Below are 55,096 nucleotides of genomic sequence, written 5' to 3' on the forward strand. Positions count from 1 at the left end.
CGGCACCGTGCGCAGCGCCTTGGCCAGCCCGCCCGCGCCGGTCGTCTCCTGCCCGACGCAGCCGCACTCCAGCGGCAGCGTCTCGTCCACGTTCCGCGCCGCCTGGCCGCCGACGCGCAGCTGCAGCAGGACCGCGTGCGCCCCGGCGACGCCCTCCTCGACCGAGGTGGTCGCGACGACCGTGGCCGGATGCCCGGCCCGCGCCAGCATCCGGCGGGCCATGCCGGACACCAGATCCAGCCGGTGGGTGTCCGGATCGACCAGCGCGATCTCGGTCAGCGGCAGCTCGTCGCGCAGCCGCGCGAACCCGTCGATCAGCTCCGGCGTGTACGTCGAGCCGCCCCCGACAACGGCGAGTTTCACCCTTTTACTCCTGTCAGCGTGACGCCCTCGATGAAAACCCTCTGGGCGAAGAAGAACACGATGATGACCGGGGCCATGACGAGCAGGGTCGCCGCCATGGTGAGGTTCCACTGCACGCTGTGCAGTGCCCGGAAGGACGCCAGCCCGAGGGAGAGCGTCCAGTTTGCCTCGTTTGTCTGGGCGTAGAGCAGCGGACCATAGTAATCGTTCCAGCAGTAGAAGAACTGGAACAGGCCCACCGCCGCTATCGCCGGACGCGCCATCGGCAGGATCACCTTGACGAGGGTCCGGAAGTCCGAGCAGCCGTCCACCCTGGCGGCCTCGGTGTACTCCCTGGGGATGGTGACCAGGAACTGCCGGAGCAGGAAGATGGAGAAGGCGTCGCCGAACAGCATCGGCAGGATCAGCGGCCACAGCGTGCCGGTGAGGTCCAGCCGCGCCCAGATGAGATAGACGGGCACCGCGACGACCTGGGGCGGCAGCATCATCATCGTGATGACCGCGAGGAAGGCCAGCCTGCGCCCCCGGAAGCGGAAGCGGGCCATCGCGTACGCCACCGGGATCGACGACAGCAGCATGAACGCGGTGCCGAGCCCGGCGTACAGGAACGTGTTGCCCAGCCAGGCCAGCAGCTGTGACCTGGCGAAAACGTCGGCGAAGTTGGACCAGTTCCAGGTGCGGGGCCACAGGTCGCCGGTGAGCGCCTGGTCGTTGCTCATGACGGCCGTCAGCGCCACGAACACCAGCGGGCCGAGGAACATCAGCGACAGCGCGATGGCGAGGGCGTGGGTGGCGATCCAGTACAGGACCGCGCGGCCGCGCGGGCCGCGCGCGGCGGCCCCGGCGGGCCGCTTGGCCAGGGGGGCCGGGGTGGTCAGGGCGGTCACCGGTCTCCTCCTTCGTCGAACGCGCGGAACCTGCGGAGCAGGATGAGGGTGAAGACCGTGGAGAACGCGAACAGCAGCAGGGCCAGCACGCAGGCGTATCCCATGCTGAAGTCGCGGAAGCCCACGTGGAACAGCCACTGGGCCAGCGTCAGCGTCGACAGCTCGGGGTATCCGGGCACGAAGGTGCTGCCGGGGGAGTCGGTGACCCCCGCCGCGACCCGGGAGGCGATCATCGCCTGGGTGAAGTACTGCAGGGCGTAGATGACGCCGGTGACCGTCGAGAACATCAGCACCGGCGAGATCGTCGGCAGCGTGATGCTCCTGAACTGTCGCCACGCCCCCGCCCCGTCGATGGCCGCGGCCTCGTACAGGTGTTTGGGCACGTCCAGCAGGGCGGCCAGGAAGATCATCATGGTGTTGCCGATGCCCCACATGGCCAGCATGGTCAGGCCGGGCTTGGACCAGTCCTTGTCGCCGAACCAGTCGGGCGCGGCGATCCCGAAGAGCTCGATGAACTGGTTGAGCGGTCCCGAGGGGTTCAGCAGGAACACGAAGGAGACCGTGCCGGCCACCACCGGGATCAGCGACGGCAGGTAGAACACCGTGCGGAAGAGGCCGGCGCCCGACTTGAGCCGGGTGAGCAGCCACGCCACGCCCAGCCCGAAGAGCACCTGCGCGGGGACCATGAGGACCACCAGCCACAGCGTGTTCCTGATGGCCGCCCAGGCCCGGTCGTCCACCAGAAGGTAACGGTAGTTGTCCAGGCCGACGAACTCCAGCGTGAACAGGTCGTAGCGGTGGAAGGAGAAGTAGACCGTCGCCGCGAGGGGGTAGGCGAAGAACACCGCGAACCCCACCAGCCAGGGTGACATCCAAAGGAGGGCCTTGAGGCCCTCGCCGCGCCACCGGCGGGGCGGCGCGGCGTGGACGATGCTCATCGAGGATCAGCCCCCGGAGAGCTTCATCTTGTCGTCGAGACGCTTGTCCACCGCGGCGAGCCCGGCGTCGAGGTCGGTGGCCGAGCCGTTCTCCCACTTGACCAGGAACTCCTGCAGCGAGTCCTGGTTGAAGGTGCTGTTGACGTTGGCCGGGACCGTGCTCGTCTTCGGGTGGGCGAAGATGTCGAGGAAGGTCTGGAAGTTCGCGTCCTTGACCAGGTCGGGCGACTCCAGCGACGCCTTGGTGGTCGGCACGTTGCGCAGCGCGTTGGAGAGCGTGACCAGCGCCGAGGTGTCGGTGGTCAGATACTTGACCAGCTCCCAGGCGGCCTGCGGGTTCTTGGCGCCCTTGGGCACCCCGATCACGGTGCCCGCGGTGAAGCCGCTGCCGTACAGGTCGGGCTTGGTGTCGGAGACCGGGAGCGGCGCGGTGCCGTAGTCGATGTCCTTCGCCTCGTTGGCGATCATGGCGTTGCGCCACTCGCCGTCCAGGACCATGGCGATCTTGCCCTTGTAGAAGGGGTGGTCGGCCGACCACTCCTGGCCCAGGCTCTTGCGGAACTTCTCCAGCTTGTCGTACCCGTACCAGTCGACGAGCTCCTTCTGCCAGCGCAGCAGCTCCTTCCACGCCGGGTCGGAGCCGACCGCCGAGGTGCCGTCCGGTTTGTACCAGGTCGCGCCGACCATCGGGGCCAGGTGCGAGGCGGAGTTCTCGTAGTACTGGAAGCTCGGCATGAACCCGGCGACCTTGATGGTCCCGTCGGCGTCGCGGACGGTGAGCTTCTTGGTCAGCTCGGTCAGCTCCGAGAGCGTCTTGGGCGGCTCGGAGCCCTTCATCAGGGCCTTGTTGTAGTAGAGCCCGTACGCGTCGGCGAGCAGCGGCATCACGCACCGCCTGCCGTCGTACTCGGTGTAGGAGCGCGAGACCTCCGGCAGCACGGACAGGTCGATGCCGTCCTGCTTGATCACCGGGGTGAGGTCCTGGAACGTTCCGCTGCGGCACCACTGGGCCACGTTGTCGGTGGTGAACGAGGAGGCGACGTCCGGGGCCTTCCCGCCGCGCACCGCCTGGGTGATTTGATCGTCCTGCACGCCCTTGACCAGCTTGACGGTGATCTGGGGGAACTTCGTGCGGAATCCTGCGATGGCGTCCTCGAACGCCTTGACCTCGGCGGGCGCGGAGAACCCGTGCCACAGCTCGATGGTGGAGGCCGGCAGCGCGGCGGAGGCGGAGCCCGAGGGCTTGGGCTGCGAGCCCAGCGCGGGCGCGCTCTGCGTGCCCGCGGTGCAGGCGGTCAGGGTGGTGGCCGTCAGGGTGGCCAGGGCGAAGGTGAGAAAGCGTCGGTGCACGACGGCTGCCTCCTGGGGGTGATGGATCTGGCGGGGTTCCGGGCGGGGTCCGTACGGTTCGTGTGCGGTTGGGATCGCGGGCGGCCGGGGGTCAGGAGGGGACGGTGGAGCTGAAGACCTCGTCGCGGGCGGTCGCGAGGGCGAGGTCGAGCGCGCCGGCGAGGACGGGGTTGCCCTCGACGGTCGACAGCAGCAGCGGGGGCCGGGGGATGGTCAGGGCGTGGAGCTCGTGCTCGACGAGCTCGCGCAGGGTGTCGCCGCCGGCGAGGAGGGTCCCGCCGGTCAGCACGATGATCTCGGGGTCGACGACGGAGGTGATCGCGGCCAGCCCGACGGCGAGCCGGGAGGCGATGTCGCGCAGCCCGGCGCGGGCGTCGTCGGCGCGCCTTCCGGCGGAGGTGGAGGCCTGTACGGCGTTCAGCACCGCCTGCGTGGGTCCGGTGCCGCGCACGCCGTACGACCTGAGGATCTTGAGCACCGCCGGGCCGCCGGTGAGGGCCTGGTAGCCGTGGTTGGCGTAGCGGCCGGTGTCCCTGGCGGTCGGCGCGCCGGGGGTGGGCATGTAGCCGACCTCTCCGGCGCCGCCGGTGGCGCCCCGGTGCAGCCGGCCGCCGAGGACCAGCGCGGCGCCGAGGCCCTCGTCGGCCCAGAGCAGCACGAAGTCACGGTGGCCGCGGCCCACGCCGTGCGCCTGCTCGGCCTGGGCGACGAGGTTGACGTTGTTCTCCACGGCGACCGGCACGCCCAGGCCGTCGCCGAGGGTGCGGACCAGGTCCGGGATGTGCCAGCCGGGCATGTCCTTGCTGGTGGCGTACGCCATCTTCCCGGTGCCGGGGTCGATCGTGCCCTGCACGCCGATGACCACGCGCCGCAGCGCCGCGGGGGCGCCCGCGCCCTCCAGCGCGGCCCGGACCCGCTCCAGCGCGTCGCCGCCGGAGCGGCCGGGGCTGGGCAGGTGGTGCTCGCCGACCACGGCACCGGTGATGTCGGCGACCCTGACGTCGATGCCCGCGCGCGTGACGTCCAGCGCGGCGACGTGCGCGGCGGCGGGGTTGAGCCGGTAGACCTCCGCGGTGCGGCCGGGCAGCCCCTCGCGGATGCCGTCGAGCACGACCAGGCCCGCCTCCTGGAGACGGATGAGAAGCTGCGAGGCGGTGGGCTTGGACAGGCCGGTGAGGGCGCCGATCTCCGGGCGGGTGAGCGGGCCGCGCTCCAGCAACGCCTGCAGGGCGGCGCGGTCGTTGATCGCGCGCAACAGGCTGGGGGTGCCGGGGGTCGGCTGGGTCACTGGTCCTCCGCGTGCGTCCTTGCATCCACCGATGAAGCAGAGTTAGGAAACTTTCCTAACTTCGAGTGAATGTAAGGAACCCGGCGGATTCTCGTCAAGCAGGCAGGGAACGCCGCAATCAAGCTGTGATGACGGACGGGCGGGTAAACTTCTCGACGGACCTGCTAGGGTGATGGTTTGTCATAACAACCAGCGCAATGGCCCGGAGTATCCCATTACTAGCAACGATAATGGAGCGACGGCAACCCGTCAAATCGAGCTGGCCAGGGAGCAAGAGTACGTTTCCTGCCTTTATGCCCGGCTCGATCTACTGCGCGAGCGCACCCAGCGACAGCTGGACGGCGTCCTCGCGCAGGGCGGAAGTGGCGGCACGCATCAGAACCGCTCCGAGCGCGACACCTTCGCGGGGATGTACGCCGAACGCCTGGGCCGCCTGTGGGCGGTCGAGAACGGCCTGTGCTTCGGCCGGCTCGACAACGCCGACGACACCTCACTCTACATAGGCCGCATCGGCATGGCCGACGACGACCAGCGCCGGATGCTGATCGACTGGCGGGCACCGGTGGCGCAGCCCTTCTACGGCGCCACCCCCGCGGCCTCGATGGGTGTCACCCGGCGCAGGCACCTGCAGACCAAGGGCCGCACGGTGATCGGGGTCGACGACGACCTCCTGGACATCGACAGCCTCACCGAGGAGGACGTGGCCACCCTCAACGGGGAGGCCGCGCTGCTGGCCTCCCTGGGGGCCAGGCGCACCGGCCGGATGCGCGACATCGTGGCCACCATCCAGTCGGAGCAGGACCGCATCATCCGCTCCGACCTGAACGGGGTGCTGGTCGTGCAGGGCGGTCCCGGCACCGGCAAGACCGTGGTCGCGCTGCACCGCGCCGCCTACCTCCTCTACACCCACCGGGAGAAACTGGCCCGCAGGGGCGTGCTCATCCTCGGGCCGAACCTGACCTTCCTGCGCTACATCGAGCAGGTGCTGCCCTCCCTGGGCGAGACCGACGTGCTGCTGTCGACCGTCTCCGAGCTGTACCCGGGGGTCGTCCCGGGGCGTAAGGAGCGTCCCGAGGTGGCCGCGGTCAAGGGCGACGCCCGGATGGCCCAGGTCGTCGCGCGGGCCGTGCGCGAGCGGCAGCGGGTGCCGCGCAAGCCGATCGAGATCAAGCTCGACCGCTACACCCTCAGGCTGGAGGGAAACGTCCTGGAGGCCGCCCGCAACCGGGCGGCCCGCTCCAAGAGGGCGCACAACGAGGCCCGCGCGGTCTTCGTCCGCCACCTGCTCAACGCGCTCGCCCGGCAGGCCGCCCGGCAGCTCGGCAAGGGGATGATCGACGACGACGAGCTGGCCGACATCCGCGAGGACCTCCGCACCGAGCGGCCCGTCAAGGCGGCCCTGAACCGGCTGTGGCCCTACGTCACCCCGCAGCAGCTCCTGATCGGGCTGTTCACCTCACGCGAGCGCCTCGACCACGCCGCCGCCGAGTTCGGCGAGGCCGAGCGCGAGCTGATGCTGCGCGAGTCACCCCGCCAGGGGGAGAACTGGTGGGCCGAGTCCGACGTGCCGCTCCTGGACGAGGCCGCCGAGCTGCTCGGCGACATCGACCCCGCGGTGCTGCGGGCCGGGGCGTGGATGGCCGAGGAGGAGCAGGCGGCGCGGCGCGCCGCCGCGCTCGACGAGCGGCAGCACCAGCTCGCCTACGCCAAGGAGGTCCTGGAGCTGACCGGCCTGTCCGACATCATGGACGCCGAGAGGTTCGCCGCCCGCCACCTCGGCGACGACGTCTTCCTGACCACCGCCGAGCGCGCGGCGGCCGACCGCACCTGGGCCTTCGGCCACGTCATCGTCGACGAGGCGCAGGAACTGTCGCCGATGGACTGGCGGATGCTGATGCGCCGCTGCCCGACGCGGTCGATGACGATCGTCGGCGACCTGGCCCAGACCGGTTCGTCGGCCGGGGCGCGCTCCTGGGGCCGGGTCCTCGACCCGTACGTCGCGGGGCGCTGGCGCGAGGAGACCCTCAGCGTCAACTACCGCACCCCGGCCGAGCTGATGGCCGTGGCCGCCGACGTGCTCACCCTGGTCGACCCGGCGCTGACCGCCCCGGCCTCGGTCAGGGAGACGGGGGCGCGCCCGTGGGCGGCCTCCCCGACGGCCTCCCTCGGCGAGGTCGTCAAGGCCGAGATCGTCGAGGGCGGGCGGCTCGTCGTGATCGTCCCCGAGTCGCGTGCCGCGGAGTTCGGGGAGGTCGTGGTTCACTCCGTCGACGGCGCGGTGGCCGGGCCGGGGACGGCGGCCCTGGACGCCCAGGTGGCGGTGCTGACCGTCGCCGAGGCCAAGGGCCTGGAGTTCGACGCGGTCGTCGTGGTCGAACCGGAGCTGATCCTGGGCGAGTCCCCGCGCGGGGCGAGCGACCTTTACGTGGCGTTGACCCGCGCCACCCAGCGGCTTGGCATCGTGCACGACGGCCCGCTTCCCGATGCCCTCGTTCGACTTGAGAGACATCGGATCACATGAGACCATTGACGGCTCTCGTCGATCATGTCCCAGCTGCGAAAACTTGATGTTTCCGCTGTTAGTGACACGGTTGACATCTGCGCTGGGCTCGGTAGTTTGCTGCCCAGTCCAGCACGGGACTGGCCGGTCGGCCGCCTTTCGACATCGCCGTCTCCTGCGCCCGTGACGGGGGATCACCCCGTCCGTACAGCCAGGCGCAGGACCGGCAGTCCGTCGAGGCGGGGCACTCCTTCCGGGCGGGGGGTTGGACCCAGGAGGGGTCCGGGCACCCAGTAGACAACGGCAATCCGCGCTCGCCGCCGACGGGACGGAACCGGTCCGAAGGGTCGTCCGGGCCCTCTTCCCGCTCCCGTGCGAGCGCCGCAAGCGTCGGGGCGGCCCGGGTGTCCAATTGGACACCCGGGCCGCCCCGTTGCCGCGTCTGGGGGCTATTCAGGGGGGTTTGAAGTGTTTTGTTGTTGTTTTTGGTTAACGTGTAGCGGGACTTTTGGGGGCGTGCCCGCTGGGCGGTAGCGTTCCGGCTAGGAAGACCGGCCAGGAAGACCAGGCGTCACCCGCCCGCACGACATCGCAAGGAGCCCCGCCCGTGGTGCAGGACAAGACGGCCGCCCCGGTACCGGAGGGGCTCGCGACGGGCGATCCCGCCGACGGTCCGGCACCCGGTTCGCCGAAGGGGCCGTCAGCCGGTCCCGGGGACGGCCCGCCCGGCGCGGGGGCCCCACCCCCGGGCTCGCGCCTGGCACTGCCCGCCCGTGTCGCGGGCGCGGTGGCCGGCGGCCTGCTGCTGTTCCTCGCCTTCCCGCCGCTCGGGCTCTGGTTCCTCGCGCCGCTCGGCATGGCCTCGGCGGTCCTGGCGGTGCGTGGCACCCGCCCGCGCCGGGGCACGTGGCTCGGCCTCCTCACCGGGTTCGCCCTGCTGCTGCCCGGACTGCACTGGGTGAGCCCGATCGGCACCGACGCCTGGCTGGGCCTGGTCGCCATGGAGAGCGCCTTCTACGCCCCCTGGGGGGCGGGCGTCGCCCTGGTGACCCGGTTGCGCCTGTGGCCGCTGTGGGGCGCCGCGCTCTGGGTGGCGGCCGAGTGGGCGCGGGGGCAGTTCCCCTTCGGCGGATTCCCCTGGGCGCGGGTGGCCTTCAGCCAGGGGGAGTCGATCTTCACCCCGTACGCGGCGCTCGGCGGGGCACCGCTGGTGAGCTTCGCGGTGGCCCTGTGCGGCGGGCTGCTCGCCCTGGCGGTGTCGCGCCTTTCCCCGTTCCCGGTCTCACCCTCGATCGCGGCTCCGGGCTCGCGCTGGGGGCGGGCGCTGGCCCTGCCGCTCGCCGGGGCGCTGGCCGTGCCGGCCGCGGCCCTCGCCGTTCCCCGGTACGGCGACGAGGGCAGGAGCGTGACCGTCGGCGTCATCCAGGGCAACGTCCCGGGCCGGGGCATGCACCCGCTGGGCGACGAGCCCGCCGTGGTCCTCGGCAACCACACCCGGATGCTCCACCAGATGGCACGGGACGTCCGGGAGGGCAGGACGCCCCGCCCCGACCTGGTCGTGCTGCCGGAGAACTCCACCGACATCGACCCGCTGAGCGACGAGTTCGCCCGGAGCGAGATCGACGCGGCGGTCAAGGACGTCGGGGTGCCCGTCCTGGTCGGCGCCGTGGTCAGGATCGGCGAGAAGAACCGGGCGACCCGCAGCATCGTCTGGGACCCGGTCACCGGCCCCGGCGCCCACTACGACAAGCAGCAGCTGGTCCCCTTCGGGGAGTTCACCCCGCTTCAGGGCCTCGTGCTGGCCCTGTTCGAGCGGGCTTCCCTGGTCGGCAGGCAGTCGGTGGCGGGCACCCGCGACGGCGATCTCAGGCTGGGCCCGGTGACCGTCGGCGCGATCAACTGCTACGAGGTGGCCTTCGACGGCATCGTGGGCGACACCGCCAGGACGGGTGCCACGCCGCTGGTGGTGCAGACCAACAACGCCACCTACGCCCTGACCAACCTGCCGCCGCAGCAGCTGGCCATGTCCCAGCTGCGGGCCGTGGAGCACAATCGGGCGGTGATCACTTCCGCGATTACCGGCATATCGGCATATGTGACTCCGAGCGGCTCGATCGCCTGGCGTACCGGCGAGCTGGTGCCCGCCATGAAGGTGCTGACCGTTCCGGTCAGGACCGCGCAAACCATCGCCACACGCGTGGGCGCGCTGCCCGAATGGGCCTTGATACTTGTGGGTGCGGGTGCGACGGCCGCCGCCTGGCGGCGCCGGACGCCCAGGGCGGGGCACCCCGTGAACCGGGAGGACGATCAGCAGGTGGGAGACGCGTGATGGAGCGGATGCTTGGTCGGGTGCTCGTCATCGTCCCGACGTACAACGAGCGGGAGAACCTGCCGCTGATCACCCGGCGACTGCGCGAGGCAGTGCCCGACGCCCACCTGCTGATCGCGGACGACGACAGCCCCGACGGCACGGGGGCGATCGCCGACAAGCTGGTGGCCGACGACGACCACGTCCACGTGCTGCACCGGCCGGGCGGCAAGCAGGGCCTGGGCGCCGCCTACATCGCGGGCTTCCGCTGGGGCCTGAAGGAGGGCTTCGGCGTCCTCGTGGAGATAGACGCCGACGGCTCCCACCAGCCCGAGGAGCTGCCCAAGCTGCTGGACGCGCTGGCCGAGGGGGCCGACCTCGCGATCGGCTCGCGGTGGGTGCCCGGCGGCAGGGTCGTCAACTGGCCGGCCTCGCGGGAGTTCCTGTCGCGCGGCGCCAACATCTACACCCGGCTCATGCTCGGCCTTCCGGTCCGCGACGCCACCGCGGGCTTCCGCGCCTACCGCGCCTCCGCCCTGGAGAGGGTCAGCCTGGACGACGTCGAGTCGCGGGGATACTGCTTCCAGGTGGACCTGACCCTGCGTACGGCCCGCGGCGGGATGCGCGTCACCGAGGTGCCCATCACCTTCGTGGAGCGCACCGTCGGGGCCAGCAAGATGAGCCGCGGCATCGTGGCCGAGGCCCTGTGGCGGGTCACCGTCTGGGGTGTCACCGGCCTGCCCGCCCGCCTGCGCCGCCGCCGCGGTCGCTGACCCCGCGGCCTCGCGGACGCGCCGTCCGGCCCTCCCGGCCGTCCGCGCCGCTCCCGCGAGGCCGCCCCCGGGGCTCCTCGGGGGCGCGATCCTGAGAGTCCGCTGAGGACGCCGTCCACGCTGAGCGAACGCGGAACGCGCCGTCGCCCCGGGACGTTGTTCATGTCGTACGGCTGTCGCATGAGTTGAGGCGAAAATGCGCATTCTGCTGTTCCTGACCTTCCTCGTGGTGCCGGTCCTCGAGATATGGGTGCTCATCCAGGTCGGTCAGGTCATCGGCGGGTGGCCCACGGTGGGCCTCCTGCTCGCCGACAGCCTGCTCGGCGCCTGGATCGTGCGCCGCGAGGGCCGCCGGGCCTGGCGCAACCTCCAGGGCGCGCTGCAGAGCGGCCGGATGCCCGACCGCGAGCTCGCCGACGGCGCGCTGATCCTCGTGGGCGGCACGCTGCTGCTCACCCCGGGCTTCCTCACGGACGTCCTGGGCTTCCTGTGCCTGCTGCCGTTCACCCGGCCGATGGTCCGCAGGCTCGGATCCTGGTTCTTCGCCCGCCGCGTCCGCACCCTCGTCGCGAGGAGCGCGGCGAGCGGCGGGCTCGGCTCGCCGTTCGGCGGCGCGGGCTCGCCCTTCGACGTGCTGCGCGACGCCGGGAGGCCCCCGGGCTCCGGGCCGGTCGTCCACGGCGAGGTCGTCCGCGACGAGCCGGGGGGCGCGAGAGCACCGGGAGGCACCGGAGACTCCGGCCGGGGTCTCAGCGACCGCTGAGCGCGGTCAGGTCGCGGCGAGAGGCGGAACGTCGGGGTTCAGCGGTCGCTGAGCGCGGCCGGGTGGCGTGGCGAGAGGCCGAACGTCATGCTCTCAGTGATCGCTGAGCGCGGCCGGGTGGCACGGCGAGAGCTGGAACGTCACGCTCTCAGTGATCGCTGAGCGCGGCCAGGCGGCGCAGCGAGAGGCGGAACAGGGCCGCGTTCAGCGGCCTGATCAGCCGCCAGCCGAGTCGCCCGGCCGCGCCGAACGGCACGTCGAGCTCCTCCTCCCAGACGATCGTGCTGCCGCCGCCCTCGCGGGGCAGCACGCGGAAGACCCCGGTGCCGCGCACCAGCCGCCCGGTGTGCCGGACCCCCACGCTCCTCGGCGGGTCCCACTCGGTGATCTCCATGGTGTCGAGGAACCCGGCCGGTCCCATCCCGGTGAAGGCCTCCAGGCGGCTTCCGGCGCTGTGGCCGTCCCCGGCGGTGACGTGCGCCCGGGTCAGGACCATCCACTCGTCGTGCCTCGGCCAGTCGGTCAGAACCGAGAACACCTGCTCGGGCCGGGCGTGCGCGTCCACCGAGACGCTGATGTGGGAACGGGTCATCCCCTGATCCTTCCCGCCGGCCGATGGCCGACCCCCAAGGCCCGCCGCGCTCGTGAGATCCTGCCGTGGACATTGACAGAAAAACCCTATTTTTCTACCTTTTAAGTCGGGATTTTACGTGAGTCGAAATCGCCCGGGGCGGTCCGTGGCCGCGGGAACGGGGAGAAGGGCGGGTTCGCACATGACCGCGTTCGCACAGGGAGCCGACGTGATCGAGGTCAGGCCGGTCGGCTGGGACGACACGGCGGCCGTGGCCCTGCGGGGGGCCATGACGGAGGAGATGGACGCCCGCTACGCCGACATGCTCGCCGTCATCGGCCTCGTGCCCAGTGGCATGAACGTCGAGCCGGAGACCGTCGCCTACACCGGGGTCGCCTACGCGGCGGAGGGCGTCGCGGTCGGGCACGTGGCGCTGCGCAGGCTCGGTGAGGATCTGGAGCTCAAGCGGATGTTCGTGGCCCCGTCCCACCGGGGCACCCGGGTGGCGCGGGCCCTGCTGGACGCGGCCGAGGACGCGGCCCGCGCGCTGGGCGCGTCCCGGGTGATCCTGCAGACCGGTCCCCGCCAGCCGGACGCGGTGAGGATGTACGAGAGGGAGGGCTACACGCCTGTCCCCGTCTTTCCTCCCTACGAGAGGCTCCCCGGCTCCCTCTGCTTCGAGAAGTCCCTCTGACGTTCCGCCGTCCTCTCACGGCGAAGGATTGGACCTCCCGGGCCCCGAGGGCCCGGCCGCACAGGCCCGCCGCCTTCTCACGGCAAAGGACGGATCTCCCGGGCCCCGAGGGCCTGGCCGCACCGGGCCGCACCGGCCGGTCCCCGGACACGGGTTCGCCGGCCCGGCCGAGGGGACGGCCGGACCGGCGAGATGCTCGCGGGCGTCTAGGACGCCGCGTGCTCCGGGCTGTCGACGTAGATCCGACCGAAGTCGATCGCCGGGGAGAATCCGGCGAAGTTGCGCTGGACCTCGGCTCTCTCCGCCGCGTTCGGGTTCGCGTTGGTGCAGCTCGTGCCCGCGCTCGCGCCGGACATCAGGTCCGTGCACCGGCCGGTACGCCGGTCGGGCAGGCCCAGGATGTGGCCGATCTCGTGGGCGGCGATCCGCAGCGGGTTGTGGCCCTCCGCGGTCGCCTGTCGTCCCATCCACACGGTTCCGCGACCCAGGCTGGTGGGCTGCGCACGGGGCCAGCCGTTGTCGGCGAGCACCACGAAGTCCGCGGGGCTGCCGGCCACCAGTCGTACGTTCGAGACGCTGGAGTTCCAGATCTGGGCCGCCTGGTCCACGGCGGATCGGAACTCCGCGGCCCTGCTCGCGTCGTACCTGAGCACGCGAACCGCTGCCGTACGGGCGTCCGCCGCGTGGGCGGGCGCGGCCTGGGCGGGGGTGACCGTCACCAGGAAGGCCAGCCCCAGGATGAGGGCGACGCCGAAGCGAATGATTCTCGACATTTCTAGCGGGTCTCCTCGGCCATCGGGGGGTTGCTCACGGGGAGCAGCTGGTGAGGAGGCGGGATCAGCCGGTGACGAGCGTCAGCCCGTACGCCGAGAGGATCTCGTTGACCGGCTGGTGGTAGGTCGTGCCGCCGACGCTGCAGTTGCCCGAGCCGCCGGAGGTGACACCCTGGGCCTGGCTGCCGGAGATGAACGAGCCGCCGGAGTCGCCGGGCTCGGCGCACGCGCTGGTGCGGGTCAGGCCGCTCACCGAGCCCTGCGAGTAGTTCACGGTGGCGCCGTGCTGCTGGATGGTGCCGCAGCGCCAGCCGGTGGTGGAGCCGGAGCGGCAGATCGAGGAGCCGACCGAGGCCTGGGTGGAGCCGCGAACGGTGACGTTGGCGCCGCCGGAGCCGCGGACGTAGGGGGTCATGGTGTGGCCGGGGGTGGAGACCCAGGCGTAGTCGTTGCCGGGGAAAGACGAGCCGTAGAAGGAGCCGGACGGGCTGCTGGTGACGCTGCCCGCCCTGCCGCAGTGACCGGCGGTCACGAAGCCGGGGGCGCTGCCACGACGCGCGGAGAAGCCGATGCTGCAGCGGCTGCCGCCGATGTAGTAGGCGTTGCCACCGATGATGTTGATGAAGGCCTGGGGCTTCTCGGTGGAGAGCGCCACCTTCACGGCGCTCTTGTCGGCGCCCGCGGCGGCGGCGAGGGCCTCGCCCGCAGCCTGGTTGCCGGCCTGGATCACGACGCTGTTGGTCGCGATGTCGACGTACCAGAGGGAGGCACCCGCCTTCGCCTCCGCCGACGCCCCGTCGAGCTTGGCCTTGACGGCTTCGAGGTTGGCGAGGGAACGGCCGACGATCACGGGCTGCGCGCCCTTGGCCCTGATGGCGCCCGCGTCGGCGGCGTCGGTGGTCGCCACGGAGAGCTGGGAGGCGTCGCCGTTGAGCCAGGCGCCGGCGTACTCGGCGCCGAGCTCCTGGGTCAGGGCGGCCTCGGAGGCGGCCGCGCGGTGCTCGTTGGCCAGGCGCTGGACGGCCTGCTCGGCGGTGAGGCCGAGGTCGCGCTGGAGGGCATCGAGCATGGCGGCCGGAGGCTGGGGGGCAGGGGGGGCGGATGCTGCGACGGCGGGCGCCACGGTGGCGACCAGGTACAGGGCCACGGTGGTGGCGCCGGCCAGGAGGGTACCTCGACGTAACATGAACACTCCTTGTGAGGGGTGATGTCAAGGTATTGGTGAGTGGCCCGTGGAGGGATCTCCCAAAAAATCCCTATCGCGATGTTATGGGGGCTTGATTGACTTTTCGGGCCTACAGCAGTCTGGGGCGCGGTGCCCGCGGACGCCTTCCTGTCGGGGCGGTGTGATGTGACCGAAACGGTCGAGGAATGTAGCCGAAACGGCGGGGGAGCGATGGACGATCATGTGTCTCCCCTACTCGCGCGGCCGGGGGGAACTCTGGAAGACTGGTCACCGCGCCTTCGGCGCACAGGTGCCGATTCCTGACAGCGATCAAACGGAGCAGTGTCGATGACTTGTTCTGGACATCCGGAATTCGCGAGGATGGATCGCCGCACCGCACCTGCGGCCGACCGGTGGGGAGGCGTCCTCACGACCTCCGTTCCGCGTTCTTCCCGGACGCGCCCCACGCGGACGGCCGTCCAGGCCGTTCACCGTCCGGCCGTCACGACCCGGATGTCACAGAAAGACACGCACCATGACTGACGAAGCCGCTGTCGCCGACGACGGGAGCGAGGAGACGGCGACGCTGCCGCGCCGCAGTGACGCGCTCCGGTGCCCGCACATCGAGTACGGCGAGCGTCGCTGCGTCCTGCCTCCCGACCACGAACTGGACCACGTCTACCCGTACCAGAAGGCTCCCGCCCTGTGCGCGGGTGAGTGACGGGCGGGTGACCGGCCGACAGGGAACCGGCCCGACCGCGCGGAGAGGTCCCCTCGCGGGACGGGCCCCTCAGAGGACGCCGACCGCCTCGGCGGCGGCCACGGCGGCGCGGACGGCCTGCGCCGGGTCGCCCTCGTGGTAGCGCCGCTCGCTGGACTCGATGTTGTCGAGGAACTCCTGGTAGCGGACGGCGTACGCGAGGTGCTGCAGCGGTTCCGCCAGGACCAGCGCGCGGGCCGGGTCGCCGCCGGGGACGGCCGCCGCCCACGTCTCGCACCAGGCCGCCGCGGCCGCCTCCCCGTGGTCGGCGGGCAGGAAGTCGCGGGGCCGCAGCCCGTCGAGGGCGGGGTGGCCGTAGTGGCTGTCGGCGAGGTCCAGCACGACGGGGCCACGCGGCCCCGATACCCAGTTGCCCGGGTGGAAGTCGCCGTGCACCAGCGTGCACGGCAGGCCGCATGACTCCAGCGCGGCGGCCAGCGACGGCAGGCGGGCGGCCAGCCGGTGGGCCAGGCGCAGCTCCCCGGCGTTCAGGTCGCCGGCCGCCTCGCCGTCGAGCAAACCGCCCACCGAGGCCGCCAGGGCCGAGGGCGTGCGGTCGGGAAGCCCGTCGGGCCGCCCGTCGCCCCCGTGCCCGGCGAGGGCCGCCTGTGCCCTCGCCAGGCGGCTCACCGCCTCGGCGACGATCTCCCGCGGCGCCCCGTGACAGTCGCCGCCGGGCACGTGCTCCAGGAGGACCCGCCGATTCGGGGTGTCGGCCGCCACGACGGCGGGAACCAGGCCGGGATCCTCCGCCGCGAGCATCCCGATCGCGCGGGCCTCGTCGGCGGCGAAACCGGGAGTGATCTTCAGCCAGACCGGTCCCGGGCGCGTGGGGATGCGGAACAACCCCGCCAGGTTCCAGGTCTTCACCTGTCGCGCGGGCCCCTCGGCGGGCCTGCCCGCCTCGCGCAGCGCGGCCTCGGCCCAGCCCAGTGCCTCGCGCACCCCCGACGCCTTCGCCCACTCGGCCCGGTGCGCCACCGGGCCCGCCGACTCGCCCAGCTCTCCGGGGTCTCCGGGGTCTCCAGGGGAGGACGGCCTCCCGGTCGCGTCCGGGGCGCCGGGCCGGAGAGAGGCCAGGCCGGCCGTGGGGCGGCTCAGGGCCTCGACGTGGTAGGTCGTGTGGCCGTCGCGGGGGCCGCGGCCGCCGTCCTCGGCGTCGACCAGGCGCAGCACCACCACGGGCGTGCCGAGCACGCCCTCCAGGTGGGTCACGACCGATCCGACCTCGGCCCACCAGGGGTCGGCCACCGGGAAGGGGCCGACCGTTCCCAGCCACTCGGTGCCCGCCGTCACGAGGGCGCTCACCGTACGGCCCGATGCTTCGCTCACGGGGGCAGTGTGCCGTCAGGGAGGCCGTCGGTGCCACGGGTTTTCGCCGGGTCTGAGCCGGGTCTGAGCCGGGTCTGAGCCGGGTCCGAGCCGGGTCCGAGCCGGGAGCGAGGGGGGCGGCGCCCGGGACGGAGGGGGTCAGTGCCCGGGGCCGTGGTCGTCGAACAGGGAGGGCTCGTGCCGCCGGGCCGGCCGCGCGTGCGGCTCCATCGGCCCGGCGGGCTGGGAGTCCTCACCCGTGCGACCGCGCCGCAACTGGGACAGGAGATCCGCGTCCTCGCGCATCTCCCGCTCCGAGGGGGACAGGAAGATCGCCAGAAGCAGTCCGAGGGTGAGCAGGCTGATCCCGACGAGCAGGGGCAGCATGAAGTCCATCCCCTGCGCCCCGCTCGCCGGCGCGGAGGTGTCGTGGACGCCGACCCCGATGGCGAACATGCCGGTGTAGTGCATCCCATTGACCGCGAACCCCATCAGCAGGGCGGCGCCCGTGGTGGCGAGCGCCCCGCGTACCCGCAGGCTGAACCAGAGCGCCACCGTCGCCGCGACCACGGCGATGAGCAGCGACAACCCGACCAGGAGGGGGTCGTAGCTCACGTGCGCGGACATGTTCACGGCCGCCATGCCCAGATAGTGCATTCCGGCCACGCCCAGGCCGGTGAGCAGCCCGCCGCCGACTAGCGCGCCGGTGCTGTTCTCCCTGCGCGAGACCAGGAGGAGACCGGTGCCGACGACGACGACCGCGAGCAGCGCGGACGCGACGGTCAGCGGGACGTCGTAGCGGATCGACGTGCCCTGGACGTCGAAGCCCATCATCGCGATGAAGTGCATCACCCAGATGCCGGTCCCGCCGATGGACAGGGCCGCGCCGCCCAGCCAGAGCGCGCGCGAGTGGCCCTCCGCCCCGCGGGCCCGCGCGGTGAACAGCAGCCCCAGCAGGCAGCCGATGCTCGACATGGCGTACGAGGCCGCCGGTGTGACGAACCCGTAGGCGAAATGGTCGATGGGGGACATGACGAACTCCTGGCAGTGGGGAGAGAGTTGGAACGTGCCAGGACGGGGTCAGGCCGGGCTGGCGTGCGGGGGTGATCGTGGGTGGTCCGTGTCGTGACTGGTTGACCGGCCAATCACTGCGAGGGGTGCTCACCTTACAGTTCTCCGGTTCCGAATGGCCATAATGGGGTGATTAAGAATGCTCAAAACGGTCACGCGATGACTGTTCCGCTCACTTGACGTGAACATTCCAGGAGAGGAGGCGAGCCGATGATCAGGCTCGCCGGTCGAGGACGGCAGACGCCGCCGCCTCCGATATGGCCAGAGGACCGCTACGAGGTCGTCTGTGAGCGTGACGAGCCACATGGGAGCACCCGCGACCGCTACCACTTCCCGCGGTACGCGGTGCACTCGGCCCGTAACCTGGAGACGACCGGGCTCGCCAGGAGGGTGCGCGTGGTCAGGCTGTCCGACGGGATGGTGATCTACGACCGGGTCGGCGGCGTCGACCTGTCCGCCGACGAGGCCGACGAGTAGGTGACCCGGCCCCCGTCCGGGCGGCCGGGTCAACCCCCCGGACGGGGGTAGGGATCACGGGGGCGCCGGATGCGCCGCTCGTGTTCGCCGTCCGGTGGGGCCGGAATTGTCAAGGAGTGGCCATGGACGGATCCATGCCATCTGTGCCGCGAACGGGCGGGAACCGGGAGAACAACGGGAACGCCGGAGCGGGATCTTACGAGGGACGCGCGAGAATGCTCGCGGGACTGGCCGAGGCCAGCCACATGAGCGCGGTGGAGAAACTTCCGGCCCTCGTCGAGGAGCACGCCGCCCACGTCGGCCTGTACGACGTGCTGATCCACCTGGCCGACCTGCAGCAGGACGTGCTGCGCCCGCTGACCGGCCGTGGCGCCGACGAGGGGACGGAGCGGGAGAAGAGCGAGCTGCGGATCGACGGGACGCTGGCGGGACGGGCCTTCCAGGAGGTGCGCGTCCTGTTCAGACCCCCCTCGGGAGACGAACCGGGCCGCTGGTGGGTGCCGCTGCTCGACGGCACCGAACGCCTCGGTGTGCTGCGCCTCAGCGTCCGGCCGGAGACCGACGCGGAACGGGCCCAGGAGGACATGAGGCATCTCGCGTCCATGACGGCGCTGCTGCTGGTGAGCAAGCGCGCCCAGAGCGACTCCTACGCCCGGCTGGTGCGGACCCGGCCGATGAACGTCGCCGCCGAGATGCAGTGGAACCTGCTGCCGTCGCTCACCTTCGCCAACGAGGAGGTGGTGATCGGCGCCGCGCTCGAACCGGCCTACGAACTCGGCGGCGACGCCTTCGACTACGCGCTGTCCGGCGAGTGCGTCCACCTGGCGGTCTTCGACGCGATGGGGCACGACGCGTCCGCTGGGCTGACCGCGAACCTCGCGGTGGCCGCCGGCCGCAACCGCCGCCGCCAGGGCGCGGACCTGGTCGTGGTCAGCGAGGGGATCGAGGAGGTGCTGATCAAGGAGTTCGGCCTGGGCAACCGCTTCGCCACGGCCGTCCTGGCCAACCTGAACATGCGCACCGGTATGTTCACCTGGGTCAACCGCGGCCACCACCCCCCGGTGGTGATCAGGGGAGGGCGCTGGGTCACCACCCTGCGATGCCCGCCCGCCCACCCGATGGGGCTCGGCCTCGGGCTGCCCGTGCTCCTGTGCAGGGAGCAGCTGGAGCCCGGCGACCGCGTGCTCCTCTACACCGACGGCATGACCGAGGCCCGTAACCGGACGGGCGAGGAGTTCGGCCTGGAGCGCTTCGTCGACTTCATCATCCGCCGCGGCGCCGACGGCCTTCCCGTACCGGAGACCCTGCGCCGCCTGGTCCGCAGCGTGCTGGAGTATCACGACGGGAGGCTGCAGGACGACGCGACCGTCCTGCTGGTGGAGTGGCGCGGGGGCGGCCAGGGGGAGCTGTGCCTCTGAGCCGGGGCCGGGGACCGACGGGGTCAGGGGGCGGGAAGCCCGGGAGGATAGGGGCTCTCGCCGTTCCGGATCGCCGCGAGCATCCGGGCCGCGTACGCCCGCACGGCCTCGTGCAGGCCGTGGCCGAAACTCACGCGGGCCACCCCGAGGGCCGCCAGTTCGCCGAGTGACGGCGTGCCGGGGCGGAACAGGATGTTGACCGGCCCGTCGATACCCTCGGTCAGCGCGCGGACGGCCCCCGCCTCGGCCGCGAAGATCGGATAGACGCAGTCGGCGCCCGCCTCCAGATAGCGGCGGCCCCGCCGCACCGACTCGGCCAGCCGCTCCGCGGCGTTCCCCGTGCCGTGGATGTAGGTGTCGATCCGGGCGTTGATCACCAGGTCCACGCCCGTGCCGGCCGCGGCGGCCCTGACGGCGCCGAGGAGGGCGGCCTGCTCGTCGACGTCGGCCATCGCGCCCGTACGGGGGTCGGAGTCCTCCAGGTTGCAGCCGGACGCCCCCGCCGCGACGAGCCGCTCGACCAACTCCGCGGGCTCCAGCCCGTAGCCGCGCTCCATGTCGGCGGTGACGGGCAGGCCGACCGAGCGGCCGATCCTGGCGATCGCGGCCAGCATCTCCTCGACCGGCGTCCCCTCGCCGTCGTCGTAGCCGAGCACCGGGGCGATCGCGGCGCTGCCGGTGGCGATCACCGGGAAGCCCGCAGCCTCGACGGCGCGGGCCGACGCGGCGTCCCAGACGTTGGGCACCACCAGCGGGCGGCCGGGTACGTGCAGCGCCCGCAGCGCCGAGGCCTTCCCGCGGGCCGTCGTCGACGTGCTGCCGCCGCTGTCCGCGCTGGTCGAAGTGGTCATGGGAGCGACCCTAGGCGGGAAGCGGACCGACCTTAAGGGCCAATTCCATGCCAATCAATTGAGCCACTTCCCTCCCGGCCTTCGGGAGGAGCCGGACGATCTTCCAAAAACCGGGGGGCGGGAAGGCGGAGACCCCCGGACCTCACAGGGCCGGGGGTCTCCATCTCTCCGAATCGATCAGGCGCTCTTGCGGCGCTGGGCGCGTAGAATCGCCAGGCGCTCGTTGAGCACCTCCTCCAGGTCCTCGATCGTGCGGCGCTCCAGCAGCATGTCCCAGTGCGTTCGCGGGGGCTTGGCCTTCTTGGCCTCCGGCAGCTCGCCGTCCACCCGGAGGGCGGTCGCGCCGCACATGCGGCACTCCCAGGTCGCCGGGATCTCGGCTTCAGCGGCAAGCGGAACGTCGAATCGATGGCCCTTCGGGCAGGTGTAGGACACCTCCTGGCGCGGGGCCAGATCGGTGTTGCGGTCGTTCTCGTAGCTGGTCGCCCCGAGTCTGGTGCCGCGTAGCGCACGCTCGCCCATGTCTGAATGCCTCCTGAGGGCCCCGTCGTGAGGGGTTCGTCTCCCACGGCGTACAACGCTTGGTACCGTGTGTGGATTCCCACAGACAGGGTGATCCAATCGCACGTTCTTGACCCGGTCTGCGAAGGACCCTTTTTTCGAGGTGCCCTCAGATGCGTTCCGGCACCTGGTTTCCGGCCGCTCTGATGGCCTTGGGCAGGTCGATGAGGGCGAGCAGCACGAAACCGAGCACGAAAAAGATCACCAGAGAGATGATTCCCAGACGATAGCTGTCGGTCAGCTGGAGCGCCAGGCCAAGGGTGAACGAGCCGAGGAACGTCGAGCCCTTGTCGCTGATCTCGTACAGGCTGTAGTACTCCGCCTCCTTGCCCTTCGGGATCACGTGGGAGAACAGCGACCGCGACAGGGCCTGTGTCCCGCCCATCACGATCGCGATCGCGAACGCCAGCGCGAAGAACGGCAGTTTCGCGCCCGTGGGCAGGAAGTAGGCCACGGCCACCACCGCGATCCAGGCGATCAGCGCGACCATCACGACCCGCTTGGCCCCGTACGAGGCGGCGAGCCGGCCGAGCAGCAGGGCGCCGAAGAAGGCCACGAACTGCACCATCAGGATCGCCTGGATCCGGACCTCCTGGTCCAGGCCGAGCTCCTTGTCGGCGTAGGTGGCCGAGAAGGAGATGACGGTCTGCACGCCGTCGTTGTAGATGAGATAGGCGACCAGGAAGCCCAGGGTGAGCGGATAGCGTCGCAGCTCCCTGATCGTGCGGCCCAACTGGCGGAAGCTGCCGGTCACCGCCTGGACGGTCGTCTCGGCGCCCGAGGGGAGCGCCCGCCGGTTGCGCAGCCGCAGCAGCGGGATGATCGTGAACCCGCCCCACCACAGGCCCGCTGACGCCAGGGCGATGCGCACGGCCTCGCCCTCGGTGACGCCGAAGGACTCGTGGTAGAGGAAGAGCACCAGATGGAGGGCGAGCAGCAGGCCGCCGCCGAGATAGCCGAAACCCCACCCTCTGGCGGAGACCTTGTCGCGCTCGTCCGCCGTGGCGATCTCCGGTAGGAACGAGTTGTAGATCACGAACGCGGCGGCGAAGGCGACGCTGGACACCAGGAACAGCACGCCGCCCAGCAGGTAGCGCCCGTCGGCGACGAACCAGAAGCAGACGGTGGCCCCGGCGCCGAGGTAGGCGAAGAGGCCGAGAAGCTCCTTCTTCCTGCCGGTGTGGTCGGCCAGCGCGCCCACGACGGGCATCAGGACGATCTGCAGGATGGCCGCGCAGCCCACCACGAAGGAGTAGTAGGCGCTGGGCCGCACGTCGAACCCGAGCACGTCCACGTACGGGCGTCCCTGGGCGGCGGTCTCCGCGATCGTCGTCAGGTACGGGCCGAGGAAGACCGTCAGGATGGTGGTCGGGAAGGCGGAGTTCGCCCAGTCGTAGAAGTACCAGCCGCGCTGCTCGCGGCGTCGGGACTGGGGGGAGTCCTCGACGACCTGTTCGGAGGTCATGGGCGGTCCTCGGTTTGTCGGGGGGCGGGGGTGAGGGGACGGGGAGGGGCGTGGTTCATACGGCGAGGCGGCCCGGATACCACTGGCCACGGGACTCCAGCACGCCGCGCAGCCCCGAGATGTTGTCGGTCATCAGGCCGTCCACGCCGAGGTCGAGCAGGCGTTCCATCACCCCGGTGTCGTTGACGGTCCACACGTGGATCTGCATGCCGAGCGCGTGCGCCGTGCGGATCAGGGCGGGCGTGGTGACCCGCAGGCCGCGGAAGCCGACCGGCACCTGCGCGCACGGCACCCCGGCGCGGACCAGGCGGGCGAGCAGGCGGCCGTACCCGGAGGTGGTGGCGGCGGCGCGCAGGGTCGCCACGCCGCGCGGGCCGAGCGAGGAGCACACCTCGCGGCCGATCGAGGCGCGGGCCCTGGCGAGCCGCTCCTCGGAGAAGGAGGTGAGGCAGATCCGGTCGTGGGAGGCGGTCCGCCTGACCGCCTCGGCGAGCGGCGCGATGGCCGCCGACTCCTTGACGTCGATGTTGAAGCGCGCCTCGGGCCACGAGCCCAGCAGGTCCTCCATCAGCGGGATCTCGTCCACGCCGCCGATCCGCGCCTCGCGCACCAGCCGGTACGGCAGTTCGGCGATCCGGCCCCTGCGGTCGGTCACCCGGTCCAGGGTGTGGTCGTGGAAGGCCAGCAGCACCCCGTCGGCGGTGGCGTGCGCGTCGGTCTCCAGGTACGTGTAACCGAGCTCGACAGCCCGCTCGAAGGCGGGGAAGGTGTTCTCCCTGCCCTCGGCCGCGCCACCCCGGTGCGCGAAGGGCAGCGGACCGGGATGGTCGAGGAAGGCGTAACGGCGTTGCACGTGCAGGAGTATGCCCCCTGCGGGCCGGGCGCGTCATCGCGGGCAGGTGAACGTTTGGATCACAAGGCCCTGAACGGGGACGGGGCGGGGCGCGGCGGCGCCCTGAGGGCCGCTGAGGGCCGCTGAGGGACATCCACGGGGCCGTCGGGGGCGGTGCGGATCCAACGCCGCCGGACCTGGGGGAGGGCTTTGCCCTGGCCTGTCCATCGCCGTGGATGATGAGAAATACCTGGTTGTCCACGGCGGACCTCGCCGTTCCGCCCGGTTTCCGGTTTCCGGGGGCGCGGTGACGTCGAGGCCGGGGTCCGTGAGAACGGAGGCCGCGCATGAGCACGGGAAGCACTCCCGGACGCCTGGCGGGCGCGGGCGTTTTCCTCGACGAGCGCCTCGGCGCGGCGAAGTTCCTCAAACGGAACATGCGGAAGATCTTTCCCGACCACTGGACGTTCCTGCTGGGTGAGATCGCGCTCTACTCGTTCGTCATCCTGCTGTTGACCGGTACGTTCCTGACCTTCTTCTTCAATCCCAGCATGGAGGAGGTCCCCTACGGGGGCCGCTACTCGCCGCTCAAGGGCGTCATGATGTCCGAGGCGTACGCCTCGTCGCTGGACATCAACTTCGACGTGCGCGGCGGCCTGCTGATGCGGCAGATGCACCACTGGGCCGCCCTGCTGTTCATCGGCGGCATGACGATCCACATGCTCCGGGTGTTCTTCAACGGTGCCTACCGCAAGCCGCGCGAGCTCAACTGGGTGATCGGCGTGCTGCTGCTGGCCCTGGCGCTGGTCGAGGGCCTGACCGGTTACTCCCTGCCCGACGACCTGCTCTCCGGCGCCGGTCTGCGGATCACCGCGAGCGTGTTGCTCTCGCTGCCGCTGGTCGGCACCTGGCTCTCCTTCCTCCTGGTCGGCGGTGAGTATCCGGGCGAGGACATCATCCCGAGGTTCTACTCGATCCACATCCTGCTCCTCCCGGGCATCCTGCTGGCGCTCATCACCGCCCACCTGATCCTGACGTGGGTGCTGAAGCACACGCAGATGCCGGGCAAGGGCCGCACCAACGACAACGTGGTGGGCGCGCCGACCTACCCCTCCTTCATGGCCAAGTCGGGCGCCTATTTCATGTTCACCTTCGGCGTCGTCGCGCTGCTGGGCACCGTCGCCCAGATCAACCCGATCTGGCTGTACGGCCCCTACACCCCGTCCGACATCTCGGCGGGCACCCAGCCCGACTTCTACCTGGCGTTCCTGGACGGCGCGCTACGCCTGATGCCCTCCTGGGAGATCAACGTCCTGGGCCACACGCTGCCGATGAGCGTGCTGGTCCCGGCGCTGGCCCCGATGGGGATCATCCTGACGGGCCTGATCCTGTACCCGTTCGTCGAGCAGTGGGTCACCGGGGACCGCCGCGAGCACCACGTCGTGGACCGTCCCCGCAACAACCCGCACCGCACCGCGATCGGCATGGCGGCGATCACGTTCTACGGTGTCCTGTGGCTGATGGCCTCCAACGACCTGATCGCCGCGTTCTTCCACCTCTCGATCAACACGATGATCATAACCGGCCGGGTCCTGATCTTCGTCGGCCCGGCCCTGGCGTACTTCGTCGCCTACCGGATCTGCGTGGGCCTGCAGCGCCGCGACGCCGACGCCCTCGGTCACGGCGTGGAGACCGGTGTGATCAAGCGCCGGGCCACAGGGGAGTACATCGAGGTCCACGTCCCGTCCCTCGAGTCCATCGAGGCCCAGGTGCGGGGCAAGGAGCCGGTCCCGATCATCGAGGGGACGGCCGAGGACGGCATCCCGTCGCGCCACGAGAGGCACCATCCGCTCCGCAGGCTCCGCGCGATGATGAGCAGGGCGTACGGCGGCGAGAAGGTCCCGCTCGACGGCGGCCGGGATCACGGCGGCCACGACGGCCACGAGGGGCGTGACCGTGCGGGGCGCGCGGCCGTCGGCCGGGGAACGGACGAGAACAGGCCGCCGTGACCGGCCGGGGCCGTCACTCCCCGGGCGGCGGCACCTTGCCCGACCACTCCTGGCGGCGGGCCTCCGCCACCGCGATCGCCGCCGCCACCGCGACGTTGAACGAGCCGACCCGGCCGACCTGCGGGATGTAGCAGACGCCGTCGGCGGCCTCCAGCAGCGCGGGGGAGCACCCGTGGTCCTCGCTGCCCACCACCAGGCACACGTCCCCGCCCAGCTTGGCCTCGGACAGCGGCACCGCGTCGCCGGTGAGTTCCACCGCGACCACCGCGTACCCGTCCTCCTTGGCCGCCCGTACGGCCTCCAGGACGGGGACCGGCTCCTCCCAGGCCACCAGCCTGTCGGTGCCCAGGGCGGTCTTCTGCGCCTTGGGATTGGTCGGCGGGGTGGCGTTGCCCGCCAGCCAGATCCGCTCCACGCCGAAGGCGGCGGCGGTGCGGAAGATGGAACCGATGTTGAATGGGCCGGTCACCGACTCCAGGATCAGAGCCAGCCGCCCCTCGGTGTTCCTCCGCCAGGTGCGGTTGAGGCGTTTGACATCGGTCGGGCGCAGCTGCCTGCGCGGGTTCGCCGTCATCGGTCGTTCACCGTTCCTCGTCGTCCTTCGCTCGTTCCGCGTTCGTTCCGCGTTCTTCTCGCGGTGACCGTGTCTCGCCCACGGCGTTCTACAGCGCCCACGGCGCCCGTGGTGCGCGCCGCCGCAGGGGGCTCACCGCGCGGGGTCCGCCTCCGGGCGCGCCTCCACCCGCAGGACCCGGTACGAGGAGCGGGAGGCCACGCGCTCGGTGGGCCAGCCCCGCTCGTTCAGCCAGCGCTGCAGGGAGTCGGAGCCGAGGTGCTTCTGGACCACCAGGTGGGCGACGCCGTCCGGGGTGAGGCGCGACAGCCAGCGGGTCAGCATCTCGTGCATCGCGGCCTTGCCGATGCGGATCGCCGGATTGGACCAGATGGCGGAGAACCGCACCTCCGGCGGGACCTCGTCGACATGCATCGACCTTACTTTGTCAAGGGCCGCGGCCCTGGCGTTTCTCGCGCACAGCTCGACCGACCTGCGGTTGACGTCCACCGCCCAGACCGTCGCCTCTGGCGCGCGCGAGGCCATCGTCAGCGCGATCGGCCCGTAACCGCAGCCCAGGTCGAGCAGGTCGCCGCCCGGCGGCGGAGGGGGAACGCTCTCCAGCAGGATGCGGGTGCCCTGATCGACGCGCTCGGCGGAGAACACCCCGCTGTCGGTCTCCAGCCTCAGATGGAGGTCGGGGAGCACGAGCGTGACCGAGCCGGGACGGCCCGCGGTCTCCGGGCGCTCCTCGAAGTAATGTGCCACGTCGTAGAACGTTACCAACGGCCGGGACCGGCTCAGGGCAGCCGCGACCCCAGCAGCAGGGCCGCCCCGGCGGTCACCAGCCCGGCCAGGATCGCCGCCACCACGAACCACTGGGTGATCTCCTGGTTGACCGTCCGGTAGCCCAGCGAGGTGCCGATCTGCTCGTACACCTCCCGCAGCTGGCTGCCCGACTCCGCCTCGTAGGCGCGGCCGCCCGTGCCGTCCGACAGGGTCTGCAGGGTGGCCTTGTTCACCGGCACGTTCACGTCGCGGCCGTCGATCGAGACCGTTCCCTCCTGGGTGCCGTAGGCGATCGTGGAGACCGGCACCCGCGAGTTCATCGCCGTCTCGATCGCCTCCGCCACCGAGCGGCCCGAGGTGTTGTCGCCGTCGGACAGCAGCACGATCGCGGCCGGGGGCGGGTCGGTCACCGCCTGCTGGTCGAAGGAGCGCAGCGACTCCAGGGAGCTGAAGACCGCCTCGCCGATCGCGGTGCCCGCCCGGGTGCTGAGATTGCCGAGGGAGGTGCCGACCGCCTGGTGGTCGGTGGTGGGCGAGATCACGACCGAGGCGGAACGGGCGAAGGCGACCAGTCCGACGTTGAAGCGTTCCGGCAGGTCCGCGACGAACTTCTGGGCGGCCTCCTTGGCCGCGGTGATCCGGTTCGGCTGGACGTCGTCGGCCTCCATCGACAGCGAGACGTCCAGCGCGATGATGATCGTCGCGCGGTCGCGGGGGATGCGGACCGAGTCGGCGGGACGGGCCGCGCCCACGATCAGCAGGCTCATCATGACGAGGAACAGCAGCGGGGCCACGTGCCGCCGCCAGCCGGGCCCCGAGGGGGCCACCAGCGCCAGCAGGGGCAGGTTGGTGAAGCGCAGCGCGTAGCGGCGCCGGGCGAACTGGGCGGCCACGTAGCCCGCCACGAGCAGCGCCAGCGCGGCGAACAGCCACAGCCAGACCGGAGAGAGGAAGGTCACCGTGTCGCTCCCGACCTCGGGTGCCGATGGGTCAGGTGTGCCATGCGACGCTGCCGCAGCACGAACTGGGCGATGTCGAACACCCAGTCGCGGTCGGTGCGCAACACCAGGTGGGCCACCCCGCAGCGGCGCAGCGCCACCTGGTTGGTCATCCGCTGCGCGGCGGCGGCCTCCGCGTACGCCTGGCGGACCCGGGGCGTGAGCTGGATCTGGCGGTTCCGTCCCGTCTCGGGGTCGGTCATGCTGACCAGCCCAACCGGCGGCAGCTCCAGCTCACGGGGGTCGATCACCTCGACGGCCAGCACCTGGTGGTGGGCGGCCAGCCGGCGGATCGGCCGCTCCCAGGGCAGCTCCAGGCCGGGATCGAGGGTGGGCTCGGGGTCGAGGAAGTCGGAGACGATCACTCGCAGGCCGCGCCGTCGCCGGGCCGAGGCCAGGATCTCGATCGCCTCGGCCAGGTCGGGGGCACCGGCGACGGCACGGCCCCTGGGGGCGTCCATCAGCGAGTGCAGCAGGCCGTACAGGGCCGGGCGGCCACTTCTGGCGGGCATCCGGTGGACGTACTCGTCGTGCAGGACGTACGTGCCGAAGCGGTTGCCGATCCGGCCCGACAGGAAGCCGATCGCCCCGATGGCGGCCACGACCAGATCCCGCTTCTCCATGCCGGCGGTGCCGAAGTCCATGCTGGGCGACAGGTCCGCCAAGGCCCAGGTCTCCAGCTCCCGGTCGGCGATCAGGTCGCGCACGTGCGGGACGGTCGTGCGGGCGGTCACCGCCCAGTCCATCCGCCGGATGTCGTCCTCGCCGGGCACGTAGGCCCGGCTGTCGCCGAACTCGCTTCCGGGGCCGGGAAGGAGCCCCTGGTGCGCGCCCTGCAGCAGCCCGTCCAGGCGCCGGACGATCGTGAGCTCCAGCCGCCGCAACGCCTGCTCGGCCGTGCTCAGGTCAAGATCGCCGGCGCCCTTGAGGCCGGTCACCGGGGGCCCTGGTTCCAGACGACCAGCGGCGGCGGTACCGCGGCGAGGATCTGGCGGACCACGTCCTCGGGGTCGATCCCGTCGGCCAGGGCGTCGAAGGTGAGCATCAGCCGGTGGGACATCACGTCCACCGCCACGTCGCGCACGTCGTCGGGGAGCAGGTAGTCGCGGCCGCGCAGCAGCGCCAGGCCGCGTCCCGCGGCGACCAGGCCGAGGGTGGCCCGGGGGCTGACGCCGATCTCGATGTTCTCCTGCAGCTCGGCCAGGCCGTATTCGGCGGGGGAGCGGGTGGCCATCACGAGCCTGACCACGTAGTCGGCGACGAGCTGGTGGACCGAGACCTGGTCGGCCATGGCCTGCAGCGCGGCCAGCCGCGCTGGGTCGAGCACCGGCCTGGGGGTCGGCGGGGTCACGCTCATCCGGTGCAGGATCTCCAGCTCCTCGTGGGCGCTGGGATGGGTGACGCGGACCTTGAACAGGAACCGGTCGCGCTGGACCTCGGGGAGGGGGTAGACGCCCTCCGACTCGATCGGGTTCTGGGTGGCCAGCACGATGAACGGCTTCGGCAGCGGGTGGGTCTCCCCGGCCAGGGTCACCTGCCGCTCGGCCATCACCTCGAGCAGCGCCGACTGCACCTTGGCCGGGGCCCGGTTGATCTCGTCGGCGAGCAGGAAGTTGACGAACACCGGGCCGAGCTCGACGTCGAAGGCCTCGCGGGAGGGGTGGTACACCCGGGTCCCCACGATGTCGCTCGGGACCAGGTCGGGCGTGAACTGGATGCGGGCGAACCGCCCGCCGACCACCGTGGCCAGAGTCGAGGCCGCCAGGGTCTTGGCCACCCCCGGCACGCCCTCCAGCAGGCAGTGGCCCCGAGCGAGGAGTGCCACGAGCAACCGCTCCACCATGTGCTCCTGCCCGACGATGACCCGCCGGACTTCGGTCAGGGCGTCGCGCAGCAATCCGGTGTCGGTCTCGCTCGGCAGTTCTTCGGCGACGGTCATGTCGGTATTCCATCAAATGAAATGGCGGCTCGCACGACGGGCCCGCTCCGTATTTCCTGACAGTGCCGATCGCCTGCCGATCGCCTGCCGGTCGCCTGCCCGCCGCGTGCCGGTCGCGAGCCCGTGGCGAGCCCGTGGTGAGCCCCCGCGTACCGGCCGCGGGCCCGGACACCCGCCCGCCGCGGGTCCGCCGGGCACCCGATCCCGGTCACCCGCGGGGCGCGGTGTGATCGGCCGGGTGTGCTTTCATGTCAGACGTGGCCACTCCACTCCAGTACGGTGACCCGCCCCAGCTGGGGCCCTTCGTCGTGCAGGCCCGCCTGCGCGTGGGACCCGCCGGGCTGGTCTACCTCGGACTTGCGCCCGACGGCCGGGCCGTCTCGGTCGCGGTGCTGACCAGGGGGGCGGCGCTCGACCCGGCGGCCCGCGACCGCTTCGTCACCGGGGTCCGCGACGCGACGGCCAGCCGTTCCGGCGTACGGGGCTGGATGGCCAGGGCGACGCGCGCACGCACCGCGGTGGCCGACACGGTCCCGCAGGTGCTGGCCATGGACGGCGGGAGCGCCCCCTGGGTGGCCACACCGTACGAGCCCGACAGGGCGGGGGCGGAGCGGTTCCTCGAACCGGTGCTGGTCAGCGGTACGCTGATCGGCGAGCAGCACGGCCCCGACTTCGCGCCGCACTGGGTGGGCGACCGCTCGCCCGCGCTGCCCCCGCCGCCCAAGGGCGCGCCGCCGCCGACCGAGACCCGCCGGTCCGTGATCATCGCCGGGGTCGTGCTGACCGTGCTGCTCGTGCTGCTGGCCGTGATGGTCTGGCTCCTGCTGCGCAGGGAGGACGATTTCGAGCCGTCGCCGAGGCCGCTGCCGCCCACGGTGTTCGTCCCGACCTCGCCGCCGGTCCCGACGACACCCGAGCCCGGCCAGCCCACCCCGTCGCCGTCGCCGAGCCAGAGCGGGACCGGCACGCCGGGCCCCGAGGAGGGCGACGAGAACGAGGGCGAGCCCATCTAGGGACGCCCGCTCTCCAGGGACGCCCGCCCAAGCACATCCAGGCGACCGACGCTGCGAGGGAGGTGACGGCATGATCGGCGATCAGGCGGGCATGTCGGCCGTTGAGGTTGTGACCTGCGAAGAGGAGAGGTGACCACGCCATGCCGGCACGCGAGGAGATCCCGACCACCCTGCGGCGTTCGCCGAAGAAGGCGCAGGAGACGTGGATCAAGGCACATGACTCCGCGGTGGAGACCTACGGGGAGGGGGAGCGGGCGCACCGCACGGCGTTCGCCGCGCTGAAGCACTCCTTCGAGAAGGTCGGCGACCACTGGGAGCCGAAGAGCCGCAAGGGCCCGTCCGACGCCCGCGCCGCCCGGGGCGGGCCCGGGGGAGGCGGGAGCGCCGAGGGGGTGGACGCCAACGCCTCCAAGCAGCACCTCTACGACGTGGCCAGGCGCCTGGACGTCAGGGGGCGGTCCACCATGTCGAAGGAGGAGCTGGTCTCGGCCATCAAGAAGGCGAACCGGCGGGCCACGGCGAAGGCCCGCTGAGACCGCGGGGGTGAGCTGAAGCCGGCCACGGGAAGCCGAGACCCGTCGGGGTGAGGCGGGGCCGGGGACGAAGGTCCGGCCGAAGCCGGCGAAAGCCCGGTGAGGCGGATCGCGGTGAGGGCCCGCTGAGCCTCTGAGCACCGGATGCCCCGCCCGGGGAGTGCGTTCCCGGGCGGGCGTCGCCATGCGTAAATCGCCGTCTCTTTTTGTGGAGATTCTTTCCCTTATCGCTATAAAAAGCCTTATGCCGGATAAGGGGCTCGTGTGTCGATATGTACATCGGTGCGCCGGAAGCGACCGCGGAAGGGAAAGGAAGCGTCGTCATGACGGATGTGTCGAGCATGGGTCCTCAGCCGGGCGATGACCGCCCGGTCCTGACCAATCGTCAGGGGCACCAGGTCTACGACAACCAGAACCAGCGCACGGTCGGCGCGAGGGGTCCGGCCACGCTGGAGAACTACCAGTTCCTGGAGAAGGTCAGCCACTTCGACCGCGAACGTATCCCCGAGCGGGTGGTCCACGCACGAGGGGTGACCACCTACGGCTACTTCGAGGCCTACGGCAGGCTCGGCGACGAGCCGATCAGCCGCTACACGCGGGCGAAACTCTTCCAGGAGGCCGGGAAGCGGACCGACGTCGCCGTGCGGTTCTCCACGGTGATCGGCGGCAGGGACTCCTCGGAGGCCGCCCGCGACCCGCGCGGGTTCGCGGTGAAGTTCTACACCGAGGACGGCAACTGGGACCTCGTCGGCAACGACCTGGCGGTCTTCTTCATCAGGGACGCCATCAAGTTCCCCGACGTGATCCACTCGCTCAAGCCGGACCCGGTGACGTTCAGGCAGGAGCCCGGCCGGATCTTCGACTTCATGTCGCAGACGCCGGAGAGCATGCACATGATCGTCAACCTGTTCAGCCCGCGCGGCATCCCCGCCGACTACCGGCACATGCAGGGATTCGGCGTCAACGCCTACAGGTGGGTGAACGCGCAGGGCGAGACCCACCTGGTCAAGTACCACTGGATGCCCAAGCAGGGCGTGCGCAGCATGACGGCCGAGGACGCCGCCGCCGTACAGGGGCGGGAGCTTGGGCACGCCACCAAGGACCTGCACGAGGCGATCGACCGGGGTGACTTCCCCGAGTGGGAGCTGCTGGTGCAGATCATGAGCGACGACGAGCACCCCGAGCTGGACTTCGACCCGCTGGACGACACCAAGGTGTGGCCGGAGAACGAGTTCCCGCCCATGCCGGTCGGCAGGATGGTCCTGAACCGGAACGTGGCCAACAACTTCGCCGAGAACGAGCAGATCTCCTTCGGCACCGGCGTCCTGGTCGACGGTCTCGACTTCTCCGACGACAAGATGCTGGTGGGCCGTACGTTCTCCTACAGCGACACCCAGCGCTACCGGGTGGGGCCCAACTACCTGCAGCTGCCGGTCAACCAGGCCAAGCACGCCGAGGTGCGCACCAACCAGCGTGACGGCCTGATGACCTACCACGTCGACGGGGAGGGCGAGAACCCGCACGTCAACTACGAGCCGTCCATCACCGGAGGGCTCAGGGAGGGGCCGTACCCCGCCCACGACGAGCAGGGCCCGGTCGTCTCGGGGCGGCTGACCCGCAAGCGCATCCCGCGTACCGACGACTACACGCAGGCGGGCCAGCGCTACCTGCTGATGGAGAAGTGGGAACGCGACGATCTCGTACTGAACTTCGTCGACATGCTGTCCCAGGCCTCGCGCCCGGTCCAGGAGCGCATGGTCTGGCACTTCCTGATGGTCGAGGACGACCTCGGCCTCAGGGTCGGGGAGGGACTCGGGATCAGCCCCGACGACGTCTCCCACCTGGAGCCGCTGGCGATCCAGGACCTGAGCGAGGAGGACCGGGAGCGGATGTCCAGACTGGGCAAGAACGGACCCCGCGACGTGACCGGACTGAAGATGACCCACTGCGTGCCCGACGAGCGGGTGCGGGTGGAGCGGTAGAACCACCGCCGGGCCGGAGCGAGCCGTGCTCCGGCCCGGCGGGGTGGGAAGGCGTGAGCGGGGGAGCACCGCGCCGGGACGGCGTCCCGGCGGTACGGAGAGATGATCCACTCGCCTCGGACACCCCCTGACCAGGATCTTCGGGATAGGGAGAAATCCTCGGTCAAGGTCGCCCGATTTTTCCGCTTAAAAGGTATGAATGCCATTACAGCGGGCACGCGATTCTCAACCTGAGCCGCCATGACCTGAGCCGTTCCCACTCCCAATTGGATCGCCATGCCTGTTAAGAGCAACGTCATTCCGATCATCCACTGGTCCCGCCGCTCGTCCTGCCTCAGCGAGGACCCCGAGTTGTTCTTCCCCGTGTCCTACGAGGGGCCGGGCCGTGAGCAGTACGAGCGCGCCAGGGCGGTGTGCCGCCGGTGCCCGGTGCGCGGGCGCTGCCTGGAGTACGCGTTGAACACCCAGCAGATGTACGGCGTGTGGGGAGGCACCACCCCGGAGGAGCGCAGGGCCACCATGACCAGGGCGAGGCAGCAGGTCAGATAGCGGCTTCCCGCGTCATCCGGCCCTCCGGCCCTCGCCGGGCCCGCCCGCCCCGCTCTGCCCGCCGGTTCCGCCGCGCCTGCCCGGCGCGCGGTCCGGCCCGCCCGATCCGCCCGGTCCACCCGGCTCTCCGGGGTCTCCGCGCTCACCGGACTCGCCGAGGAGGACACGGAACCGGGTGGCGTTGCGCTGGGAGTTGTCAGCGCAGCAGTTGTTGAAGAGCACGTGGGTGACCTCGGTGCCCTCCGCGAGCTTCCTGACCCTGGCCGCCCACCGCGCGAGTTCCGCCTCCGAGTACATGTACGCGAAGCGCTCGTCGACGTTCTTACTGGTCCATCTGTCGGAGTGCCCGTGCATCCGCACCACGGCGAGGTCGGAGGTCGCGGCCAGAACCGGCGGGATCGACGAGGCGTGCCCCTGGGGCATGTCGACCCCCACGTACGCGAGGTCGTGCCCGGCGAGGAAGGCCAGGGTGTCCTCGCGGTTCTCCCCGCTCATCCAGGTGTGGTTGCGGAACTCGACGCTGACGCGCATCGGCGCGCAGCGCCGGGCGCACTCCAGGATGTAGCGCCTGTTGCTCTCCCCGATCGGGAACCACGGCGGGAACTGGAAGAGCACCGCCCCCAGCTTGCCCGCCTCGTGCAGCGGCTCCAGCGCGTCGAGGAACCGCCGCCAGACCTCGTCGGCGATCTCCGGTGGCACGTCCTTCGGGTAGAGGTTGCGCCGCGGCGGCGCACCGAGGCTCTCCCGCACGTCCTTGTGGAGCGAGGCGGGCCGGGTGGGGTGCCCGGTCAGCAGGGAGAAGGCCTTGATGTCGAAGGTGAAGCCCTCGGGGGTGCGGTCGCGCCACGCCTCCGCGGTGCTTCGCGACGGCGGGTGATAGTAGGTGGCGTCCACCTCCGCGACCGGGAACCTCGTCGCGTAGTAGGCCAGGCGTTTCGCCGGGGTGGAGGCGTCCTCGGGATACCAGCCCGACTCCAGCAGTGACCGGTGGGTCCACGAGGCCGTGCCGACCAGGATCCTGCCCATGTTCACGCCCTCCCTGACACGTCCGGTGTCCTCCCGCGCCCCGCCGCTGGCTGACGGCCCCGGCCGCGGGTGGGCTGGAACGGCCACGCCGGGTGGACGACCGTGCCGGCCCCCTCCGGGTGCGGCGCCGGGTCGCCGGCGACGTCCACGGCCGACCAGGTGATCTTGGGCGGGCGCCGGTCCGGCTGCCCGCGGGTCAGGTTCCGATCGGCCGCGGGGGCCGACACCATGCCCGTGCCCACGTTTCCCGTCGCGCCGGCGACCGCTGCTCGCATGCCTACCGGGTGCCCTGGGAAGACCCGGTGAACCCCCTCCCGGCGACCGCGTCGCCGCACGGGGAGAGGGGCCGGCGGTGCGCGATCGCCGCGTCCGGCCGGGATCCGGCCTCCGCGCCACGGCGCCGACTCGCGGGACGATCCGCTCCGGACGTGCCGTCCGGGCCGATGGGAGTGGATCGCCCTGTTTTCGTGCGCGCGAAACATCGAGCGCGCGAGACGCAGGGGAGCCCGCGGCCCGGGGTCAGCGCCGGGGGGACGGCCAGGGGTTGGGGCGGCAGCCGTACAGGGACTTGGTCTGCTGGAGCATCACCGGCGCCCGCCGGCCGCGCCCCGGGCAGGACACGTGGCCGTGGCCGAGACCGTGGCCGACCTCGTGACTGATGACGTACTCGCGGTAGGAGGCCACGTCGCGGCCGTAGCCCGCCGCCCCGCTGTTCCAGCGGGCCGCGTTGATGATCGCGCGCTCGCCGTTCCAGCAGGAGAGTACGCCGTTGGTCCGCATCGGCAGGCACCGCCTGTCGGCCGTCTCGGGGCTGGTCAGCGAGACCCTGATCGTCACCGGGCCGCGGGCCACCCGCTTGAACCGGTACCCCCAGCCGCGCGGGTCGTTGAGGATCCGGTGCACCTCGGCGGCGAACTCCTTCACCTCGAACGGCAGGCCGCGCTCGACCTCCACCACGTACCGGATCACCCTGCCCTTCTTCCCTCTCGGGGGTCCGGCCTCGCCGGGGGCGACGGCGTAGCGGCCCTTGGCCGACCGGGGAACCTTCAGCTTCAGCGGCTGCTGCCGGCCGTTGGCGAGCAGGAGCGGCTTCTTGATCGGTGACGGGGTCGCGGGGCCCGCGGAGTTCGCGGGCGCGGCCGTGTCCTGCGGCTGCGGCGGCGGGGTCGGTGTCCCGGGCGCCGTGGGTATCCCGGGCGGGGCGGCGTCGGGAGGTGCGGGCCTGTCGGGAACGGGGTCGAGGTGGCCGCTCAGCACCGTGGCCCCGCCGGCCGTGAACGTGACCACGATGCTCAGCGCGAGAAGCCACAGAACGGTCTTAGGGTCACGTCTCATTTCGTTCCTGGACATAGACCGTAAACCTTATTGCCCCTCGGCGGTAACTAATCAAACCAGGAGAAAATCCATCATATGACGGCAGCCCAGAGGCACTTTGGGGGGGTATGCCAACGGCGACCGCAGGCTGCGGCCGCCGTCGGATTGGGGTTTCGCGGGCTTGACAGGATGTTTGCTGGCTTAACAGATGGTTTGCGGTGATATGTCGCTGGGAACCGTGGCCGGTGTCGTGGTCGCGCGGCCTGTCACGGCCCTGTCGTGGCCCTACGAGTGCGGGCAGGTGTCCTGGTACTCGGAGATGCTCAGGTCGAGCCGGGGTGCGGGGCAGAGGAACTGCTCGTACCGGGTGTCGTTGTCGACGAACCGCTTCATCCACGAGACGCTGTACTTGGCGATCGTGGTGTTGGACACGTTGGGCGCCGTGTGACCGGCGTTGTTGAGCTCCAGGTAGGCCTTCTCGGAGGAGGCCGGGATGCTGTTGTAGAACGGCTTGGCGTGCGCGCTCACCGAGGCGATCGCGTCGTTCTCCGCGCCGATGATCATTGTCGGGACGCGCAGGCCCGACCAGCTCTTGGTCGTGTGCCACGGGGTCAGCGGGATGGCCGCCTGCAGTTGTGGCCGGCTGTCGGCCGCCGCCAGCGTGCCGCCGCCGCCCATCGAGTGCCCGGCGACGCCGAGCCTGCTTCCGTCGACCCGGTTCGCGACCGAGCTGTCCTCCACCAGGTAGTCGAGCGCGGCCAGCAGCTGCCGGCCGCGGCTGGCGGGCTGGTCGGAGCGGGTGAGGGTGTCGATGTTGAAGACCACGAACCCGTGGGAGGCCAGCCGCGAGGCGAGCCAGGCCATGGTCGACCTGCTCGCGGTGTAGCCGGGGGCGATGGCGACCCCGCCGAACGTCCCCTCCGCGGTGGACGTCGGATAGTAGATCGTGCCTCCGCCGAAGCCGCTCACCCGAGCCGAGGAGACGGTGGTCTCGGCGATCGTGAACGGTCCTCTGGCCGCCTCGATGCTGGAGGTGGTCGGGTCGGGGCCGCGGTCGTAGGGACCCGCGGAGGCGGCCTGCGCGGCGGGGGCCGCGACGGCCTGCGCGGCGGGCGCGAGGGTCCCGCCGGTGCCGAGCAGAGCGAATGCGAGGGTCAGCGTGGCGACCGTCGTCGCCCGGCGGGAACGCCTGGACGCGGGGGCCTGGGGGGTGGTGCCGTACGGCTGCACGTTGCTGTACTCCGTTCCTGTGGGGGGAACCACGGCGATACGGCGGTCGGCGCTGGCGGCCGTTCGCCGCGCGTCGGCCCGCCACCGGGAACGGCGGCGGTACGGTCAGCGCACCGGGGTGACCCCTCGGGTTTCTGACAGTCGCCACTTTCTCGTTGTCAGCCCCGAAGTGCATCGGTGAAATCACCCGTACTCCAGCGCACCGGTGAATACCGGCATCAATGGTGGAATCACGACATCAGCCGCACCAGTTCCACCCGAGAGCGGATGTCGAGTTTGGCGAAGATGTTCCTGAGGTGGTGCTCGACGGTCCTCGGGCTCAGGAAGAGCCGGGCCGCCACCTCCCGGTTGGTGGCGCCGTCCGCGACGATGCGCGCGATCTGGTACTGCTGCGCGGTGAGCTTCTCCGTGGCCCTGGGGCGGTGCGACCGGACGGCCTCTCCCGCCCCGCGCAGCTCGGTGCGGGCCTGCTCGGCCCAGAGCCGCGCGCCGAAGCGCTCGAACGTCTCCAGCGCGCTGTGCAGATGTTCCCTGGCCGCGCCCGGACGCCGGTTCCTGCGCAGCGCGCTGCCGAAGAGCAGCTGGGTGCGGGCCGTCTCGAACTCGGAGAAACCCTGGTGGTGCAGGTCGAGCGCGGCCCTGAAGTGCTCCTCGGCGTCGCCGGGAGCGGCCAGGAGGGCGTGGCAGCGGGTGGCCAGCGCGCGCCGGTCGGGACTGCGGGTGCTGCCCACCCAGCGGTCGAGCACCCGCAGCGCCTCCCTGGCCCGCTCCCGGTCGCCCGTGCGCGCGATGGCCTCGACGAACAGGGGGGTCGACATGACCCGTATGACGAGGTGGCCGCTGGTCCCGCCCGCCCTGGCCGTGGCCCGCAGCCGCTTGGCGGCGTCGGCGTGGCGGCCCGCCGCGAGGTCGAGGTGGGCCAGGGCCCAGTTGCCGAGGGCTCCCGCCACGCACACGCCGTGGGCGCCCGCCAGCTCGATGGCGCTCGCCGCCCTGATCGCGCAGGTCTCCTCGTCCCCCTCGACGGCCGCGGTGAGGGCGAGCCACCCCAGGTGCTGGCCCGCGCTGTTGGGCCGCCCGCGTTCCTGAGCCAGCCGCAGCCCCTCGACGGCGCTGGCGGTGATGGAGGCGTAGCGGCCCATCCAGATCTCGGCGTGGATCATGAACTCCAGGACCTGCGGCACGGTGGAGACCGCACCGCGTGCGCGCGCCGTCTCCACCGCCCGGCCGCACAGCCGCACCGCCTGCGCGTCGTCGCCGAGCAGCAGGCTGGCCACGCCCGCCCACACCAGCACCGAGGGGGTGCGCACCGAGGGCGCGAGCTCCAGCACCCGGCGGAGCGGATCGGCCGCCTCCCGGTGGCGGCCGTCGAAGGTCGCCGCCGTACCGGCCAGATACTCGAACATCAGCTGGGTGGCTGCCGGGTCGTCCGGGCGGCGCAGCGTGGCGGCCCACCGCGCGATGTCCAGATAGCGAAGATTGTCGCCAGCGAGGTAGCTCGCCTCGCCCGCGCGGATGAGCACTCGGACGGCCTGTCCCCGGTCCCTGTCCAGCAGCGACTCTGCCGCCGCCATCAGGTCATCCCCGGCGCTGCCGGTCTTCCCGCTGCGCAACTCCAGGCTGCCGCGGATCAGCTCGGCCTGGCTCCGTACCTCCTCGGAGATCGTCAGCGACTGCAGGCGGGTGAGCAGCGACCGGGCGCGCCGGGGCAGGCCCGCGTGCCACGCGCGATTGGCGGCGGCGGCCAGGCGCGCGGCCTTGACGTCGCCGTGCTCGGTCAGCTCGGCCGCCCGCTCGAAGGCGAGGAAGGTCGCGGGGTGGCCGCCGTGGGCGCCCGCCGCCGCCGCGGCCGAGGCCAGCTCGTCGGCCAGCGACTCCGCGGGGCCGTCCATCGCGGCCGCCCGGTGCCAGGCCCGGCGCAGCCGCTGGTGGTCGTGGCGCAGCACGCCCGCGAGCAGGCGGTGCGCGATGCGGCGGCGGGCGAGGGAGGCGCCGGCGTAGACCACCGTCCGCATCGTCGGCTCGCGGAACTCGTAGCGATCGCCGTCGTCCCCGGAGACATGGACGATCACCCCCGCCCGCTCCGCCGGTTCGAGCGCGGTCAGCGCGCACTCCGGCTCCGCGGCGCCGACCAGGGCGACCGTCTCCAGGTCCGGATCCGCCGCGAGCAGCAGGAGCATGTCCGCGGTGTCGCCGGGCAGCCGCGCCAGTCGATCGGCGTACGCGCGCCAGAGCCGCCCGCCCCTCGGCAGGGTCGCGGGCGGGGCGGCGGCGCCGGAGATCTGCTCGGGGCTCAGCGACCCGGCGAGCTCTCCGAGCGCCAGCGGGTTGCCGCGGGCGATCTCCAGCAGCGACGCCCGTACGTCGTCGGCCGGCCCCGGCAGCAGGTCGTCGATCAGCCGCCCGGCCGCCTCCTCGTCCAGGGCGCCCAGCTCGAACGCCGGTATGTCATCGGGGGAGGTGCCGTTGTCGCCGTCGTCGGCCCCGAACAGCAGCACGACCGGTTCCCCGGCCAGCCGCCTGGCCGCGAAGAAGAGCGCCTCGCGGCTGGGCGCGTCGAGGTGGTGGACGTCGTCGACGCAGGCCAGTACCGGAACGCCGACGGCCACCAGGAGGTTGAGCACCGCCGCGGGAAGAGCCAGCCCGCCGTCCGCCGCGCCCAGTTCCAGCGCCCGCGTCAGCGCCTCGGCCTGCGCCGGGGGGAGCGCGGGCAGCCGGTCGGCGATCGGCCGGAGCAGTCCGTGCAGCCCCGCGTACGGCAGGTGTGACTCCGCCGCGGTGCCGCGCACCCTGAGCACGACGAAGCCGCCGGTGCCGTTGGCGTTGCGGGTGCCGCCGGTGTCGCCGGTGTCGCCCGCGTGGTTCGCCGCGAGGTCGAGCATCGCGGTCTTTCCCGTCCCCCGCGCCCCGCGCAGGATCGCCGCGCCCCCGGAGCCGCCGCGGGCGGCGTCGAGTAGTCGCAGCAGCGCGTCCCGCTCCGTGTCGCGGCCGTGCAGCGCCGGTGACCGGGTGGCGGCGGAGGGGGAGGACATGCCTCAGTGTTACGCGCGTGTGTCGTGCCTGGAAAGAGCGGGTGACGGGGTTCTCCACCGGCCTCCGCCGGCCTGCACCGGTGTACCGGCGACGCCGGGAAGACTGGTGATTTCACCGATGCGCGCCGAGGAGGAACCCGAGCGGACATCGAAACGGGCGCCGGGCGAATCCGAGCGGACCTGAGTGGGCGCCGGGCGGACCTGAGTGGGCATCGAGCGGGCGGCGGGCGGACCCGAGCGGGCACCGAGGGGACGAGGCCCGCGATACGAGGCCCGCGATACGAGGCGGAAGAGGCCGGGGAAGAGGGGCAGGGGTGGAGAGGGGGAGGCGGGGTGGAAAGGGGGCCGGGCCAGAGAGGGAGGTTCTGGCCCGGCCGTGAGGGGGCCGGGGGGTCACCGGCCCGGGACGATCTTCCTTCTGGCCTCTCCCGGATCGTCGGCGGCCAGGGCGAGCCGGGCGTTGTCTCGGCACCGCTCCAGGGAGTGGGCGGCGAGACTCTCCCGTACCGCGGGGATACCGGGCGCGGACATCGACAGGCTGGTGACGCCCAGCCCGACCAGGACGGTCGCCAGGAGCGGGTCGGCCGCCGCCTCGCCGCACACGCCGACGGGTTTGCCCGCCGCCTGCCCGGCCGCCGCGCAGTCGGCGATCAGCTGGAGCAGCGCGGCCTGCCAGGGGTCGAGCAGGTCGGCGAGCTCCCCGTGCTGCCGGTCGGAGGCGAAGGTGTACTGGCTCAGATCGTTGGTACCGATGCTCAGGAAGTCGAGCTCCTTCAGCAGGCGCCCGGCGCGCAGCGCGGCGGCGGGCACCTCCACCATCGCCCCGACGTGCGCGATCCCCCGGGCGCGGACCCGTCCGGCGAAGTCGGCGGCCTCGCCCACCGTCGTCACCATGGGCGCCATCACCCACGGCTCGGCCCCGGTCGCGCGGGCCGCCTCGGCGATGGCGTCGAGCTGGGTGTCGAGCACCTCGGGCCTGACCCGGGAGACCCGCAACCCTCGTACGCCCAGCGCCGGGTTGGTCTCCTCGGCCAGCCCGAGGAACGGCAGCGGCTTGTCCGTGCCCGCGTCGAGGGTGCGGACCACGACGTGCCCGCCGGGCGCGGCGCGGAAGACCGCGGCGTAGGCGGCCACCTGCTCCTCGTAGCCCGGCTCCTCGCGCCGGTCCAGGAAGAGGAACTCCGTGCGGAACAGCCCCACCCCCTCGGCGTCCACTCCCTCGGCCCCCTCCGCCGAGGGAACGCGGTTCGAATGTGCGAGGTCGGCCGCCGAGCCGATGTTGAGCAGCAGCTTGACCGGGTGGTCGTCGGAGGTCCGGCCGGGTCCCCTGCTGGTGCCCGTCCGGCGGCGGTCGGCTTCGGCCCGGTGCTGGATCTCGACGGCGGCCTCCTCGCCGATACCGACCTCCACCTCGCCCCGCAGGCCGTCGACCGACACCCACGTCCCCTCGCCGATGTCACCCGCTCCCCGGCAGGCGACCACGGCGGGCAGGCCGCGGGCGCGGGCCAGGATGGCCGTGTGGCTGGTCGGGCCGCCCTTCTCGGTGACGAGGGCGAGGACGGATCCGGGGTCCAGGTTCACCGTGTCGGCGGGGGAGAGATCCCCGGCGACCAGGACGAACGGGTGCCCGGGGTCGGGCACCCCGGGGACGGGCAGGCCGAGCGCCGCCGCCACGGCCCGGTTGCGGATGTCGTCGAGGTCCGCGGCGCGCTCGGCGAAGTAGCCGCCCGCCGCCAGCAGCGCGCGCCGGTGGTGGGCGCAGGCCTCGTCGATGGCGTGCGCCGCGCTCTTCCCCGACCTGACGCTCGTCTCCACGGACTCGTGCAGGCTGGGGTCGTCGGCGATGAGGGACTGCGCCTCCAGGATCGCCTTCGCGTCGGCGTCGGGAGCCTTCTCCGCCCGCGCCGCCAGCTCGGAGACCGTGGCCCGCAGCGCGTCCATCGCCCGGCTGAGCTCGGCGCCGGCGTCGGTGACGGGGGAGGGGGCGGGCAGCTCCGGCGGACCGGCCATCCGGCAGACCCGACCGGCGGCCCGGCCCGAGCTCACGCCCAGGCCCCTGAGCGTCTCAGCCACGGGAGGTCTCTTCGGCGTCGAGGTCGCGGGCGAGCAGTTCGGCGAGGGCGTCGAGCGCCTCGTCGGCACCCGGCCCCTCCGCCTCGATCGTGACCTCCGTGCCGTGCGTGGCACCCAGCGCCAGTACGGCGAGCATGCTGTTGGCCGGTACGGGCTTGCCGTCCCCGACGCGGATGCGGACGGGAATCCCCTGCTTGGCCGCGGCCTGCACGAAGATCTTCGCGGGCCGGGCGTGAAGGCCCGTGCTTGAGGCGACGACCACTGTCCTCTCCGGCATCTCCGGTTCTCCTTCTGCGCGTTCTGCGAGTGGGTGCGAGCTTGGCGGGCCTGTTGCCGGTCCCGCACGGTCCTGTGCGGTCTGTGCGGTCCCGCATGGTCCCGCACGGTCCTGTGCGGTCCTGTGCCGGTCTTGCGTGGTCCCGCACGGTCCCGCACGGTCCTGTGTGGATCTGTGCGGGTCTGTGTGGTCTGCGCCGGGTCCCTCCCGCCGGGCTCGGCGGGAGGGGGCCGGCGGGGGCGGGCCGGTCAGGGTTCGATGGTCACCTTGATGGCCTCGCCCCTGCTCACGATGTCGATGCCCTCCAGGACCTCCGCGAGCGGCAGCCGGTGCGTGATCAGGTCGGCGACCGGTACCGAGCCGTCGGCGATCAGCCGCAGGGCCTGGGCGTTGTGCGCCGGGCTGGACCCGTTGGCGCCGACGATGGTCAGCTCCCGGTAGTGGACCAGGTTGGAGTCGCACTGGATGATCGGGTTGTCCTTGGGCAGGCCGCCGAAGAAGCTGATCCGCCCCTGGCGGGCTGCCATCCGGAGCGCCTGCTCCTGGGCGGCGCCGGAGGCGGCGGCGGTGATGACGACGTCGGCCCCCCTGCCGTCGGTCAGCTTGAGCACCTGCTCGACGACGTCCTCGCCGTGGACGACCGCGTCCGGGTGGACCAGCCCGGCGGCCATCTCCAGCCGCCCGGCGTTGATGTCGACGAGGAAGACCCGCGCCGCGCCCCGCGCCCGCGCCAGCCGCACGTGCAGGCAGCCGATCGGGCCCGAGCCCATGATCACCACGTCGTCGCCCTCGCCCACGCGGGCCAGCTCCTGGCCGTTGAGCACGCAGGCCAGCGGCTCGGCCACCGACGCCTCGGCGAAACCGACCCCGTCCGGGACGCGGTTGACGCCGTCGACCGCGAGGACCTTCGCCGGGATGATCGTGTACTCGGCGAAACCGCCGTCGTAGTGGTAGCCCATCGACTCCTGGTTCGGGCAGACGGTCATCCGGCCCCGGCGGCACTCCTCGCACGTCCCGCAGGGGATCGCGGCGATCACCTGCACCCGGTCGCCCGGCGCCCACTCGCCCGCGTCGACGGCCTCGACCACCTCGCCGGCGATCTCGTGCCCCATGACCCTGGGCGGCTTGATGTGGTGGTGGCCGTGCTTTTGGATCTTCGCGTCGGTGCCGCAGGTCGAGCAGTTGCGCACGCGTATCTTGATCTCGCCTGGTCCGGTGACGGGTTCCGGCGCCTCCTCGACGCGGATGTCGCCAGGGGCGTAGAAACGGGCGACCTTCACTATGCTTCGTCCTCTTCGTTCGGTTGCAGCAGCCGGACCACTTCGGCGACCTCCGTCGCCTCGCGAAGGGCCCTGGCCTGGTCGGGATCCATCAGGATCTGGGCGAGTTCGGCGAGCAGCCGTACGTGGCCGTCGCCCTTGGCGGCGATGCCGATGCACACCGTCACCCGGTCGCCGTCCCAATCGACGCCGCCGGGAAAGCGCACGACGCTGACGGCGTCGTGCCGGACGGCGTCCTTGGCGGCCAGGGTGCCGTGCGGGATGGCGACCCCCTCGCCGACGTAGGTGGAGATCGAGCGCTCCCGTTCGAGCATGGTGTCGATGTAGGCGCTCTCCACCGCGCCGACGGCGAGCAGGGCCTCCCCGCACTGCCTGATCGCGTCGTCGCGGTCGGTGGCCGAGGCCGCCAGCCGGATGGCGCGCGGGTCCAGCGGCAGCGGCGCCGTCTCAGGCATTGACGGTGCCGCCGCTCTTGATCGTGCTGATCAGCTTGGTCACCGAGGGATCCCCGATGAAGACCTGGAACGAGATGAGCACCTTGTCCGGAGCTCCGGCCCTGGCCCGGTTCGCCAGGCCGGCGTGACAGACCACCACGTCGGCGTCGGCGGGGATCGTGTTGACCGGGGTGTGCTCCACCTGGATGTTCTGGGCCTTCAACTGCTTGCGGAGCTGGCTGGCGAGCATGACGCTGCTGCCCATGCCCGCGTCGCAGGCGACGACGATTTTGTGGATGTCCTTGCTCTCGATGCTGGGCATCGGTCAGGCCTCCTTGACGGTGGGTGCGGTCGGCGATTCCTCGATGGTCTCCTCAGGGGGCTCCTCGGTCTCGTCCTTACCCCTGCCGAAGCCGAGGAGCGCCGACGCGACGGCGAAGGAGACGAGGGTCGCGGCGAGGACGCCGGCGATGGTGCCGAACCATCCGCCCCTGGGGGTCACCGCGAGGAAGGCGAAGATGCTGCCGGGTGACGGCGTGGCCACCAGCCCGGCTCCGGTCACGATGAAGACCAGGACGCCCGTGGCGCCACCGGCGATGACCGCGAGGATCAACCGGGGCTTCATGAGCACGTACGGGAAGTAGATCTCGTGGATGCCGCCGAAGAACTGGATGATGATCGCGGCGGGGGTGCTGGGGCGCAGCGCGCGGGGGCCGAAGAACATGAAGGCCAGGAGCAGGCCGAGGCCGGGGCCGGGGTTCGACTCCAGCATGAACAGGATCGACTTGCCCGCCTCGGCCGCCTGCGCCACGCCCAGCGGGCCCATCACGCCGTGGTTGATGGCGTTGTTGAGGAACAGCACCTTGGCGGGCTCGATCACGACCGAGGCCAGCGGCAGCAGGTTGTTGCCGATCAGCCAGGCGACCGCTTCACTCGCGACACGGGTGACCTCGGTGACGACGGGACCGACGGCCTTGAGACCCACCAGAGCCATGGCGCCGCCGATGATGCCCGCGCTGAAGTTGTCCACCAGCATCTCGAAGCCGGACTTGACGCGGTCGGCGACGAGCCCGTCGAACAGCTTCAGGAGGTACGCGGTGAGCGGCCCTATGATCATCGCGCCGAGGAACATCGGGCTCTCGGCGCCGACGACGACGCCCATGGTGGCGACGGCGCCGACCACGGCGCCGCGCTGGCCGTGGACCATCCGCCCGCCGGTGTAGCCGATCAGGATGGGCAGCAGCACCTTGACGATCGGATCGACCAGGACGGCGAACTCCGCGTTGGGAAGCCAGCCGGTGGGGATGAACAGAGCGGTGATCAGGCCCCAGGCGATGAATGCGCCGATGTTCGGCATGATCATCCCAGCGAGATATCCGCCGAAACGCTGGATGTTCGCTCTTGCCCCGGTTCCTGTGACAGTCGGGGTGTATTCGCTCATGTGATTCTGCTCCTTCCGGGGGGCCGGCGGGCGGCCGGGCCTGGGGGGTGGATCTGTGCCGCTGTCAGCCCCCGGACCGCAGCGGCAGGGCGGGATCGGCTCCGGTGACGCGCACGTCGTCACGGTGGATGTGGTGTGGGGAGGGCATCCGGCTTCCCGGCAGCCCGACCGCGGCGGTCGCCCAGGCCAGCGCCTCGATCAGCGCGCTCTCGCCTCGCGCCCCGCCGGCGAGAAACCCGGCGAGCATGGCGTCGCCGGCGCCGACGGTGCTGCGCGGCTCGGCCACCGGGCACTGGCCGTACCAGATCTGGTCGTCCTGCAGGAGGATCGCGCCGTCGGCGCCCAGGCTGGCCAGGACGGTGCCCGCGCCTCGCGCCCGCAGGTTCTCCGCGGCCTTGATGGCGTCACCCAGGGACGAGATGACGATCCCGGTGGCCTCGCCCAGCTCCTCCCGGTTGGGCTTGACCAGGGCCGGGGCCTCGGCGAGCGCCGCGACGAGCGCGGGGCCGCTGGTGTCGACCGCGACGTTGATGCCCGCCTCGCTGAACCGCTCGCACAGGCGGGCGTAGACGTCGGCGGGCACCTCCGGCGGCAGGCTGCCCGAGGCGACCACCCAGTCCGCGGAGCTGGCCGCGCCGAGCACGGCCTCGGCGATGGTGTCGAGCTCGGCCGGCGACAGGGCCGTTCCCGGTTCATTGATCTTGGTGACCGTGCCGTCAGGCTCGGCCAGCGCGACGTTCGACCGGGTGGTCCCGGCGACCGGAACCGTGATCATCTCGATGCCCTCGGACGAGAGCAGGCTCACCAGTTGCCGTCCCTCGTCGCCCCCGAAGGGGACGACCGCGCACGAGCGGACCTGGTTGGCCAGCAGCGCCCGCGAGACGTTGACGCCCTTGCCGCCGGGGTCGAGGTGGGCGGCGGCGGCCCGGATGACGGTCCCGCGGGTCAGTGACCCGACCTCGATCGTACGGTCCAGGCTGGGGTTGAGGGTCAGGGTGACGATCACGCCCGGACCACCTCGATCGCGGCTTCCCGGTGGAGGTTGAGGGGCTGGGTGACGGTCACGCCCGGAGCCCGGAGCACCTCGATCGCGGCTTCCCTGTGGGGGGTGGGGGACAGGGGGATGATCACGCCCGGACCACCTCCGGCCCGGCGGCGGCCATCTCGGCCGCGACCCCGGTGTCGAGCCCGGTGTCACTGATCACCACGTCGATCTCCTGGATCGAGGCGAAGCGCGCCAGGTAGGTGTTGGCGAACTTGGTGTGGTCGGCGAGCAGCACGCACCGCTGCGCCGCGCCGATCATCGCCCGCTTGATGGCGGCCTCGGCCGGGTCGGGTGTCGTCAGCCCCTTGGCCACCGAGCACCCGTTGGCCGCCATGAACGCCACGTCCACGTGCAGGTCGGCGAGAGGGCGCAGCGCCCAGTCGTCGACGGTGGCCAGGGTCCGCCCGCGCACCCGCCCGCCCAGCATGATCACCGTCAGGTTGAGGCGGGTGGCCATCGCCGTCGCCAGCGGCGGGGAGTTCACGATCACGGTCAGCTCCCGGTCGACCGGGAGCGCCTGCACCAGCCTGCCGGTCGTCGAGCCGGCGTCGATGATGATCGCGCCGTCCTCGGGGAGCTCGGCGAGCGCGGCCTTGGCGATGCGCTCCTTCTCCGCGATCATCACCTCGTCGCGGGCGGCCAGCTCGGGTTCGAACCCCAGCCGCTCGACCGGGATCGCGCCGCCGTGCACGCGCCGCAGCATCCCGGAGCGCTCCAGCGCGGTCAGATCGCGGCGGATGGTCTCCGTGGTGACGGCGAACTCCTCCGCCAGCGTCACCACGTCCACCCGTCCGACGGTCCGCGCCCGGCGCAGGATCTCCTGTTGCCGCTCCTCGGCGTACATGCTGTTGATTCACCACCGTTTCAGTGTTGTTTCAGCTTTATTTACACCCGAATGTGTTGGAAGGTCAATGGGTTGACTTCCCATCAAACCGGCATGAACATGAAAAAACCCCAGGTGCCTGCCTGGGGGTGGGGGTTCGGGCGGGAGCGGGGCCGCGGTTGGCCCAGATTTTGGAATGCGTTGGAATTCCCTTGACCCTCGGCGCGGGGTGAGGTGGCGATCCGGGTTCTCCCGGTGCGAGGTCCTTGGCGGGGGCGGGTGGTCCGCGCCTCCTCGGAGGAGGGGGTCCGGGAGTGTTACGGGGCTCCCTCGTCGCCGAGGGCTCCCCCGTGATCGGGGGTTTCTCTCAGCCGGGGAACGAGATGTGGGCGGGCGGCACGTGGGCGGCCAGCCAGACGCCGTTGGCGCTGACCCGGAACTCGTGACCCGCCCGGTGCATCTCCCCCGAGCGGACGACCAGCACGACCGGCCTGCCCCGGCGCGCGCCCACGCGGGTCGCGGTCTCCCTGTCGGGGGACAGGTGCACGGCGTGCCGGTTCATCGGCCGCAGGCCCTCCTCCCGGATGGCGCCCACGTACGCGCCCACCGTTCCGTGGAACAGGATCTCGGGTGGCTCGACCGGGGGAAGGCCCAGGTCGACGTCGACCGTGTGGCCCTGGTTGGCGCGGATCCGGTCGCCTTCGACGGTGAAGCGCCGCTTGTCGTTGCCCGCGACCACCAGCGCGAGCTCGTCACGGGTGATCGCGAAGCCGTGCCGCGCGGCGGCGCCCAGCAGGGCGTCGATGTCCGCCCAGCCCTGCGGGCCGAGGATCAGCCCGATGCGCTCGGGCTGGTGCCTGAGGTGCTTGGAAAGGTATTTGGAGACTCGAACGAGCCGTTTGTCGTCCATGGGACACCAGGATGGTGACTCGCACCGCTGTTTTCCACCGGATTCACGCCCGGTGCTCCGGCCGGGGCCGCGTATCCGGACGCCCTCGCGTCCTCGTGGCTTCCGGACGGTCGCCCGGGACCGGTAACGGCTCAGCCGTCGGCGGCCCAGCCGTGTGTGCGCTTGAGGACGGCGGCCACGCGGGCGAAGCGCGCCCCGTCGAGGACGGAGCCCTCGCGCCGGATGTCGCCCTCGCCGAGGGCGAAGACCCGGTCCAGGCGCAGGTAGGAGACCCGGTTCTCCCGATCCCACTGGCCGGGGCCGATCTCCAGCCAGTCGCCGGGATCGCCGCCGCCGGCCCGGCTGGACAGCATCAGCGCGAGCAGCTTGCGCCCGTGGCGGCCGACGACCAGCAGCGGCCGGTCCTTGCCCCGGTCCGGATCCTCCTCGTAGGGGACCCAGGCCCAGACGATCTCGCCGGGGTCGGCGAGCCCGTCGAGGTCGGGGGAGTAGCTCAGGGTCGCGGTTCGGTCGACGCGGTAGACCTCGCTGACCGCGCCTCGAGCCGGTCGGGGGTCCTCGCCAAGATCACGCACGCGCACAGCCTATTGCAGGGCCCGGTGGCCCTCCAAGGGGGGCGGCCGAAGTGCGGCCCTTCGGAGGGCGGTACGGGGAAGGTGCGGGCGATCCGGCGCCGAAAGCGGAAGGGGGCGGTGCGGGAAGGCCGGAAACGGCGCGGAGGGGGCGAAAGGCGCGGTGGTAGGAACGGCTCGGGCGCGGAGGGGGCGGCCGGAGGCCGGTGGAGGAGGCGCGCCGCCCGCTGGCCGGGTGCCAGCAGGGCGGCCGAGGTCCGGGTGGGCGGGCACCCTATCCGGAACCTGGTTCGGAGACGGCTCAGCCGCCGCTCTTGCGGCGGAAGGAGCGCTTGGCCGCAGCCGGGCCGTGAGCACCGTGGATCTTCGAGGAGTTCTTCCCCTTGCCCCCGGCGCCCGCGTCCGCCTGGGCGAGCTTCTTACGCTCCAGTGCCTCGCGGAACTTGCGCTTCAGCTCGTCGTCGGAACTTTCGGAACCTTCGGGCTCCGGCGTGACGTCAGACATTACAGACCTCCTGATCTATCGGGCGGTCCAACCCCGACCAACAGGATCATCATCCTCTCATCTGGAACCTTCCGGCGTGCAGGCCCCCCGCTTCGGCTTTGCGAGAAAGGGGATGAAAGGGGCGAAAAGGGCGCGTGCCGCGAGCCTCGCCGACGCATGTGTCAGTGCATGCCCAGGGCCATCATCAGCAGCAGGCCGGCCAGGTGGCCGACGACCACGAAGACGATCACGAAGACGAAGACGAACTTCGCCGGGCCGTGCTCGAAGTGCCGGCCCTCCTTGAGGGTGGAACGCTTGGCCTGGCGCTCGGCGATCCGCTCCTCGATCGGCTTGCTGTGAAACATGGGGATCCTTTGCTCGCCGATGATTGGGGCGATAATGGTTTGTACACTAATTATCGTACTATGTCGGTTGGAGGCGCGCACGTGAGTGACATGGTCGACCCCTTGAGCCTGGACCGCCAGGTGTGCTTCGCCCTGGCGATCGCCTCGCGCAACGTCATCGGCCTCTACCGGCCCCTGCTGGAGCCGATGGGGCTCACCCACCCCCAGTATCTGGTCATGCTCGCCCTCTGGGAGCGGGCACCGCTGTCGGTCAAGGAGCTGAGCAAGCTACTGAGACTCGACCCCGGTACGCTGTCCCCGCTGCTGAAGCGTCTTGAGGCCGTCGGCTACATCCGGAGGCGGCGTGACAGCCAGGACCAGCGTGTCCTGGCCGTCTCGCTCACACCGGAGGGCCGCGGGCTGCGGGGCGAGGCGGAGAAGGTTCCGCCGGCGATCGTCAAGCGTCTGGGCATGAACCTGGAGGAGCTCCAGGAGCTCCACCGGTCGCTGACGCGGGTGATCGCCGCGGCGGACGGCACGCATCACTGATTCGCGGAGAATCAGAGGACAGGGAGAGGAAAGGCTCATGGCTGGAAGTCACGGGGGAAGCCCCAAGTCTTGGCTCGCGGTGATCGTCATCCTGCTGGGGTTCACCGTGGGGGGCGTCGCCCTGTGCCTCGGCCCCAACTGGACGTTCTTCTGGGTGGGGGCCGGGATCGTCGCGATCGGCGGCGTGATCGCCCTGGCGGTCGACATCTTCTCGGACGTCATCATCGACGCGCCCCGCGTGCCGATGGACCAGGGCAACAGCTGATCAGGCCTCCTGCAGCGCCTCCTCGACGGAGCCGAAGACCTCGAAGGAGGGGCGCAGGCCGGTGATGGTGAGGATCCGCTCCAGGGTGCCGTGCACGCCGACGAGGGCGAGCCGGATGCCCAGGGTGCGGCTCCGCCGGAGCGCCAGGATCAGCTCCGCGACCCCGGTGGAGTCGCAGAAGGTGAGGCCCGTGACGTCGGCCACGACCACGGAGGGCGTGTCGGCGGCCCACGCCTTGTCCATCTCCGCACGCAGGGCGGGGGAGTGCTGATAGTCGAGCTCTCCGAGCGCCCGGACGACGAACACCGTCCCGAGCAGGCTCGATGAGACCGTGAAAAAGGCCATGCTGCGCTCCTTTGCCCGCGGGTGGCAGGGCGGGCTGCCTTTTTCCTACCAGTTCCGAGGCCACCGTGCCCCGACGGGGCCTCAAATGATCCGGTAGAGCAGCTCGGGCCGTCCGAGTCCACCGTACTGGGGCACCCGGTGTGTGATCCCGCTCTCCGTCAGATGCTCCAGGTAGCGGCGGGCGGTCACCCGGGAGACGCCGATCGCCGCCCCGGCGGTCTGGGCCGACAGGCCGCCGGGTGCCCTGCGCAGCTCCGCCAGCACGGCGTCGAGGGTGGCCTGCGTCATCCCTTTCGGCAGGAGGTTCTGCGCCGGGCCCCGCAGGGCCGCCAGCGCGCGGTCCACCTCGCCCTGGCCGCTCGCCTCTCCCACGCCCTCCACTGACGACCGGAACTCGGCGTAGCGGGTGAGCTTCTCGTTCAGCGAGGCGAAGGTGAACGGCTTGAGCAGATACTGTGCCACGCCGACGGAGACCGCCGACCTGACCACCGACAGGTCCCGCGCCGAGGTGACCGCGATGACGTCCGACATCACGCCCGCCGCCCGCAGCGCCCGGCACACCTCCAGCCCGTGCATGTCCGGCAGGTAGAGGTCGAGCAGGATCAGGTCGACGGGGTGGCGCCGCAGGAAGCGCAGCGCGTCGCCGCCGGACCTGACCACCCCCTCCACCCTGAAGCCGGGCACCCGCTCCACGAAGACCCGGTTCGCCTCGGCGGTGATCTCCTCGTCCTCGACGACCAGTACCGAGATCATGGGGTGCCCCTTTCGCGCAGTGGCAGCCGTACGGTGAACACCGCGCCTGTCCCGCTCTCCGCCGGCCGTTCGGCGTCTCCCTCGCCCGCGACCGCGAGAGTGGCCTCCGCGGCCGGGCCCGGTACGGGCAGCCCCGGCTCGAGCGTCCGCGCCACCCCGGCCCGCCCCGCCACCCCGGCCCGGTCCAGCTCGACCGGCCGACCCACTCCGACCGGCTGATCCGCCTCGGCCGGGTCCGTTTCCGTGATCCGGTCCCTCTCGGTCACCTGGCCCTGCTCGATCGCCCCGCCGACCTCGATCGTCCCGCCCATGCGGCGGACCGCCTGGCCGACCATGGCCAGGCCGAGGCCACGGCCGTCGCCCTTGGTGGTCCATCCCCGCCGGAAGGCCTCGCCCGCCGTCGCCGGGTCGAGGCCCTGGCCGCTGTCCGCCACGCTGATCACGAAGGTCGTCTCGTCGGCGCGCAGCCGCACCTCCACCCGCGCGGGCCGGGTGCCCGACATGGCCGCGTCCGCCGCGTTGTCTATCAGGTTGCCGACGATCGTCACCAGGTCGCGGGTGTCCAGGCCGAGGTCGTCGAGCTCGCTGTCCGGGGTGATCGCCAGCTCCACCCCCCGCTCCCCGGCCTCGGCGCTCTTGCCCAGCAGCAGCGCGGCGAGCACGGGTTCGCGTACGGCGCCCACCACCCGGTCGGTGAGCTGCTGCGCGGCCTTGATCTCCTCGGTCGCGAACGCCACCGCCTGCTCGGCGCGGCCCAGCTCGACGAGGGTGATGACCGTGTGCAGCCGGTTGGCCGACTCGTGCGCGGCGGCCCGCAGGGAGTCGGCGAAGCCGCGCTCGGCGTTGAGCTGCCCGGTCAGGGACTGCAGCTCCGTGTGGTCGCGAAGGGTGACCACGATGCCGAGCGAGCGGCTGCCGGAGCGGACCACCGCCACGTTCACCACCAGCGTCCGCTCCCCGGTCATGTGGATCTCGTCGGTACGGTTCTCGCCCGCCGAGAGCCGTTCGCTCAGCGAGGAGGGGAGGCCCAACCGGCCGACGTGCCTGCCGTTCACCTCGCCCGACAGGCCCAGGAGCTCCCTGGCGCCGTCGTTGCAGAGTGTCACCGTACCCGCGTCGTCGACGAGCAGCAGCCCCTCGTGTACGGCGTGCAGGATCGCGTCGTGGTACTCGTACATCCGGCTCAGCTCGGCGGGGCCCATCCCGTGCGTCTGGCGGCGCAGCCGGGCACCGACCAGGTAGGTGCCCACCCCGCCGACGGACAGGCCGAGCAGGCCGATCAGCACGGCGCCGGTGATCTGCCCGCGGAGCCTGACGCTGATCTTGCTGATGGTGATGCCCGCGCTGACCAGGGCCTTCACCTCGCCGCGGGCGTCGCGGACCGGGGCGACGGCGCGGACCGAGGGGCCGAGCGTGCCGGTGTAGGTCTCGGTGAAGATCTGCCCCGCCAGGGCGGGCGCGATGTTGCCGAGGAACCGGTGGCCGATCTGGGCGGGGTTGGGGTGCGTGTAGCGCACGCCGTCGAGGCTCATGATCGTGACGAAGTCGACCCCGGTCTCCCGCCGCACCCGTTCCGCGTACGGCTGCAGGGCCGCGGAGTCGCCCAGCGAGGCGAGGACGGAGGGGGAGTCGGCCACGCTGACGGTCACCGCCCTGGCGGTGCCGACGGCCTCCTCGACGAGCAGGTCACGCATCTGCAGGAACGCCAGCAGGGCGCCACCGGTCACGGTGACGCCTACGACGACGATCTGGAGCGCCAGCATCTGCCTGGCGAGACTCCAGTCGCGTATGCGTCTGGGGAGTTTCCGCAAGTTCACGAACGAAATGTACGCAATGGTGACTTAGATCACAGGGCCGGGCCATAGTCGCTCGACCGGATTCTTCTTCTAGCGCGGTGGAGCACGCATGAGCGCGGCCCGAGATAAAACACATTACCTGTACATAGCCGTCATCGTTGCCGTGGTCATCGGTATCGCGATCGGGTTCGTGGCCCCCGACGTCGGCATAGCGCTGAAGCCGCTCGGCACCGCCTTCGTCGCCCTGATCAAGATGATGATCAGCCCCATCATCTTCTGCACCATCGTGCTCGGTGTCGGATCGGTCACCAAGGCCGCGAAGGTCGGCCGGGTCGGCGGCCTCGCGCTCGGCTACTTCATCGCCATGTCGACCGTCGCGCTGGGCATCGGCCTGCTCGTGGGCAACCTGGTCGACCCCGGACAGGGCCTGCAGCTCACCGACGAGCTCCGCAAGGCCGCCGAGGCCGAGGCGGCCAAGGGAGGTGAGACCGACACGGTGACGTTCCTGCTCGGGATCATCCCCACCACGCTGGTGTCGGCGTTCACCGAGGGCCAGGTGCTGCAGACCCTCCTGGTCGCGCTGCTCACCGGGTTCGCCCTGCAGGCGATGGGCGAGCGCGCCAAGCCCATCCTGAACGGCATCACGCACATCCAGCGGCTCGTCTTCCGGATCCTCGCCATGATCATGTGGGCCGCCCCGGTCGGCGCCTTCGGCGCGATAGCCGCGGTCGTCGGCGCCACCGGCATGGACGCGCTCAGGAGCCTCGGCGTCATCATGCTCGCCTTCTACCTGACCTGCGTGCTCTTCGTGTTCGTCATCCTCGGCCCGATGCTCTGGCTGGTGGCGCGGGTCGGTCTGTTCTCGCTGTTCCGCTACCTGGGCAGGGAGTTCCTGCTGATCCTGTCGACCTCGTCGTCGGAGTCGGCCCTGCCCCGCCTGATCGCCAAGATGGAGCACCTCGGCGTGAGCAAGCCCGTCGTCGGCATCACCGTGCCGACCGGGTACTCCTTCAACCTGGACGGCACGGCCATCTACCTCACCATGGCCACGCTGTTCGTCGCGAGCGCCACCGGCGCCCCGCTCGCCTTCGGCGAGCAGGTCTCCCTGCTGGTCTTCATGATGATCGCGTCGAAGGGCGCCGCCGGGGTCACCGGAGCGGGCCTGGCCACCCTCGCGGGCGGCCTGCAGTCCCACCGCCCCGACCTGGTCGACGGCGTCGGCCTCATCGTCGGCATCGACCGCTTCATGTCCGAGGCGCGCGCGCTGACCAACTTCGCGGGCAACGCGGTCGCCACCGTCCTGATCGGTACCTGGACGGGCGAGTTCGACCGGGAGCGCGCGACCGAGGTGCTGACGGGTAAGGCGCCGTTCGACGAGACGACCCTCCTCGACGACGACGAGGACGGCGACGACACCCCGCCGCCCACCACGCGGTCGGACGACCCGGCCCTGTCCCCGGTGTAGCCGGGGTAGCGACGGCGGCCCTTCGACGGGCGTACGGGCCGGTGGCGGACGCTCTTCTCGGGTGGCGTCCACCGCCGGCCCGTACAGGCGATGGCGGGCTTATGAGAGCGCTCGCCGTCGGCCCGTACAGGCGAGGGCAGGCTCGTGAGAGCGC

Annotated in this window: 56 protein-coding genes (1 of these 56 running past the window's edge); 16 read left to right on the forward strand and 40 right to left on the reverse strand. The window is 71.5% G+C overall.

Annotated features, from left to right (window positions below; translation table 11 throughout):
• From OG587_RS25185 to OG587_RS25205, 5 genes are all read right to left on the reverse strand, one after another.
• Positions 1 to 363 carry the beginning of a 6-phospho-beta-glucosidase gene (locus OG587_RS25185; protein WP_329079389.1) on the reverse strand. The gene continues 897 nt to the left of window position 1, outside the view, so 363 of the gene's 1,260 nt are visible here — the first part of the coding sequence; it begins with the start codon at positions 361 to 363; its stop codon lies beyond the left edge, outside the window.
• Positions 360 to 1,250, reverse strand: a complete 891-nt coding sequence (locus OG587_RS25190) for a carbohydrate ABC transporter permease (protein ID WP_329079391.1) — start codon at positions 1,248 to 1,250, stop codon at positions 360 to 362. Before OG587_RS25190 ends, OG587_RS25185 begins: the two co-directional genes overlap by 4 nt.
• A complete protein-coding gene (locus OG587_RS25195) occupies positions 1,247 to 2,188 on the reverse strand; it encodes a carbohydrate ABC transporter permease (protein ID WP_329079393.1) in 942 nt (313 codons plus the stop codon). The genes OG587_RS25190 and OG587_RS25195 overlap by 4 nt, the downstream gene beginning before the upstream one ends.
• Before the next feature lie 6 nt (positions 2,189 to 2,194).
• The gene (locus OG587_RS25200) at positions 2,195 to 3,538 is read right to left on the reverse strand and encodes an ABC transporter substrate-binding protein (protein ID WP_329079395.1); all 1,344 of its coding nucleotides are present in this window, start codon (positions 3,536 to 3,538) and stop codon (positions 2,195 to 2,197) included.
• Between the two features lie 91 nt (positions 3,539 to 3,629).
• On the reverse strand, positions 3,630 to 4,826 hold the full coding sequence (locus tag OG587_RS25205; RefSeq protein ID WP_329079396.1) for an ROK family transcriptional regulator: 1,197 nt from the start codon (positions 4,824 to 4,826) through the stop codon (positions 3,630 to 3,632).
• Between the two features lie 172 nt (positions 4,827 to 4,998).
• On the opposite strand from OG587_RS25205, the gene OG587_RS25210 reads away from it, so the two are divergent.
• From OG587_RS25210 to OG587_RS25225, 4 genes are all read left to right on the forward strand, one after another.
• Positions 4,999 to 7,347, forward strand: coding sequence for a HelD family protein (locus OG587_RS25210; protein ID WP_329094005.1), 2,349 nt, complete (start codon positions 4,999 to 5,001; stop codon positions 7,345 to 7,347).
• A 586-nt stretch (positions 7,348 to 7,933) separates the two neighbouring features.
• Positions 7,934 to 9,655 (forward strand): apolipoprotein N-acyltransferase, encoded by a 1,722-nt coding sequence (gene lnt / locus OG587_RS25215; RefSeq protein ID WP_329079398.1) that lies wholly within the window; start codon positions 7,934 to 7,936, stop codon positions 9,653 to 9,655.
• On the forward strand, positions 9,655 to 10,407 hold the full coding sequence (locus OG587_RS25220; RefSeq protein WP_329079399.1) for a polyprenol monophosphomannose synthase: 753 nt from the start codon (positions 9,655 to 9,657) through the stop codon (positions 10,405 to 10,407). The genes lnt and OG587_RS25220 overlap by 1 nt, the downstream gene beginning before the upstream one ends.
• A gap of 196 nt (positions 10,408 to 10,603) precedes the next feature.
• Positions 10,604 to 11,170 (forward strand): FxsA family protein, encoded by a 567-nt coding sequence (locus tag OG587_RS25225; protein ID WP_329079401.1) that lies wholly within the window; start codon positions 10,604 to 10,606, stop codon positions 11,168 to 11,170.
• Positions 11,171 to 11,318: 148 nt separating this feature from the next.
• Here OG587_RS25225 and OG587_RS25230 read toward each other — a convergent pair whose 3' ends face one another.
• On the reverse strand, positions 11,319 to 11,762 hold the full coding sequence (locus OG587_RS25230; protein WP_329079403.1) for an SRPBCC family protein: 444 nt from the start codon (positions 11,760 to 11,762) through the stop codon (positions 11,319 to 11,321).
• Between the two features lie 181 nt (positions 11,763 to 11,943).
• Here OG587_RS25230 and OG587_RS25235 point away from each other — a divergent pair, with 181 nt between their 5' ends.
• On the forward strand, positions 11,944 to 12,435 hold the full coding sequence (locus OG587_RS25235; protein ID WP_329079405.1) for a GNAT family N-acetyltransferase: 492 nt from the start codon (positions 11,944 to 11,946) through the stop codon (positions 12,433 to 12,435).
• A 206-nt stretch (positions 12,436 to 12,641) separates the two neighbouring features.
• On the opposite strand, the gene OG587_RS25240 is transcribed toward OG587_RS25235, so the two are convergent.
• Together OG587_RS25240 and OG587_RS25245 are read right to left on the reverse strand one after the other, a co-directional pair.
• A complete protein-coding gene (locus OG587_RS25240) occupies positions 12,642 to 13,208 on the reverse strand; it encodes a snapalysin family zinc-dependent metalloprotease (protein WP_329079407.1) in 567 nt (188 codons plus the stop codon).
• A 64-nt stretch (positions 13,209 to 13,272) separates the two neighbouring features.
• A complete protein-coding gene (locus tag OG587_RS25245) occupies positions 13,273 to 14,394 on the reverse strand; it encodes a S1 family peptidase (RefSeq protein WP_329079409.1) in 1,122 nt (373 codons plus the stop codon).
• A 514-nt stretch (positions 14,395 to 14,908) separates the two neighbouring features.
• On the opposite strand from OG587_RS25245, the gene OG587_RS25250 reads away from it, so the two are divergent.
• Positions 14,909 to 15,094, forward strand: a complete 186-nt coding sequence (locus tag OG587_RS25250; RefSeq protein WP_329079411.1) for a hypothetical protein — start codon at positions 14,909 to 14,911, stop codon at positions 15,092 to 15,094.
• Positions 15,095 to 15,163: 69 nt separating this feature from the next.
• On the opposite strand, the gene OG587_RS25255 is transcribed toward OG587_RS25250, so the two are convergent.
• Positions 15,164 to 16,465, reverse strand: coding sequence for a phosphotransferase (locus tag OG587_RS25255; RefSeq protein ID WP_329079413.1), 1,302 nt, complete (start codon positions 16,463 to 16,465; stop codon positions 15,164 to 15,166).
• 138 nt (positions 16,466 to 16,603) lie between these two features.
• Positions 16,604 to 17,476, reverse strand: coding sequence for an MHYT domain-containing protein (locus OG587_RS25260; RefSeq protein WP_329079415.1), 873 nt, complete (start codon positions 17,474 to 17,476; stop codon positions 16,604 to 16,606).
• Positions 17,477 to 17,725: 249 nt separating this feature from the next.
• Between OG587_RS25260 and OG587_RS25265 the strand changes: the two genes are divergently transcribed.
• Positions 17,726 to 17,992, forward strand: coding sequence for a hypothetical protein (locus OG587_RS25265; protein WP_329079416.1), 267 nt, complete (start codon positions 17,726 to 17,728; stop codon positions 17,990 to 17,992).
• 245 nt (positions 17,993 to 18,237) lie between these two features.
• Entirely contained in the window at positions 18,238 to 19,410 is a 1,173-nt protein-coding gene (locus OG587_RS25270) for a PP2C family protein-serine/threonine phosphatase (RefSeq protein WP_329094007.1), read from the forward strand.
• A gap of 23 nt (positions 19,411 to 19,433) precedes the next feature.
• Here the strand turns inward: OG587_RS25270 and OG587_RS25275 are convergent, their stop codons facing one another.
• The 4 genes from OG587_RS25275 to OG587_RS25290 form a co-directional block, all read right to left on the reverse strand.
• Positions 19,434 to 20,261, reverse strand: coding sequence for an isocitrate lyase/PEP mutase family protein (locus OG587_RS25275; RefSeq protein WP_329079418.1), 828 nt, complete (start codon positions 20,259 to 20,261; stop codon positions 19,434 to 19,436).
• 177 nt (positions 20,262 to 20,438) lie between these two features.
• Entirely contained in the window at positions 20,439 to 20,783 is a 345-nt protein-coding gene (locus OG587_RS25280; RefSeq protein WP_089205581.1) for an RNA polymerase-binding protein RbpA, read from the reverse strand.
• Positions 20,784 to 20,931: 148 nt separating this feature from the next.
• Positions 20,932 to 22,287 carry an MFS transporter gene (locus OG587_RS25285; RefSeq protein ID WP_329079428.1) on the reverse strand — a complete coding sequence of 452 codons (1,356 nt, stop codon included), beginning with the start codon at positions 22,285 to 22,287 and terminating at the stop codon, positions 20,932 to 20,934.
• 55 nt (positions 22,288 to 22,342) lie between these two features.
• Complete coding sequence (locus OG587_RS25290) at positions 22,343 to 23,140, reverse strand: glycerophosphodiester phosphodiesterase (RefSeq protein ID WP_329079430.1); 798 nt, start codon at positions 23,138 to 23,140, stop codon at positions 22,343 to 22,345.
• A 326-nt stretch (positions 23,141 to 23,466) separates the two neighbouring features.
• Here OG587_RS25290 and qcrB point away from each other — a divergent pair, with 326 nt between their 5' ends.
• A complete protein-coding gene (qcrB, locus tag OG587_RS25295; RefSeq protein WP_329079432.1) occupies positions 23,467 to 25,128 on the forward strand; it encodes a cytochrome bc1 complex cytochrome b subunit in 1,662 nt (553 codons plus the stop codon).
• 13 nt (positions 25,129 to 25,141) lie between these two features.
• Here the strand turns inward: qcrB and OG587_RS25300 are convergent, their stop codons facing one another.
• The 5 genes from OG587_RS25300 to OG587_RS25320 form a co-directional block, all read right to left on the reverse strand.
• Positions 25,142 to 25,702 (reverse strand): TrmH family RNA methyltransferase, encoded by a 561-nt coding sequence (locus tag OG587_RS25300; RefSeq protein ID WP_329079434.1) that lies wholly within the window; start codon positions 25,700 to 25,702, stop codon positions 25,142 to 25,144.
• A gap of 132 nt (positions 25,703 to 25,834) precedes the next feature.
• Positions 25,835 to 26,449, reverse strand: a complete 615-nt coding sequence (locus OG587_RS25305; protein ID WP_329079435.1) for a class I SAM-dependent methyltransferase — start codon at positions 26,447 to 26,449, stop codon at positions 25,835 to 25,837.
• Positions 26,450 to 26,481: 32 nt separating this feature from the next.
• Positions 26,482 to 27,429 carry a VWA domain-containing protein gene (locus tag OG587_RS25310; protein ID WP_329079437.1) on the reverse strand — a complete coding sequence of 316 codons (948 nt, stop codon included), beginning with the start codon at positions 27,427 to 27,429 and terminating at the stop codon, positions 26,482 to 26,484.
• A complete protein-coding gene (locus OG587_RS25315; protein WP_329079438.1) occupies positions 27,426 to 28,406 on the reverse strand; it encodes a DUF58 domain-containing protein in 981 nt (326 codons plus the stop codon). Before OG587_RS25315 ends, OG587_RS25310 begins: the two co-directional genes overlap by 4 nt.
• Entirely contained in the window at positions 28,403 to 29,407 is a 1,005-nt protein-coding gene (locus OG587_RS25320; RefSeq protein ID WP_329079440.1) for an AAA family ATPase, read from the reverse strand. Before OG587_RS25320 ends, OG587_RS25315 begins: the two co-directional genes overlap by 4 nt.
• Before the next feature lie 248 nt (positions 29,408 to 29,655).
• On the opposite strand from OG587_RS25320, the gene OG587_RS25325 reads away from it, so the two are divergent.
• The 4 genes from OG587_RS25325 (at position 29,656) to OG587_RS25340 (ending at position 33,484) form a co-directional block, all read left to right on the forward strand.
• Positions 29,656 to 30,420: a hypothetical protein gene (locus OG587_RS25325; RefSeq protein WP_329079442.1), complete on the forward strand. Its 765-nt coding sequence runs from the start codon at positions 29,656 to 29,658 to the stop codon at positions 30,418 to 30,420.
• Positions 30,421 to 30,560: 140 nt separating this feature from the next.
• A complete protein-coding gene (locus tag OG587_RS25330) occupies positions 30,561 to 30,953 on the forward strand; it encodes a ChaB family protein (protein ID WP_329079445.1) in 393 nt (130 codons plus the stop codon).
• Between the two features lie 323 nt (positions 30,954 to 31,276).
• On the forward strand, positions 31,277 to 32,935 hold the full coding sequence (locus OG587_RS25335; RefSeq protein WP_329079447.1) for a catalase: 1,659 nt from the start codon (positions 31,277 to 31,279) through the stop codon (positions 32,933 to 32,935).
• A gap of 276 nt (positions 32,936 to 33,211) precedes the next feature.
• Positions 33,212 to 33,484 (forward strand): WhiB family transcriptional regulator, encoded by a 273-nt coding sequence (locus tag OG587_RS25340; RefSeq protein ID WP_329079449.1) that lies wholly within the window; start codon positions 33,212 to 33,214, stop codon positions 33,482 to 33,484.
• Between the two features lie 12 nt (positions 33,485 to 33,496).
• Here the strand turns inward: OG587_RS25340 and OG587_RS25345 are convergent, their stop codons facing one another.
• From OG587_RS25345 to OG587_RS25430, 18 genes are all read right to left on the reverse strand, one after another.
• On the reverse strand, positions 33,497 to 34,510 hold the full coding sequence (locus tag OG587_RS25345; protein WP_329079451.1) for a DUF72 domain-containing protein: 1,014 nt from the start codon (positions 34,508 to 34,510) through the stop codon (positions 33,497 to 33,499).
• Between the two features lie 2 nt (positions 34,511 to 34,512).
• Positions 34,513 to 34,785, reverse strand: coding sequence for a hypothetical protein (locus tag OG587_RS25350; protein ID WP_329079453.1), 273 nt, complete (start codon positions 34,783 to 34,785; stop codon positions 34,513 to 34,515).
• A 244-nt stretch (positions 34,786 to 35,029) separates the two neighbouring features.
• A complete protein-coding gene (locus OG587_RS25355; protein ID WP_329079455.1) occupies positions 35,030 to 35,845 on the reverse strand; it encodes a DUF3152 domain-containing protein in 816 nt (271 codons plus the stop codon).
• Between the two features lie 264 nt (positions 35,846 to 36,109).
• Complete coding sequence (gene bdeA, locus OG587_RS25360) at positions 36,110 to 37,087, reverse strand: bis(hydroxyethyl) terephthalate hydrolase (protein ID WP_443075224.1); 978 nt, start codon at positions 37,085 to 37,087, stop codon at positions 36,110 to 36,112.
• A gap of 197 nt (positions 37,088 to 37,284) precedes the next feature.
• Positions 37,285 to 40,086, reverse strand: coding sequence for a LuxR C-terminal-related transcriptional regulator (locus tag OG587_RS25365; protein WP_329079457.1), 2,802 nt, complete (start codon positions 40,084 to 40,086; stop codon positions 37,285 to 37,287).
• 393 nt (positions 40,087 to 40,479) lie between these two features.
• Positions 40,480 to 42,159 carry a phosphoenolpyruvate--protein phosphotransferase gene (ptsP, locus tag OG587_RS25370; RefSeq protein WP_329079459.1) on the reverse strand — a complete coding sequence of 560 codons (1,680 nt, stop codon included), beginning with the start codon at positions 42,157 to 42,159 and terminating at the stop codon, positions 40,480 to 40,482.
• Positions 42,152 to 42,436 (reverse strand): HPr family phosphocarrier protein, encoded by a 285-nt coding sequence (locus OG587_RS25375; protein WP_329079461.1) that lies wholly within the window; start codon positions 42,434 to 42,436, stop codon positions 42,152 to 42,154. Before OG587_RS25375 ends, ptsP begins: the two co-directional genes overlap by 8 nt.
• 248 nt (positions 42,437 to 42,684) lie before the next feature.
• Positions 42,685 to 43,716, reverse strand: a complete 1,032-nt coding sequence (locus tag OG587_RS25380; RefSeq protein WP_329079463.1) for a zinc-dependent dehydrogenase — start codon at positions 43,714 to 43,716, stop codon at positions 42,685 to 42,687.
• Positions 43,716 to 44,171: a PTS sugar transporter subunit IIA gene (locus OG587_RS25385; protein ID WP_329079465.1), complete on the reverse strand. Its 456-nt coding sequence runs from the start codon at positions 44,169 to 44,171 to the stop codon at positions 43,716 to 43,718. The genes OG587_RS25380 and OG587_RS25385 overlap by 1 nt, the downstream gene beginning before the upstream one ends.
• Complete coding sequence (locus tag OG587_RS25390; RefSeq protein WP_329079466.1) at positions 44,164 to 44,472, reverse strand: PTS lactose transporter subunit IIB; 309 nt, start codon at positions 44,470 to 44,472, stop codon at positions 44,164 to 44,166. Before OG587_RS25390 ends, OG587_RS25385 begins: the two co-directional genes overlap by 8 nt.
• Before the next feature lie 3 nt (positions 44,473 to 44,475).
• Positions 44,476 to 45,591, reverse strand: a complete 1,116-nt coding sequence (locus tag OG587_RS25395) for a PTS mannitol transporter subunit IICB (RefSeq protein WP_329079468.1) — start codon at positions 45,589 to 45,591, stop codon at positions 44,476 to 44,478.
• Between the two features lie 64 nt (positions 45,592 to 45,655).
• Positions 45,656 to 46,597 carry a 1-phosphofructokinase gene (gene pfkB, locus OG587_RS25400; RefSeq protein ID WP_329079470.1) on the reverse strand — a complete coding sequence of 314 codons (942 nt, stop codon included), beginning with the start codon at positions 46,595 to 46,597 and terminating at the stop codon, positions 45,656 to 45,658.
• Complete coding sequence (locus OG587_RS25405) at positions 46,594 to 46,722, reverse strand: hypothetical protein (protein WP_329079472.1); 129 nt, start codon at positions 46,720 to 46,722, stop codon at positions 46,594 to 46,596. The genes pfkB and OG587_RS25405 overlap by 4 nt, the downstream gene beginning before the upstream one ends.
• On the reverse strand, positions 46,719 to 47,480 hold the full coding sequence (locus tag OG587_RS25410; protein ID WP_329079473.1) for a DeoR/GlpR family DNA-binding transcription regulator: 762 nt from the start codon (positions 47,478 to 47,480) through the stop codon (positions 46,719 to 46,721). The genes OG587_RS25405 and OG587_RS25410 overlap by 4 nt, the downstream gene beginning before the upstream one ends.
• A gap of 346 nt (positions 47,481 to 47,826) precedes the next feature.
• Positions 47,827 to 48,369, reverse strand: coding sequence for an RNA 2'-phosphotransferase (locus OG587_RS25415; RefSeq protein ID WP_329079475.1), 543 nt, complete (start codon positions 48,367 to 48,369; stop codon positions 47,827 to 47,829).
• Between the two features lie 131 nt (positions 48,370 to 48,500).
• Positions 48,501 to 48,944, reverse strand: a complete 444-nt coding sequence (locus OG587_RS25420) for a type II toxin-antitoxin system PemK/MazF family toxin (RefSeq protein WP_329079478.1) — start codon at positions 48,942 to 48,944, stop codon at positions 48,501 to 48,503.
• 298 nt (positions 48,945 to 49,242) lie between these two features.
• Complete coding sequence (locus OG587_RS25425) at positions 49,243 to 49,446, reverse strand: DUF5302 domain-containing protein (RefSeq protein ID WP_329079480.1); 204 nt, start codon at positions 49,444 to 49,446, stop codon at positions 49,243 to 49,245.
• Between the two features lie 161 nt (positions 49,447 to 49,607).
• Positions 49,608 to 49,790 (reverse strand): hypothetical protein, encoded by a 183-nt coding sequence (locus OG587_RS25430; protein WP_329079481.1) that lies wholly within the window; start codon positions 49,788 to 49,790, stop codon positions 49,608 to 49,610.
• An 81-nt stretch (positions 49,791 to 49,871) separates the two neighbouring features.
• Here OG587_RS25430 and OG587_RS25435 point away from each other — a divergent pair, with 81 nt between their 5' ends.
• Both OG587_RS25435 and OG587_RS25440 read left to right on the forward strand, forming a co-directional pair.
• On the forward strand, positions 49,872 to 50,318 hold the full coding sequence (locus OG587_RS25435) for a MarR family winged helix-turn-helix transcriptional regulator (protein ID WP_386262107.1): 447 nt from the start codon (positions 49,872 to 49,874) through the stop codon (positions 50,316 to 50,318).
• Positions 50,319 to 50,355: 37 nt separating this feature from the next.
• Positions 50,356 to 50,583 (forward strand): HGxxPAAW family protein, encoded by a 228-nt coding sequence (locus OG587_RS25440; protein WP_329079483.1) that lies wholly within the window; start codon positions 50,356 to 50,358, stop codon positions 50,581 to 50,583.
• Here the strand turns inward: OG587_RS25440 and OG587_RS25445 are convergent, their stop codons facing one another.
• The 3 genes from OG587_RS25445 to OG587_RS25455 form a co-directional block, all read right to left on the reverse strand.
• Entirely contained in the window at positions 50,584 to 50,928 is a 345-nt protein-coding gene (locus OG587_RS25445) for an anti-sigma factor antagonist (protein WP_329079485.1), read from the reverse strand.
• A gap of 81 nt (positions 50,929 to 51,009) precedes the next feature.
• Positions 51,010 to 51,681: a response regulator gene (locus OG587_RS25450; protein WP_329079487.1), complete on the reverse strand. Its 672-nt coding sequence runs from the start codon at positions 51,679 to 51,681 to the stop codon at positions 51,010 to 51,012.
• On the reverse strand, positions 51,678 to 53,498 hold the full coding sequence (locus tag OG587_RS25455) for a sensor histidine kinase (RefSeq protein WP_329079489.1): 1,821 nt from the start codon (positions 53,496 to 53,498) through the stop codon (positions 51,678 to 51,680). Before OG587_RS25455 ends, OG587_RS25450 begins: the two co-directional genes overlap by 4 nt.
• An 88-nt stretch (positions 53,499 to 53,586) precedes the next feature.
• Between OG587_RS25455 and OG587_RS25460 the strand changes: the two genes are divergently transcribed.
• Positions 53,587 to 54,942, forward strand: coding sequence for a cation:dicarboxylate symporter family transporter (locus tag OG587_RS25460; protein WP_329079491.1), 1,356 nt, complete (start codon positions 53,587 to 53,589; stop codon positions 54,940 to 54,942).
• Positions 54,943 to 55,096: the final 154 nt, after the last annotated feature.

Source organism: Streptosporangium sp. NBC_01469 (assembly GCF_036227305.1).
In the GTDB taxonomy this organism is placed as follows: domain Bacteria; phylum Actinomycetota; class Actinomycetes; order Streptosporangiales; family Streptosporangiaceae; genus Streptosporangium.

Excerpts from the sequence above, each read along its gene's own strand:
- OG587_RS25430 (WP_329079481.1), bottom strand. The coding sequence starts at position 49,790 with ATGTTTCACAGCAAGCCGATCGAGGAGCGGATCGCCGAGCGCCAGGCC.
- OG587_RS25395 (WP_329079468.1), bottom strand. The coding sequence starts at position 45,591 with ATGAGCGAATACACCCCGACTGTCACAGGAACCGGGGCAAGAGCGAAC.
- OG587_RS25245 (WP_329079409.1), bottom strand. The coding sequence starts at position 14,394 with ATGTTACGTCGAGGTACCCTCCTGGCCGGCGCCACCACCGTGGCCCTG.
- OG587_RS25390 (WP_329079466.1), bottom strand. The coding sequence starts at position 44,472 with ATGCCCAGCATCGAGAGCAAGGACATCCACAAAATCGTCGTCGCCTGC.
- OG587_RS25440 (WP_329079483.1), top strand. The coding sequence starts at position 50,356 with ATGGCTGGAAGTCACGGGGGAAGCCCCAAGTCTTGGCTCGCGGTGATC.
- OG587_RS25320 (WP_329079440.1), bottom strand. The coding sequence starts at position 29,407 with ATGACCGTCGCCGAAGAACTGCCGAGCGAGACCGACACCGGATTGCTG.
- OG587_RS25225 (WP_329079401.1), top strand. The coding sequence starts at position 10,604 with ATGCGCATTCTGCTGTTCCTGACCTTCCTCGTGGTGCCGGTCCTCGAG.
- OG587_RS25210 (WP_329094005.1), top strand. The coding sequence starts at position 4,999 with ATGGTTTGTCATAACAACCAGCGCAATGGCCCGGAGTATCCCATTACT.
- OG587_RS25450 (WP_329079487.1), bottom strand. The coding sequence starts at position 51,681 with ATGATCTCGGTACTGGTCGTCGAGGACGAGGAGATCACCGCCGAGGCG.
- OG587_RS25235 (WP_329079405.1), top strand. The coding sequence starts at position 11,944 with ATGACCGCGTTCGCACAGGGAGCCGACGTGATCGAGGTCAGGCCGGTC.
- OG587_RS25300 (WP_329079434.1), bottom strand. The coding sequence starts at position 25,702 with ATGACGGCGAACCCGCGCAGGCAGCTGCGCCCGACCGATGTCAAACGC.
- OG587_RS25330 (WP_329079445.1), top strand. The coding sequence starts at position 30,561 with ATGCCGGCACGCGAGGAGATCCCGACCACCCTGCGGCGTTCGCCGAAG.
- OG587_RS25340 (WP_329079449.1), top strand. The coding sequence starts at position 33,212 with ATGCCTGTTAAGAGCAACGTCATTCCGATCATCCACTGGTCCCGCCGC.
- OG587_RS25240 (WP_329079407.1), bottom strand. The coding sequence starts at position 13,208 with ATGTCGAGAATCATTCGCTTCGGCGTCGCCCTCATCCTGGGGCTGGCC.
- OG587_RS25355 (WP_329079455.1), bottom strand. The coding sequence starts at position 35,845 with ATGAGACGTGACCCTAAGACCGTTCTGTGGCTTCTCGCGCTGAGCATC.
- OG587_RS25375 (WP_329079461.1), bottom strand. The coding sequence starts at position 42,436 with ATGCCGGAGAGGACAGTGGTCGTCGCCTCAAGCACGGGCCTTCACGCC.
- OG587_RS25425 (WP_329079480.1), bottom strand. The coding sequence starts at position 49,446 with ATGTCTGACGTCACGCCGGAGCCCGAAGGTTCCGAAAGTTCCGACGAC.
- OG587_RS25270 (WP_329094007.1), top strand. The coding sequence starts at position 18,238 with ATGAGCGCGGTGGAGAAACTTCCGGCCCTCGTCGAGGAGCACGCCGCC.
- OG587_RS25325 (WP_329079442.1), top strand. The coding sequence starts at position 29,656 with ATGTCAGACGTGGCCACTCCACTCCAGTACGGTGACCCGCCCCAGCTG.
- qcrB (WP_329079432.1), top strand. The coding sequence starts at position 23,467 with ATGAGCACGGGAAGCACTCCCGGACGCCTGGCGGGCGCGGGCGTTTTC.
- OG587_RS25260 (WP_329079415.1), bottom strand. The coding sequence starts at position 17,476 with ATGTCCCCCATCGACCATTTCGCCTACGGGTTCGTCACACCGGCGGCC.
- OG587_RS25265 (WP_329079416.1), top strand. The coding sequence starts at position 17,726 with ATGATCAGGCTCGCCGGTCGAGGACGGCAGACGCCGCCGCCTCCGATA.
- OG587_RS25410 (WP_329079473.1), bottom strand. The coding sequence starts at position 47,480 with ATGTACGCCGAGGAGCGGCAACAGGAGATCCTGCGCCGGGCGCGGACC.
- OG587_RS25350 (WP_329079453.1), bottom strand. The coding sequence starts at position 34,785 with ATGCGAGCAGCGGTCGCCGGCGCGACGGGAAACGTGGGCACGGGCATG.
- OG587_RS25250 (WP_329079411.1), top strand. The coding sequence starts at position 14,909 with ATGACTGACGAAGCCGCTGTCGCCGACGACGGGAGCGAGGAGACGGCG.
- OG587_RS25220 (WP_329079399.1), top strand. The coding sequence starts at position 9,655 with ATGGAGCGGATGCTTGGTCGGGTGCTCGTCATCGTCCCGACGTACAAC.
- OG587_RS25385 (WP_329079465.1), bottom strand. The coding sequence starts at position 44,171 with ATGCCTGAGACGGCGCCGCTGCCGCTGGACCCGCGCGCCATCCGGCTG.
- OG587_RS25285 (WP_329079428.1), bottom strand. The coding sequence starts at position 22,287 with ATGACCTCCGAACAGGTCGTCGAGGACTCCCCCCAGTCCCGACGCCGC.
- OG587_RS25445 (WP_329079485.1), bottom strand. The coding sequence starts at position 50,928 with ATGGCCTTTTTCACGGTCTCATCGAGCCTGCTCGGGACGGTGTTCGTC.
- OG587_RS25460 (WP_329079491.1), top strand. The coding sequence starts at position 53,587 with ATGAGCGCGGCCCGAGATAAAACACATTACCTGTACATAGCCGTCATC.
- OG587_RS25365 (WP_329079457.1), bottom strand. The coding sequence starts at position 40,086 with ATGTCCTCCCCCTCCGCCGCCACCCGGTCACCGGCGCTGCACGGCCGC.
- OG587_RS25230 (WP_329079403.1), bottom strand. The coding sequence starts at position 11,762 with ATGACCCGTTCCCACATCAGCGTCTCGGTGGACGCGCACGCCCGGCCC.
- OG587_RS25345 (WP_329079451.1), bottom strand. The coding sequence starts at position 34,510 with ATGGGCAGGATCCTGGTCGGCACGGCCTCGTGGACCCACCGGTCACTG.
- OG587_RS25195 (WP_329079393.1), bottom strand. The coding sequence starts at position 2,188 with ATGAGCATCGTCCACGCCGCGCCGCCCCGCCGGTGGCGCGGCGAGGGC.
- OG587_RS25280 (WP_089205581.1), bottom strand. The coding sequence starts at position 20,783 with ATGGGCGAGCGTGCGCTACGCGGCACCAGACTCGGGGCGACCAGCTAC.
- OG587_RS25275 (WP_329079418.1), bottom strand. The coding sequence starts at position 20,261 with ATGACCACTTCGACCAGCGCGGACAGCGGCGGCAGCACGTCGACGACG.
- OG587_RS25415 (WP_329079475.1), bottom strand. The coding sequence starts at position 48,369 with ATGGACGACAAACGGCTCGTTCGAGTCTCCAAATACCTTTCCAAGCAC.
- OG587_RS25335 (WP_329079447.1), top strand. The coding sequence starts at position 31,277 with ATGACGGATGTGTCGAGCATGGGTCCTCAGCCGGGCGATGACCGCCCG.